The sequence below is a fragment of the Kitasatospora sp. NPDC001132 genome (genome assembly GCF_053598415.1).
Map to the genome: position 1 here is coordinate 11,043 of NZ_JBSFKF010000010.1, position 42,969 is coordinate 54,011.

37 protein-coding genes and 1 pseudogene are annotated in these 42,969 nt (G+C 74.8%); 18 read left to right on the forward strand and 20 right to left on the reverse strand.

Features of this window, described 5'->3' with window-relative positions:
- Nucleotides 1-104 precede the first annotated feature (104 nt).
- From ACWDBE_RS15910 to ACWDBE_RS15925, 4 genes are all read left to right on the forward strand, one after another.
- Entirely contained in the window at nt 105-791 is a 687-nt protein-coding gene (locus ACWDBE_RS15910) for a YoaK family protein (protein ID WP_449792616.1), read from the forward strand.
- A gap of 127 nt (nt 792-918) precedes the next feature.
- Nucleotides 919-3,645: an AAA family ATPase gene (locus ACWDBE_RS15915; protein WP_449792615.1), complete on the forward strand. Its 2,727-nt coding sequence runs from the start codon at nt 919-921 to the stop codon at nt 3,643-3,645.
- Nucleotides 3,646-3,796: 151 nt separating this feature from the next.
- The gene (locus ACWDBE_RS15920) at nt 3,797-4,894 is read left to right on the forward strand and encodes an AraC-like ligand-binding domain-containing protein (RefSeq protein WP_449808311.1); all 1,098 of its coding nucleotides are present in this window, start codon (nt 3,797-3,799) and stop codon (nt 4,892-4,894) included.
- A 120-nt stretch (nt 4,895-5,014) separates the two neighbouring features.
- Nucleotides 5,015-5,443 (forward strand): Ohr family peroxiredoxin, encoded by a 429-nt coding sequence (locus ACWDBE_RS15925; RefSeq protein ID WP_392875088.1) that lies wholly within the window; start codon nt 5,015-5,017, stop codon nt 5,441-5,443.
- 316 nt (nt 5,444-5,759) lie between these two features.
- Here the strand turns inward: ACWDBE_RS15925 and ACWDBE_RS15930 are convergent.
- The 4 genes and pseudogenes from ACWDBE_RS15930 to abc-f form a co-directional block, all read right to left on the reverse strand.
- Nucleotides 5,760-6,005, reverse strand: a pseudogene (locus tag ACWDBE_RS15930) (hypothetical protein); the annotation flags it as partial.
- Between the two features lie 154 nt (nt 6,006-6,159).
- Nucleotides 6,160-6,738 carry a CGNR zinc finger domain-containing protein gene (locus tag ACWDBE_RS15935; protein ID WP_449808312.1) on the reverse strand — a complete coding sequence of 193 codons (579 nt, stop codon included), beginning with the start codon at nt 6,736-6,738 and terminating at the stop codon, nt 6,160-6,162.
- Entirely contained in the window at nt 6,735-8,453 is a 1,719-nt protein-coding gene (locus tag ACWDBE_RS15940) for an ABC-F family ATP-binding cassette domain-containing protein (protein ID WP_449808313.1), read from the reverse strand. Before ACWDBE_RS15940 ends, ACWDBE_RS15935 begins: the two co-directional genes overlap by 4 nt.
- Before the next feature lie 86 nt (nt 8,454-8,539).
- Nucleotides 8,540-10,174 carry a ribosomal protection-like ABC-F family protein gene (abc-f, locus tag ACWDBE_RS15945; protein ID WP_449808314.1) on the reverse strand — a complete coding sequence of 545 codons (1,635 nt, stop codon included), beginning with the start codon at nt 10,172-10,174 and terminating at the stop codon, nt 8,540-8,542.
- Between the two features lie 448 nt (nt 10,175-10,622).
- Between abc-f and ACWDBE_RS15950 the strand changes: the two genes are divergently transcribed.
- The 3 genes from ACWDBE_RS15950 to ACWDBE_RS15960 all read left to right on the forward strand — a co-directional run bounded on the left by ACWDBE_RS15950 (nt 10,623) and on the right by ACWDBE_RS15960 (nt 13,697).
- A complete protein-coding gene (locus tag ACWDBE_RS15950; RefSeq protein WP_449808315.1) occupies nt 10,623-11,345 on the forward strand; it encodes a molybdopterin-dependent oxidoreductase in 723 nt (240 codons plus the stop codon).
- A complete protein-coding gene (locus ACWDBE_RS15955) occupies nt 11,293-11,961 on the forward strand; it encodes a cytochrome b/b6 domain-containing protein (RefSeq protein ID WP_449808316.1) in 669 nt (222 codons plus the stop codon). Before ACWDBE_RS15950 ends, ACWDBE_RS15955 begins: the two co-directional genes overlap by 53 nt.
- 122 nt (nt 11,962-12,083) lie before the next feature.
- Nucleotides 12,084-13,697 (forward strand): tannase/feruloyl esterase family alpha/beta hydrolase, encoded by a 1,614-nt coding sequence (locus ACWDBE_RS15960; protein ID WP_449808317.1) that lies wholly within the window; start codon nt 12,084-12,086, stop codon nt 13,695-13,697.
- A gap of 199 nt (nt 13,698-13,896) precedes the next feature.
- Here the strand turns inward: ACWDBE_RS15960 and ACWDBE_RS15965 are convergent, their stop codons facing one another.
- From ACWDBE_RS15965 to ACWDBE_RS15975, 3 genes are all read right to left on the reverse strand, one after another.
- The gene (locus ACWDBE_RS15965; protein WP_449792607.1) at nt 13,897-14,325 is read right to left on the reverse strand and encodes a hypothetical protein; all 429 of its coding nucleotides are present in this window, start codon (nt 14,323-14,325) and stop codon (nt 13,897-13,899) included.
- 295 nt (nt 14,326-14,620) lie between these two features.
- The gene (locus tag ACWDBE_RS15970; protein ID WP_449808318.1) at nt 14,621-15,472 is read right to left on the reverse strand and encodes an alpha/beta fold hydrolase; all 852 of its coding nucleotides are present in this window, start codon (nt 15,470-15,472) and stop codon (nt 14,621-14,623) included.
- A gap of 159 nt (nt 15,473-15,631) precedes the next feature.
- Complete coding sequence (locus ACWDBE_RS15975) at nt 15,632-16,015, reverse strand: hypothetical protein (protein WP_449808319.1); 384 nt, start codon at nt 16,013-16,015, stop codon at nt 15,632-15,634.
- Between the two features lie 416 nt (nt 16,016-16,431).
- On the opposite strand from ACWDBE_RS15975, the gene ACWDBE_RS15980 reads away from it, so the two are divergent.
- Entirely contained in the window at nt 16,432-17,655 is a 1,224-nt protein-coding gene (locus tag ACWDBE_RS15980; RefSeq protein WP_449792604.1) for an MFS transporter, read from the forward strand.
- Here the strand turns inward: ACWDBE_RS15980 and ACWDBE_RS15985 are convergent.
- The 4 genes from ACWDBE_RS15985 to ACWDBE_RS16000 form a co-directional block, all read right to left on the reverse strand.
- The gene (locus ACWDBE_RS15985; RefSeq protein ID WP_449808320.1) at nt 17,639-18,268 is read right to left on the reverse strand and encodes a hypothetical protein; all 630 of its coding nucleotides are present in this window, start codon (nt 18,266-18,268) and stop codon (nt 17,639-17,641) included. The two genes, ACWDBE_RS15980 and ACWDBE_RS15985, sit on opposite strands and share 17 nt — an antisense overlap.
- A gap of 133 nt (nt 18,269-18,401) precedes the next feature.
- Nucleotides 18,402-19,697, reverse strand: a complete 1,296-nt coding sequence (locus tag ACWDBE_RS15990; RefSeq protein WP_449792602.1) for an MFS transporter — start codon at nt 19,695-19,697, stop codon at nt 18,402-18,404.
- A 12-nt stretch (nt 19,698-19,709) separates the two neighbouring features.
- Nucleotides 19,710-20,186 (reverse strand): hypothetical protein, encoded by a 477-nt coding sequence (locus ACWDBE_RS15995; RefSeq protein WP_449808321.1) that lies wholly within the window; start codon nt 20,184-20,186, stop codon nt 19,710-19,712.
- A gap of 123 nt (nt 20,187-20,309) precedes the next feature.
- Complete coding sequence (locus ACWDBE_RS16000) at nt 20,310-21,683, reverse strand: right-handed parallel beta-helix repeat-containing protein (protein WP_449808322.1); 1,374 nt, start codon at nt 21,681-21,683, stop codon at nt 20,310-20,312.
- Between the two features lie 31 nt (nt 21,684-21,714).
- On the opposite strand from ACWDBE_RS16000, the gene ACWDBE_RS16005 reads away from it, so the two are divergent.
- Both ACWDBE_RS16005 and ACWDBE_RS16010 read left to right on the forward strand, forming a co-directional pair.
- Nucleotides 21,715-22,932: a Dyp-type peroxidase gene (locus ACWDBE_RS16005; protein WP_449808323.1), complete on the forward strand. Its 1,218-nt coding sequence runs from the start codon at nt 21,715-21,717 to the stop codon at nt 22,930-22,932.
- Nucleotides 22,933-23,034: 102 nt separating this feature from the next.
- On the forward strand, nt 23,035-23,820 hold the full coding sequence (locus ACWDBE_RS16010; RefSeq protein WP_449792598.1) for a phosphotransferase enzyme family protein: 786 nt from the start codon (nt 23,035-23,037) through the stop codon (nt 23,818-23,820).
- Between the two features lie 91 nt (nt 23,821-23,911).
- Here the strand turns inward: ACWDBE_RS16010 and ACWDBE_RS16015 are convergent, their stop codons facing one another.
- A complete protein-coding gene (locus tag ACWDBE_RS16015; RefSeq protein WP_449808324.1) occupies nt 23,912-25,195 on the reverse strand; it encodes a cytochrome P450 in 1,284 nt (427 codons plus the stop codon).
- Between the two features lie 102 nt (nt 25,196-25,297).
- Nucleotides 25,298-25,936: a TetR/AcrR family transcriptional regulator gene (locus tag ACWDBE_RS16020; RefSeq protein WP_449808325.1), complete on the reverse strand. Its 639-nt coding sequence runs from the start codon at nt 25,934-25,936 to the stop codon at nt 25,298-25,300.
- Between the two features lie 88 nt (nt 25,937-26,024).
- On the opposite strand from ACWDBE_RS16020, the gene ACWDBE_RS16025 reads away from it, so the two are divergent.
- The gene (locus ACWDBE_RS16025) at nt 26,025-26,459 is read left to right on the forward strand and encodes a DUF4345 domain-containing protein (protein WP_449808326.1); all 435 of its coding nucleotides are present in this window, start codon (nt 26,025-26,027) and stop codon (nt 26,457-26,459) included.
- On the opposite strand, the gene ACWDBE_RS16030 is transcribed toward ACWDBE_RS16025, so the two are convergent.
- A complete protein-coding gene (locus tag ACWDBE_RS16030) occupies nt 26,441-26,596 on the reverse strand; it encodes a hypothetical protein (protein ID WP_449808327.1) in 156 nt (51 codons plus the stop codon). The two genes, ACWDBE_RS16025 and ACWDBE_RS16030, sit on opposite strands and share 19 nt — an antisense overlap.
- Before the next feature lie 391 nt (nt 26,597-26,987).
- Here ACWDBE_RS16030 and ACWDBE_RS16035 point away from each other — a divergent pair, with 391 nt between their 5' ends.
- Entirely contained in the window at nt 26,988-27,530 is a 543-nt protein-coding gene (locus tag ACWDBE_RS16035; RefSeq protein WP_449792593.1) for an MOSC domain-containing protein, read from the forward strand.
- Nucleotides 27,531-28,076: 546 nt separating this feature from the next.
- Here ACWDBE_RS16035 and ACWDBE_RS16040 read toward each other — a convergent pair.
- The 3 genes from ACWDBE_RS16040 to ACWDBE_RS16050 all read right to left on the reverse strand — a co-directional run bounded on the left by ACWDBE_RS16040 (nt 28,077) and on the right by ACWDBE_RS16050 (nt 30,677).
- Complete coding sequence (locus ACWDBE_RS16040; protein ID WP_449792591.1) at nt 28,077-28,397, reverse strand: metal-sensitive transcriptional regulator; 321 nt, start codon at nt 28,395-28,397, stop codon at nt 28,077-28,079.
- 79 nt (nt 28,398-28,476) lie between these two features.
- Nucleotides 28,477-28,797, reverse strand: coding sequence for a heavy-metal-associated domain-containing protein (locus tag ACWDBE_RS16045; RefSeq protein ID WP_449808328.1), 321 nt, complete (start codon nt 28,795-28,797; stop codon nt 28,477-28,479).
- Between the two features lie 305 nt (nt 28,798-29,102).
- Nucleotides 29,103-30,677, reverse strand: coding sequence for a serine protease (locus ACWDBE_RS16050; RefSeq protein ID WP_449808329.1), 1,575 nt, complete (start codon nt 30,675-30,677; stop codon nt 29,103-29,105).
- Between the two features lie 129 nt (nt 30,678-30,806).
- Here ACWDBE_RS16050 and ACWDBE_RS16055 point away from each other — a divergent pair, with 129 nt between their 5' ends.
- The 3 genes from ACWDBE_RS16055 to ACWDBE_RS16065 all read left to right on the forward strand — a co-directional run bounded on the left by ACWDBE_RS16055 (nt 30,807) and on the right by ACWDBE_RS16065 (nt 33,116).
- Nucleotides 30,807-31,568, forward strand: coding sequence for an RNA polymerase sigma factor (locus ACWDBE_RS16055; RefSeq protein ID WP_449808330.1), 762 nt, complete (start codon nt 30,807-30,809; stop codon nt 31,566-31,568).
- The gene (locus ACWDBE_RS16060) at nt 31,565-32,731 is read left to right on the forward strand and encodes a CU044_5270 family protein (protein ID WP_449808331.1); all 1,167 of its coding nucleotides are present in this window, start codon (nt 31,565-31,567) and stop codon (nt 32,729-32,731) included. The genes ACWDBE_RS16055 and ACWDBE_RS16060 overlap by 4 nt, the downstream gene beginning before the upstream one ends.
- Before the next feature lie 166 nt (nt 32,732-32,897).
- On the forward strand, nt 32,898-33,116 hold the full coding sequence (locus ACWDBE_RS16065; RefSeq protein WP_449792586.1) for a hypothetical protein: 219 nt from the start codon (nt 32,898-32,900) through the stop codon (nt 33,114-33,116).
- Nucleotides 33,117-33,229: 113 nt separating this feature from the next.
- Here ACWDBE_RS16065 and ACWDBE_RS16070 read toward each other — a convergent pair whose 3' ends face one another.
- Together ACWDBE_RS16070 and ACWDBE_RS16075 are read right to left on the reverse strand one after the other, a co-directional pair.
- Nucleotides 33,230-36,268 (reverse strand): AAA family ATPase, encoded by a 3,039-nt coding sequence (locus tag ACWDBE_RS16070; RefSeq protein WP_449808332.1) that lies wholly within the window; start codon nt 36,266-36,268, stop codon nt 33,230-33,232.
- Nucleotides 36,265-37,434 carry an exonuclease SbcCD subunit D gene (locus tag ACWDBE_RS16075; protein WP_449808333.1) on the reverse strand — a complete coding sequence of 390 codons (1,170 nt, stop codon included), beginning with the start codon at nt 37,432-37,434 and terminating at the stop codon, nt 36,265-36,267. Before ACWDBE_RS16075 ends, ACWDBE_RS16070 begins: the two co-directional genes overlap by 4 nt.
- Nucleotides 37,435-37,908: 474 nt before the next feature.
- On the opposite strand from ACWDBE_RS16075, the gene ACWDBE_RS16080 reads away from it, so the two are divergent.
- The 3 genes from ACWDBE_RS16080 to ACWDBE_RS16090 all read left to right on the forward strand — a co-directional run bounded on the left by ACWDBE_RS16080 (nt 37,909) and on the right by ACWDBE_RS16090 (nt 41,454).
- Nucleotides 37,909-39,045, forward strand: coding sequence for a hypothetical protein (locus ACWDBE_RS16080; protein WP_449808334.1), 1,137 nt, complete (start codon nt 37,909-37,911; stop codon nt 39,043-39,045).
- 316 nt (nt 39,046-39,361) lie between these two features.
- A complete protein-coding gene (locus tag ACWDBE_RS16085) occupies nt 39,362-40,018 on the forward strand; it encodes an NUDIX domain-containing protein (RefSeq protein WP_449808335.1) in 657 nt (218 codons plus the stop codon).
- Nucleotides 40,019-40,656: 638 nt separating this feature from the next.
- A complete protein-coding gene (locus ACWDBE_RS16090) occupies nt 40,657-41,454 on the forward strand; it encodes an SGNH/GDSL hydrolase family protein (protein ID WP_449808336.1) in 798 nt (265 codons plus the stop codon).
- Between the two features lie 89 nt (nt 41,455-41,543).
- On the opposite strand, the gene ACWDBE_RS16095 is transcribed toward ACWDBE_RS16090, so the two are convergent.
- Entirely contained in the window at nt 41,544-42,497 is a 954-nt protein-coding gene (locus ACWDBE_RS16095; RefSeq protein WP_449808337.1) for a nitroreductase/quinone reductase family protein, read from the reverse strand.
- Nucleotides 42,498-42,969 lie beyond the last annotated feature (472 nt).

Below are 42,969 nucleotides of genomic sequence, written 5' to 3' on the forward strand. Positions count from 1 at the left end.
TTACGCCCCCCGCCGCCGCGCCCGCGCCGGGGCCCGGACGCCTCCCGGGGGCCCCCCGCCCGCATCCCCGATTCCCCCACCTCCCCCCCCCGCGAGGAGCCGTCGTGACCACACCCCCGCCGCCGCAGCCGTCCGGACCGCAGATCCACGACCGCCACCCGCTGGCCCTGGCCCTGTTCGGCCTCACCCTGGTCAGCGGACTGATCGACGCCGTCAGCTACCTCGGCCTCGGCCACGTCTTCACCGCGAACATGACCGGCAACGTCGTCGTCATCGCCTTCGCCCTCGCCGGAGCACCCGGCTTCTCCGTCACCGGCTCCCTGACCTCCCTCGCGGCCTTCCTGCTCGGCGCGGGCGTGGCCGGCCGCCTCGCCACCCGGCACGCCGGATCCCACCGCGCCGCGCGGCTGCGCACGGTCTTCGTCCTGGAGGCCGGGCTGTACGGAGCCGCCGCGGCCGTCGCCTTCGTCTGGAGCGCCGACGGGCCCGCGCAGTACCCGGTGATCGCCCTGCTCGCCTTGGCGATGGGCATCCGCAACGGCACCGTCCGCGGCCTCGGCGTACCCGACCTCACCACCACCGTACTGACCCTCACCCTGACCGGCCTGGCCGCCGACTCCCGCCTCGCCGGCGGCACCGCCCCCCGCCAGCGCCGGAAGATCCTCTCCGTCGTCACCATGCTCGCCGGCGCCGCCCCCGGCGCGGTCCTCGTCCTGCACGGCCAGATCGCCTGGGCCCTGGTCGCCAGCGCCGTCCTGGCCGGCCTCACCGTCCTGCTCCACCGGGAGTGACCGCAGCTGCGGGACGGGACGGCCGCGAGGTTCCCGCCGCCCGGCCGGCGACCTCGGGAGCGGTTCCGGCGGGCGGTAGCCTTGGGTCCCCGGCGAGCGGACCGGCCGGGGCGAGGGAGAGGCACCAGTGACGGAGGACAGGCGGTTTCCGGTCCTGGTCGGTCGGCAGCGGCAGACGGAGCTGCTGACCGCGGCACTGGTCCAGGCCGAGGACGGCGCGAGCGGCTCCACCGTCCTGCTGCGCGGCGACGCCGGTGTCGGCAAGAGCACGCTGATCGCCTGGGCCGAGCGGATGGCGCGCGAGCGCGGGTTCACCGTGCTGCGCGCGGTCGGCGCGGAGGCGGAGACGGACCTCGCCTTCGGCGCCCTCCACCAGGCCTTCTGGTCACCGCTCCAGCGTTCCGGCGCGCTGTCCGCACACCAGCGGGAGGCCCTGGAGAGCGCGTTCGGCGTCCGCTCCGGGACCCCGAGCGGCTTCGCCGTCGGCGCCGCCACGCTGGCCCTGCTGCAGGAGGCGGTACGGACCGCCCCCGTGCTGCTGCTCCTGGACGACCTCCACTGGATCGACTCGTCGAGCGGGACCGTCTTCGCCTTCCTGCACCGGCGGTGCGCCGAGCTGCCGGTGGCGATCGTCGGAGCCACCCGCCCGGACAGCGCGGCCGCCCAGATCTGGTCGGCCGAGGCCGTCGACGTCCCGGCCCTGCCCCCGGCGGACGCGGCCCTGCTGCTGGGCACCTGCTACCCCGAACTCGCGCCGCCCGCGCGGGAACGCGTCCTCGCCGAGGCGGCCGGGAACCCGCTCGCGCTGGTGGAACTGCCGCGCCAGCTGGCGGCCGCCCAGCAGCGGGGCGCCGCTCCGCTGCCCGAGCGGCTGCCGCTCGGGCGCAAGCTCGAGCGGATGTTCGCCGAACGGCTGGGCACGGTCACCCCGGAGGTCGGCCGCCTCCTCCTGCTCGGCGCCCTGGCCACCGGCCCGGACTCCGGCAGCGCCGAGTGGCTGCGCGCCCTCGCCGACGAGAACGCGCGGGAGATCCTGGCACGGATCGAGGAGGAGGGCCTGGCCCGGCTCGACCCGGCCGGGCAGCTCGTCTTCCGGCACCCCCTGGTCCGCACCGCCGTCGTCTCCGCCGCCTCCGACACCGCGCGCCGGGAGGCGCACCGCGCCCTGTCCGACGCCCTCGCACCGGAGGACCCCCGGCGGCTGGTCCACGAGGCCGCCGCCGCGCTGCTGCCGGACGAGGACCTGGCCCGCCGCCTCCAGGAGGCCGGCCGCGACCTCGCCGGCCGGGGCGGCGAGGCGGAGGGCGCGCTGCTGCTCGAACGCGCCGCCGCCCTCAGCCCCAGCGGGTGCGACCGCGTCCGTCGGCTCACCTGGGCCGCGGTGATGGCGGCCCGCGGCGGGCAACTGCGCCACACCGTGGCACTGGTCGAGGAACTGAAGAGCGGTACCGTCCCGCAGGACATCGACCCGCTGTTCTCCTACGCGGTGGTCTACGCCGACCAGAGCCACCACGTCGACTTCGAGTCCTCCGCCGCGCTGCTGCCCGCCGCCCTCGACACCCTGACCGCGCCGGGCGCCGACACCTTCGGCGGGCTGGTCGAACAGGTCTACTTCAAGCTCCTCCTCGCGGCCACCTACACGGACGACCCCTGGGCCTGGCGCGCCCTGGAACGGCACCGGGAGAACGTCTCCGAGGTCGGCCGGCTCTGCCTGCGCGCCTGGACCGACCCGGGCCCGGACGCCGCCGCCGCCCTGCTGGCGACGGCCGAAGGCCTGACCGGGGCGCAGGAGGCCGGCGCGGCCTGGCTCCTGCTGTGGACCTCCGCCGCGCTGGACCGGCCCGACGGCGACCTGTGGCAGCGCTTCACCGGCCTGCACGGCTACGCCACCCAGGGCTCGGTCGCCAAGGCCAGGGCCCACCAGGACTACCTGCTCGGACACTGGGACCGCGCCGCCGTCTGCCTGCGCGAGGCCGAGATCGCGGACGAACTCGGCTACCACACCAACGCCCTGATGTTCCGTCAGTACCACGCCCACTTCCTCGCCGGCCGGGGCGACGAGGCCGCCCTGCGGGAGGTCGAGCGGACCATCCGGCCGATCGCCGCCCGCGCCCGGATGCGCTACGTCCTCGACCGGCTGACCCATCTGCGCGGCCTGGCCGCCCTCGCCCACCGCCGCTACGAGGAGGCGTACGGGCACTTCTCCGAACTCACCCCGCCAGGGCGGCTGTCCGGCGGCCGGCCCTGGCACCACACGCTGGTCCTCGACCTGGTGACGGCCGCCGTGCACACCGGACGGCACGAGGAGGCCCGGGCCCACCTCGCGGCCGGAGCCGCGGCGCGCTCCGCCGAGATCTCCGCACACCACGCCTTCCTGTGCGCGGCCGCCACCGCCCTGGCCGCCGACGACGACGAGGCCGACGCCGCCTACGAGGCCGCCTACGCCGTCCCGGGCGCCGAGCAGTGGGTGTTCGACCTCGCCCGGCTGCGGCTCGCCCACGGCGCGTGGCTGCGCCGCCGCCACCGGCCCGGCGTCAGGGAGGCGCTGCGCGCGGCCCACCACGCGTTCCGCCGCCTGCGGGCCACCCCCTGGGTGGCGCAGTGCGAGGAGGAGCTCCGCGCCGCCGGGGACCCGGTGGCCCCGCCGCAGACCGGACCGGCCGCCGCGGCGCCCGGGCTGACCGGCCAGGAACTGCGGATCGCCCGGCTGGCCGCGACCGGGCTGACCAACAAGGAGATCGGCCGGCAGCTCCAGCTGTCGCCCCGCACCGTCGGGGCCCACCTCTACAAGATCTTCCCGAAGCTCGGCATCACCACGCGGGCCGCCCTCGCCCACGCCCTCGACGGGATCTGACCTGCGGCCCCGCCCGCCCGACCGGGCCGGCGGGGCCGCCTCGTGGGACTCCACGAAGGCCGTCCGAACACGTCAGTCAGATGACCTACCGACCCGCCGCGCCGACGGGCCACGCTGGGAGTGCGCGGGGCTCCGGCGGAAGGGCGGTCAGATGGGCGTGCGAGTGACGACGGCGTCGGTCGCGGACGGCGACAAGGCGGCCTTCTGGAGCGGGGCGGTCTCACGGTCGCTGGTGCCGCTGGAGGTGCACCCGCTGACCGGGCGGCCGTTCGAGGGGCTCCTGGAGTCGCACCGCCTCGGGTGCGTGCGGATCTCCACCCTGGAGGCCGATGCGGCCCGGCTCTCCCGCACGGCGGCACTGATCGCCCGGCCCCCGCGGAGCGAGCCCCAGGTCGGGGTCGGCGTGCAGGTGGCCGGCCGGGCCGTCCTGGAGCAGGACGGGCGCTGCGCCGAGGTGCCGCCGGGCGGGCTGGTGCTGTACGACACGGCGCGCCCGTACGAGGTGGACTACCCGGAGCGGTTCCGCATCCACCTGTTCCACCTGCCGCGCCGGCTGCTGGGCGTGCCGGAGAACGACCTGCGGCACGCCTCGGCGACGGCCGTAGGCCCCACGGAGGGGTGCGGGCCGGTGATCCTGCCGTTCCTGGACGTCCTCGCCGCCTGCGCGCACTCCTACCCCGCGCCGGTCGGCGACCGCCTGGCCGGCAGCGTCGCCGACCTGGTCACCGCACTCGTCGCCCGGCTGGCGCCGCCCCGGGCCGCCGACGAGCCGGGTGCCGCGACCGCGCACCTGCTCCGGCGGGTGCGGGAGTACATCGACCGCCACCTGGGCGACCCGCAGCTGTCCCCGGAGAGGATCGCCCGTGCCCACCACCTGTCCGTGCGCCACCTGCACCGGCTCTTCGAGGGCGAGGGCGTGACGGTGAGCCGCCTCGTGCAGCAGCTGCGCCTGGAGGCCGGCGCCCGGGAGCTGGCCCGGCGCGGCCGCATCGCGCCCACGGTCTCGGCCGTCGCCCGGCGGTGGGGTTTCGTCAACGTGGCGCACTTCAGCCACAGCTTCCGCGCCGTGTACGGCGTCTCGCCGCGCGAGTGGCGCGCGCGTCCGTACGGCGCGGACACCGGCGACGTGCGCCCGCATGAGGCACGCCCGCAGGGCGCCACCATTTTTCTCCCACCCGCCGCCCCGACGACGTTGCACCCGAGCGGCACCGTCGCATCCCGTCACGACCGAATTGCGTCACCGCCTTGACTGGTGACGTGCCAAGTTGCCACCATTGCATCACCGGCCGAGCCGGTGATGCTTCTGGGGTTCGGGTGCATCGCCGGACAAGGTCGGACGCCGATCCGATCCAGATGGGGAGCACCAGTCATGGCAGTCAGCTACACCGCCGTCGTCGACGTCGACGGTGAGGGCCGCAACGGCGGCCGGGTCCGTTCCTCCGACGGTCTGCTGGAGACCGGTCTCGCCATCCCGAAGGAGTTCGGCGGCGCCGGCACCGCGACCAACCCGGAGCAGCTCCTCGCGGCCGGCTGGGCGGCGTGTTTCCTCGGGGCCGTCCGCCGGGCGGCCGGCGACCGCAAGGTCCGGCTCACCAGCACCAGCATCACCGCCGAGATCACGCTGAACCACGGCGACGACGACGCCTTCTCGCTCTCCGCGGTCCTCCGCCCCGTACTCGGCGGCGTGGACCAGGCCACCGCCGAGGAGCTGGCGCAGGCCGCCCACCGGATCTGCCCGTACTCCAAGGCCACCCGCGGCAACATCCCGGTCGTCATCCACGCCGGCGTCGTTGCCTGACCCACCCCTGAACGCGGGCCCCGTGCCTGTTTCCCCCGTCCGGCACGGGGCCCGCTCACACCCGCACACTCACACGTACGCACACCGTCGACCGGAGGGCGAAGGGCGATGGCTTCCTCGACGCACACATGTCTCCGGGTGGCCGGACGTATCCGTCACGCCCTTGACCGGTGTTCCGGCGCCTCCGGCGGGCAGCGACCCCGGGGGAGCGGCCGTGGCCGGACGCCGCGCAGCTGCGGAGCTGGGCGGAGACCGTCGAGCTGCTGGGGTACGGCCCCGGGGCCTCGTTCTTCGTGGGAGTCCGGGGGCCGGCCGGTCAGGCGGCCAGGCCCGCGCGCACCAGGGTGTACATCACGGAACGCTGCTGCTTGTGGCGCCGGACGCGCCCCCTGGCGACGAGGGACTCCAAGGTGTTCCGTACGACCGGGGGCGTCGGATTGCGCTTCGGGTACGTCGCCATCAGCTCGTCGCGCAGGTCCTTCGCCAGGCACGGTTCCTCGTGCCGGCCCAGCAGTTCCGCCAGCAGGTCGCCGAGCAGAGGCCGGTGCGAAGTTCCCTTCGCACCGGCTTTCGCCGTGCGGGCGGCCGGGGCGGCCGGGGCAGCCGGGGCGGCCGGGGCGGTGGGGACGGCGGCGGGCTTCCACTGGCGTCCGCCCGGAAGGAAGCGCCCCCGGTCGGAGCGCCCCTCGTGGCGCTCGGCCACAAGGTTCCCGGGGCTACCGGGCGCCGGCCGCGGACGGCGTCTTCTCGGACGGCGACTTCTTCCGTGCGCGGTAGGCGGCGGCCTTGATCTTGTTGCCGCAGGACTCCATGCCGCACCACTGGCGGCGCATGCCCCGGGAGCGGTCGATGTAGATCCGGGTGCACTCCGGGTTGCCGCACTCCTTCATCAGCGGGACGTCCGGACCGCTGAGGAGTTCGACCGCCTGCCGCGCGACGGTCGCCAGCGCCTGCTCGGGGGTCGCCTCGTTGTGCCGCCCGGTCATGGTGAGCTGCGGCGTCACGGGCGTCTTGCGCGCGGCGGCGTTGAGCACGGCGAGCGCCTCGCGGTCGAACGGCTCGTCGAGCCGTCGGTTGGTGACGAGCCGGTAGATCGCCTCGCGGACGGTCGTCGCCTCGCGGACGTCGTGCTCGTCACCGGGCGTGATGGTGTCCACGAGCCCGGAGTCCAGGTACCAGGCGTTCAGGCGCTCCGGCGTCACGAACATCTCGAACCGGACCGTGCGCCGGGCACGGAGCGTAGCGGCGAAGTCCAGGGCGGGGTGCCCGCAGACGAAGACGTGGTCAAGGTTCACATCACCATGCTGACAGGTGACTGCGCGGCGGTGCAATAACGCGGGGCGCCGACCGGGTCGAGCCGCAGCTCGCGCCCCTGCCAGCGCCGGCGCAGCCAGCGGTCGTGACTCGCGAGGACGATCGCTCCGGGACCGGTGCCGAGTGCTTCCTCCAGTTCGTCGCACAGGCGCGGGGAGAGGTGGTTGGTGGGTTCGTCGAGCAGCAGCAGCCGGGGTGGGTCGGCGACCAGGAGCGCCAGCGCGAGGCGTCGGCGCTGCCCGACGGAGATCCGGCCGACGGGCTTGTCCAGGTCCGCGGGGTGCAGCAGACCGAGGGACACCAGCGGCACCCGCTCGGCCCGGGCCGAGCCCAGCGCCAGCAGGTAGGTGTCGCGGACGGTGCGGTCGGGCCGGTCGAACACGGTGTCCTGGGTGAGCAGGCCGACCGTCAGCCCGGGCCGCCGGTGCACCGTGCCCCGGGCGGTGAGGTGTCCGGCGAGCACGGCGAGCAGCGTGGACTTGCCTGTCCCGTTGCCGCCGGTGACCAGCAGCCGGTCGTCGGCCGCCACCTCCAGACCGTCCAGCGCGAGCCGCCCCGGCACCCGGACGTCCCGGAGCGACACCAGTGGCCGACGGTCCTCGCCGGCGCCCGCGGCCGGCAGCCCGGTGTCCGAGGCCAGGCCGTCGCCGGTGTCCGCGGCCGGCAGCCCGGCGTCCGCGGCCGGCGCCCCGACGGCGAACCGGACCTGCGCGCGCTCGAGCTCCTCCAGCCGCCGGGTGGCGTTGCGTACCCGGCGGGAGACCTGGTTCTGCACCCGGCCCGCCCGGTGGCCGTAGCCCATCTTCTCGTGGTCGCGCGGCCCCCGGTCCGGGGCGACCAGGTGCGCCGTCACACCGGCCGATCGGCGCAGCTGCGCCAGCTCCAGCTGCTCCTCGGCGTACCGCCGCTCCCAGCGCGCCCGCTCGGCGCGCCGCTCGCCCAGGTAGGCGCTGTAGTTGCCGCCGTAGCGGACCGGCCCGTCCACCGCTGGGTCCAGGTCGACCAGGTCGGTGCAGACGGCGTCCAGGAACGCCCGGTCGTGGGAGGCGAGGACCACGGTGCCGGGCAGGGCGCGGAGCTGCTCCTCCAGGAAGGCGGCGCCGCCGTCGTCCAGGTGGTTGGTCGGCTCGTCCAGCAGCAGCGCCGACGGCCGGCGGACGAGCAGCGCGGCGAGCGCCAGCCGACCGCGCTGCCCGCCGGACAGCGAGCCGAGCGTGCGGTCGTGCCCGAGCGCGCCGAGGCCCAGCCCGTCGAGGACCAGGGCCGCGCGGCGGTCGGCGTCCCAGGACTCCCGGTTCTGCGCCAGCTCCAGCCGCCTGCCGTAGGCGTCCAGGAGGTCCGCGTGGCCGGGGTCGGACTCCGGGACCCGGGCGATCTCCGCGCCGAGCCGGTCCAGCTCCGCGAGGTCCTCGCGGGCCTCGCGCAGCGCTTCGTCCAGCACGGCGGCGACCGTCGCCCCGGGCTCGTGGGGCAGCTCCTGGTGGAGGAAGCCGAGGTCCTCGGGGCGGGAGACGCTTCCCGCGTCGGGTCGGTCCACGCCGGCGAGCACCCGCAGCAGGGTGGACTTGCCGGCGCCGTTCTCCCCGATCAGGCCGATCCGGTGGCCGGGGGCAGCGGTCAGGCCGACGCCGTCGAGGACGCGCCGACCGCCGAGGTTGCGGACGACGTCGTGGGCGAGCAGGGCGTGCTGGAGCACGGGGAAACCTTCCGACGTGGGGGTGGGGGCCGCCGGACACGGGGGCTCGACGGCCCTGGGCGCGGGCCGTGTCACACGTCGGCGGCTCACACCGCGGGCGCCCCGGTCTCCTTCAGCGTGCCGTCGGCCAGCCGGAGCCAGCGGTTCACCCCGATCTCGGCGAGGAACCGCTCGTCGTGACTGACCACCAGGAAGGCGCCCTGGTAGGAGTTCAGGGCGCTCTCCAGCTGGCCGGCGCTGATCAGGTCGAGGTTGTTGGTCGGCTCGTCGAGTAGCAGCAGGTGCGGGGCGGGCTCCGCGCACAGCACGCAGGCCAGGGTGGCGCGCAGCCGCTCACCGCCGGAGAGCACCCCGACCGGCAGGTGCGCCCGGCCGCCGCGGAACAGGAAGCGGGCGAGCAGGTTCATCCGCTCCGTCTCGGGCCGCTCGGGGGCGAAGGCGGCGAAGTTCTCCGCCACGGTGCGGTCGAGGTCCAGCAGGTCCAGGCGCTGCGAGAGGTAGGCGATCCGCCCGCCGTTGCGCGTGATCTCCCCGCCGTCCGGGACGAGTTCGCCGGTGACCAGCTTGAGCAGGGTGCTCTTGCCCGCGCCGTTGGGCCCGGTCAGCGCGATCCGCTCGGGGCCGCGGACGCTGAGGTCGACGCCGCCGTCGGCGAACACCGGCCGACCGGCGTGGCGGACCTGCAGGCCCTCGCCGAGGAAGAGGTTGCGTCCGGCGGGCACCTGGGTGTCGGGCAGGTCCAGGGAGAGGCGCTGCTCCTCGCGCAGGGCGCGCCCGGCCTCGTCGAGCCGGGCCCTGGCCTCATTGACCCGGGCCGCGTGCATCTGGCCGGCCCGGCCCGCGGACTCCTGGGCGCCGCGCTTCATGTTCCCGGCGAAGATCCGGGGCAGGCCGGCGTTCTTGAGGTTGCGGGCGGCGTTGCTCTGGCGCCGCTCGGCGCGTTCGCGGGCCTGCTGCATCTCCCGCTTCTCCCGCTTCAGCTCCTGCTCGGCGTTGCGGACGTTCTTCTCGGCGACCTCCTGCTCGGCCTGCACGGCCTCCTCGTAGGCGGTGAAGTTCCCGCCGTAGAAGCGTAGTCCGCCGTTGCCGAGTTCGGCGATGTGCTGCATCCGGTCGAGCAGCGCGCGGTCGTGGCTGACCAGCAGCAGGCAGCCGTTGAAGTCCTCGAGCGCGTCGTGGAGCTTGTGTCGGGCCTCGGCGTCGAGGTTGTTGGTCGGCTCGTCGAGCAGCAGGACGTCGGGGCGCTTGAGAAGCTGGGCGGCGAGGCCGAGGGAGACGATCTGGCCGCCGCTGAGCGTGCTCAGGCTGCGGTCCAGGGCGAGGCCGGTCAGGCCGAGGCGGTCGAGCTGGGCGCGGGTGCGCTCCTCGATGTCCCAGTCGTCGCCGATGGTGGTGAAGTGCCGCTCGTCGACGTCCCCGGACTCGACGGCGTCGATGGCGCGGATGATCCCGGCGATGTCGAGCACCTCGGCGACGGTGAGGTGGGAGGTCAGGGGGAGGCTCTGGCGGAGGTAGCCGAGCCTTCCGGTGACCGTCACCGAGCCGGTGGCGGGCTTGAGTTCACCGGCGATCAGCTTGAGCAGGGTGCTCTTGCCGGCGCCGTTGGGGGCGACCAGGCCGGTCCGCCCGGCGGGCACGGTGAAGGACAGGTCGTGGAAGACCCGGGTGTCGTCGGGCCAGGCGAAGGAGAGGTTGGAGCAGACGACGGCAGCGTCGGACACGGAGATGACCTCGAAGGGAATGAGGGCAGGAAGGTAGACCTCTGCCCTGGGCAGACGTGCGGAAAGTGGGTACGACGAAACGGACCACCCGGCGACGGCGCTCCTGAAGCACCGGCCGATGGCCGTCAGATCCGGATCTCACCCGGAGATGTCGTCGTCACCCGCCACGTCTGCCACTCCTCGATCACGAACTACTAGGTCCCGGCCACTGTAGCAGGCGTTCCGGAGGCGGCAACTTCCTTTTTCGGTGCCCTCGTTCGCCCCGGCCCGAGCCTTCCGTCGCCTCGTTGACAGGCCGGGCGCGGCCGTGCCAGCATCGTCACCAGTTGAACCGGTGACGGAGTCGAGGCGGCTCGATCGTGTTCACACGTGTGAACCGCCCGCGACCGGGCCGGCCGTGGGCGGCCGCCCGCCGGGACCGTCGCCACCCCGAAGGAGCGCAGTGACCATGGCGGGAAAACCGAAGCGGAGGGCCGAGGGTGCACCCGTGGGGAGGCGCGCGGTCCTGGGCATGCTCGGTGCGGGTGCCGCGGGGCTCGCCGCGGCGCCGTACCTCCAGCGCGGCTGGGAGAGGGCGCTGTCCGTCGCCTCCGAGAAGGACGCGACCGGCCTGACCGGGCTGCTGCCCAATCCCGGCGGCTTCCGGTACTTCAGCGTCGTCGGCTCGGTGCCGCACAAGGACGAGAGCGACTACGAACTGCGGGTCGACGGACTGGTCGAACGTCAGAGGACGTACACGCTGGCGGAACTGCGCGCGATGCCGCAGGCCCGAGTGGTCCGCGACGTGCTCTGCACGGACGGCTGGCGGGTGAACAGCACCCCGTTCGAGGGGGTGCCGCTGGCGGACCTCCTCGATGCCGCCGGAGTGCGGTCCCCGGGCGCGGCGGTCCGCTTCACCTGCTTCGACGGCGAGTACACCGAGAGCCTCACCCTGGAACAGGCCCGCCGCGCGGACGTCCTGGTGGCGCTGAACATGCAGGACAAGCCCCTCACCCACGCGCACGGCGGACCGGTCCGCCTCTACGTGGCACCCATGTACTTCTACAAGTCGGCCAAGTGGCTGTCCGGCATCACGGTCACCGACGAGGTCGTCCCCGGCTACTGGGAGGAGCGCGGCTATGCCGTCGACGGCTGGCTCGACGAAGCCGACCAGCGCCCCGAAGCGGCCTGAACTCCCGGACCGGGTCCGCAGGTTCGGCGCCGCCGAGCGAATGGTCCACCGGGCCACCGGCACCCTGATGCTGCTCTGCCTGGCCTCCGCGGCCTGCCTGTACCTCGGGCCGCTGGCCCAACTCGTCGGGCGGCGCTTCCTGGTGGCCACCGTCCACAAGTGGTCGGGCATCCTGCTGCCGCTGCCCCTCCTGCTAGGGCTGCTCTGCGCCGAGTTCCGCGCGGACCTGCGCCGGCTCAACCGCTTCGCACCGTACGACCGCGAGTGGCTGCGGGCCGTCCGCAGGCGCTGGACGTGGCCGGAGGCCCGCCCGGCCGGCAAGTTCAACGCCGGGCAGAAGCTCTTCGCCGGCTGGATCGCCGGCGCCGTGCTGGTGATGGCCGCCACCGGTCTGCTGATGTGGTTCAGGGGCCTGCTGCCGTTCGTCTCCCGCACCAGCGCGATCTTCGTCCACGACGTCCTGGCCTGGCTGATCGCCCTCGTGCTGTACGGCCATCTGCGCAAGGCGTTCCAGGACCCGGAGGCGAGGCGCGGGATGCGCACCGGGTACGTCAGCCGTGCCTGGGCGCAGCGGCACCACGTCCGGTGGCTGTCCCGGGACCGGACCGACTCCTGACGTCCCGATCACCGCCGGTCATCGATCACCCCCAGTCATCCCCCCTGCTCGACACCCCGGCTTCCGAACGCCCCTTTCTCGACCGAATCCTTTTCCACCGAACGCACTTGGACGGGACACCCATGAAGAGATTCCTGATCGTGCTGGCGACCGGCGCCGCGCTGGCCGCCGTGAACCTGCCGATGGCGGCGGCGGACACCCGGAGCGCCGCCGCACCCACGACGTTCAGCTGTACGGCGCCGTCCGTGCAGGCCCCGGCCGGCACGGCGGTGGAGTCCGTGACGGCGCTCCGGCGCGAGGGTGGCACCATCGACGGCACCGGGGTGGTGGGCGGCACGGTCACCGGGGTCCCGGCCTTCTGCGAGGTGACCGTCACCCTGACCCACCCCGGCGACAACGACCATGCCGAGGTCTCGACCTGGCTTCCCGTCAGCGGCTGGAACGGCCGCTTCCAGGCGCTCGGTGGCAGCGCCTTCGCGGTCGGGGACAACGGCGTCGGAATGGGCACCGCGGTCAAGAACGGGTACGCCGCGACCACCACCGACGGTGGGCTCGGCGACGCCGTCGACGTCGGCTGGGCGCTGGACGCCAAGGGCGAGGTGAACCGCGCGCTGCTGAAGAACCTCGCGTCCCGCTCCCAGCACGAGGCGTCGATCCTCGGCAAGCAGGTGGTCGCCGCGCACTTCGGCCGGCAGGCCTCCTACTCCTACTTCAACGGGTGTTCCACCGGCGGGCGCCAGGGCTACCTGGAGGCCCAGCGCTTCCCCGACGACTTCGACGGCATCCTCGCCGCCGCGCCCGGCGTCAACTGGGACGAGTTCGAGGTCGCCACGCTGTGGCCGCAGGTGGTCATGAACAACGAGAAGACCTACCCGTCCGCCTGCGAGTTCAAGGCCTTCACCGACACCGCCGTCGCCGCCTGCGACCCGCTCGACGGCGCCAGGGACGGCCTGGTGAACGACGCGTCGCGATGCGACTTCGACCCGCGCCGGCTGATCGGCACCACGGTGGTCTGCGACGGGAAGGAGCTGACCATCACGGCGGCCGACGCGGCCGTGGTGCACAAGATCTGGGACGGCCCGCGGAGCACGTCGGGCCGGAAGCTGTGGTCCGGCGTCCCGGTCGGCGCGGACCTGACGGGGCTGGCCGGCACCGTGCTCGGCCCGGACGGTCGGTTGGAGGGCGCGCCGTTCCCGGTGCCCCGGCTCTGGGCGACGACCTTCCTGAAGAAGCAGCCGTCGTTCGACGTCTCGACGATCACCTACGACCAGTTCACCCGGCTGTTCGAGCAGTCCCGGGCCGAGTACGACGAGATCATCGGCACCGACGACCCCGACCTCTCCGCCTTCCGCGACTCCGGCGGCAAGCTCCTGAGCTGGCACGGTCAGGCCGACCAGTTCATCCCCACCCAGGGCACCGTCGACTACCGCCGGCAGGTCGAGCGGACGATGGGCGGCACCCAGCGGGTCGACGACTTCTACCGCCTCTTCCTCGTCCCGGGTGCGGCCCACTGCGGCCTCAACAAGGGCGCCGGCACGGTCGACGACCTCGCCGCGCTGGTGACCTGGGTCGAGCAGGGCAAGGCGCCCCGGACGCTGTCCGCCGGCCTGATCGACGCGGCCGGACAGACCGTCGGCCGCGACCTGTGCCGCTACCCCGAGGTGTCCCGCTACCGGGGCTACGGCGACACCAGCGCCGCCTCCAGCTTCCGCTGCGTCCTCCCCTCCCGGCACTGATCCCCTCCCGGCCCTGATCCCCTCCCGGCCCTGATCCCCTCCGGTGCCCGCCCGGCCCGCGCCCCTCGGCGCGGGCCGGGCCTTTTCGTGTCGGCGCCGACGCGTGGGCGGTGCGCCGGACGGCCCGTCGGATCACCGTGCGGCGAAGGGGAATGCCGAAGGGGCCGACAGCGGGTGCTGTCGGCCCCTCGGGGTGGGGTCACTTGGCCTGCAGGGGCCCCGCGAAGGACTTGCGCAGGGCCGGGGGAGCGGCGACGGGGAGCAGGGCGGCGAGCATCCTGCGCTTGAGGGTGTCCGGCTGCCGCGTCAGCTGGACGTCGACCCGGGTGCCGTCGGCCTCGGGCGTCATCCGGAAGACCCAACCGCCGCCGGGGCCGAAGAGCTTGGAGTCGAGGGTGGTGACGGTGACGGTGTCGCCGCCGGGCTCCCAGTCGTAGCGGGCGCGTTCCCAGGCGGCGGCGGTTCCCTCGGTGACCTCGGCCCAGGTGTCGCCGAGCGCGTGGACCTCGAAGTGTTCGGCGTCGATCGTCGGCCAGGCCTCGGAGCGGGAGGGGCTGAAGTCGGTCAGCACCGCCAGGACGCCCTCGGTGTCGAGCGTGGAGACGAGATGGAACCGTACGACTGCCATGGTGGGTGTCCTCATCGAGAGTAACTGTTCTGACCGGTGACGCTAGATTTCCATGAGGCTCCGTCACCTGTCAAGGTGGTGACGAATTAATGTGGCGGGTCACGCCTCCGGGGGAGCGGCCACCCGGCCGAGGGCGTCGCGCAGGGCGGCGCGAGAGGTTGATCGGTTCCCCGTGTGCCCACGGCTCCTTCCTGCCGGTCCGCGCCGGCCGAGCTCCCGTGTGCCGCCCCGTACACGGCTGTGCCCGGTACCGCCGGGTGGCGGTACCGGGCACGCGGGCGAGCGGGAAGGGCCGTCAGTGGGCGGTGGCGCGGGCGGCCCGCTCGATGACCTCCGCGACGAGGCGCGGGTGGGAGACCGCGACCGAGTGCGAGGCGGCTACCTCGGTGGTCGCGGCGTGGGCGCGCTCGGCCATGAAGCGCTGCGCGGCGGCCGGGATGTTGAGGTCCTGGGTGGTGACGACGGCCCAGCTGGGCTTGGTCAGCCAGGCGGCGGAGGTGGCCTTCTCCGTCAGGGCGGCCTGTGCGATGGGCCGCTGTCCGGCGGCCATCTGGGCGGCCTGGCCGGCCGGGACGTCGGCGGCGAACTGGTGGCGGAACGCGTCCTGGCGGATGTACAGGTCGGTGGCGGTGGTGCCGTCGGCCTGCGGGTAGGCGACCGGGTCGAGGGCGTCCGGGAGGGTCGAGCCCGGGTACTTGTTCGTCAGCTCCAGGGCGCTCTCCCCGGGGGCGGGCAGGAAGGCGGCCACGTAGACGAGGGCCTTGACCTCGGGGTCGCCGGTGGCGGCCTGGCTGATGACGTTGCCGCCGTAGGAGTGGCCGGCCAGGATCTTGGGGCCCTTGACGTGGTCGAGGACGGTGCGCAGGGCGGCGGCGTCGGAGGCCGGGCCGCGCAGCGGGTCGGCCGCGGCGACCACCGGGTAGCCGTCGGCGTGCAGGGCGGAGATGACGCCGTTCCAGCTGGAGCCGTCGGCGAAGGCGCCGTGCTCCAGGACGATGGTCGGCCTGGCGCGGCCGCCGAAGGCGTCGGCCACGGTCGCGCCGTCGGCGGCGCCGCCGAGGGTGAAGGCGCACAGGGCGAGGCCCGCCGTGAGTGCCGAGACCACGCTCGCCGCCAGCCGTCCGCGTCGGCCCTTGATGCTCACCACGACAGATCCCTCCCAGGTGTTCGGCACGGGGCGGCCGGCATCACCGATATCGTCACCACCCTGACAGGTGATGAGATTGCCGGACATTGGCATCACCTGTCAAGGCAGTGACGGTCGGGAAGGGGTGTGACTCCCGGAGGGGCGCCGCACCGGGCGCCGCTACGCCGGGACCACCCGGTAGCCCAGGGCCGCCATCGGGAGGTTGGACTGCGCCGGCCAACCACTGGCCCACGCGTACGGGCCGGTGCAGCCGGCGCCCGGGTACAGCACCACGGACGCGGCGCCGTTGGCGATCTGCATCGAGCGGGCGGGCGTCGACAGGGTGTGGCAGGTGTCGAGGTCGGCGAGGTCGACGGTGATCACCGCTCCCCGTCCGTCGGTGGCCGAGTAGAGGTGCGCGCCCGGCTCCAGCGGCGGCCGGCCGGCGGCCTCGGCCGAGCCCGCGCCGAGCGCGATCAGGGTGGCGGCCAGGGCGGTGGCCACGGCTGCGCCGCGGAGCCTCGCCTTGGGTGTGAGCTTGGGCGTGAGCTCGGGTGTGGACATGCGACCCGGGGTGGCGCCTGAGGGTGGAGCGTGAGGGCGGAGCGGCCCCGCTGTACGACCCGTCGGGGAGAGGCGCCGGATCGACGGGGGAGCGATCCGGCGCCCGGCTCGGAGGCGAGGGCGAGGCCTCGCGGTGCCACCCGGCGAGGGTCGACCGGAACGCAGCGTCACGGCGCGTCCGGATCTGTCGACCTGTCAGCAGATGCTACCGGGGATTTGTTGATCTGTCCATGAGGAGGGGTCGGTGGAAGCCGGCCGGCCTCCTGTGCGGGATCCGCACCGAAGTGCCCTAGCATGGCCCCGTGTTCCTCTCTCGTGACTAGGGCCCCGGACAGCGACCGCACCCCGGTGGTGCGGCCCTTCGGCGTCCCGGTACACCGGCGCGCGGTGCGCGCCAACCTTCGAGGAACCCCTCCATGTCTTCGTCCTACGCGGCGGTCCTGCGCACCCCTGGCGCGGTCCGGCTCTTCGGCGCGGCCCTGATCGGCCGCCTCTCCTACGGCATCGTCCCGCTCTCGCTCCTGCTGGCCGTCACCGGCGCGACCGGCTCGTACGCCCGGGCCGGCTGGCTGACGGCACTGTTCGCCGGCTCCAACGTGCTGCTCTCGCCCGTCCGGGCCGGGCTGGTCGACCGCCACGGCCCGCGCCGGGCGCTGCCGCCGATGGCGGCCGGGTACGCGCTGGTGCTGCTCGCCCTGGCCGCCGCCACCTGGCGTCCCGGCGTCCCGTACTGCGCCCTGCTCGCCCTCGCGGTGGCGGCCGGTGTGCTCGCGCCACCCCTCGGGCCGGTCACCCGGGCGCGCTGGAGCGCCCTGCTGCCCGATCCCGAACTGCGCCGACGGGCCTACAGTCTGGACACCGTCGCCGAGGAACTCCTGTACGTCACCGGCCCGTTGCTGGCCGGCCTGATCGCGGCCGGGACGGCCCGCCCGGGGCTCGGGCTGGTGCTGGGTGCCGTCCTGGTCCTCTCCGGCACCCTCGCCCTGGCCGCCTCGGTGCGCGGCGTGCCGAGTCGGGCGGCCGTGAACCCACCTGCGGCCGCCGACCGTTCGCGCCCCTGGCGGCTGCTCTCCCGGACCCGCCAGCCACTCGCCGCCGCGGCCGGTGCCGGAGCCGGACTCGGCGCCTTCGGCCTGCTGGCGGTGGTCTTCGCCCAGCGGCACGGGCAGCCGGCCGGCGCCGCCTGGGTGGAGGCGGCGCTGGCGGCCGGGAGTGCGGTCGGCGGTCTCGCCCTGGGCTCCCTCGACTGGCGCGCTCCGGCCAGGGTCCGGCTCGCCGTCCTCTCCGCGGCCTTCGGCGGCGCACTGGCCCTGACCGCCGCCGCCCCGACGCTCCCGCTCCTCGCGGCGACCGCCGCCCTGGCGGGCCTGACCGTCGCCCCGACCCTCACCACCGCCTACCTGCTCACCGACGAACTCGCCGAGCCCGGCCGGCGCACCCGGGCCGGCGCCTGGGTCAACGCCTGCTTCAACGCGGGGAGTTCGGCCGGAACGGCACTGGCCGGCCTGCTCGCCGAGCGCCTGCCGCTGCCACTGTGCCTCGTCCTCGCCGCGACCCCGGCCCTGGCCTCCCTCGTCTCCGCCCCCGCCCGGGCCGCCACCCCGCCCGACCGTCGCCCGTCGGTCACGCCCCGCGCGTGATCAGCTCCTTCACGCCCTCCGCGAGGGCCTTGCTGGTCCGCCACCTGCGGAGGAACGGGTCCGTCGCCAGCTCCGCGACGACCGAGGACAGCCAGGCGTCGTCGCCGAGCCGGTCGACGCGCCCGAGATCGACGATGTCGCCCAGCAGTTGCTGCAGCACCGTGATCTCGGGCGCCGGGTACCACCGCCGGTGGTGGACGAACCGGGGGCTCCACCTGTCGTAGGGGTGCCGGACCATGGCGCGCAGGCAGGAGCCGTGGGCGCCGATCGCGGAGCGGTGGCCGCCCGCCAGGAGACCGCCGACCGGTGTGCTGAGGAACCGGCCGCGGGTGACGGCGAGTTGCAGGCTCATCAGGCGCTTCCACGGCACCAGGAACGGCTCGTGCCCGGCGACGCGGTGCTCGAACCCCTCGGGGAGGACGGCGAGGTACGCCCTGCTCCCGTGGTCGCCGATGAACCAGGCCCCGTCGATCCGTACCAGCGGGCCGAGGCCGACCGGCGGCGCGTCGGCGCCGAGCGTGCCGGTGTCCGGCGCGTCGGGGTCAGGCACTTCGGTGTCGCTCACGTCCGAGGCGGTCGACCGGTCAGCGGCGGTGGGGTGGTTGGCGTTCACGGCTCTCCTCAGGACGGGCGGCAGTTGCTCGCCGACCAGGCTTCCCGGTGCACCCCCTGGCCACCATACCCGCCGACCGGGGGTGTTGAGCGGGAGGACGCGAACTTCCCCCCGGTCGGAGCCGCCGTGGACGCTACTCCCCGGAGTCCGCGGCGGCGGTGGGCTCGGCCTCGGTCCCGGCCGGAGCCGGAGCGGCCTCCAGCGCCGTCATCCGGGGGAGCAGGAGCAGCACCGCGACCAGCAGGACCAGCAGCAGGGCGCCGCCGACGAAGAGCGGGGTGCGGATGCTGACGGCGGAGGCGATCCAGCCGCTGAGGGCGGCGCCGGTCATGATGCCGAGGCGGCTCAGCAGCATGTAGCAGCTGTTGACCCGGCCGAGCAGTTCCTTCGGTACGGCCTGCTGGCGCAGCGAGATCGCCTGGATGTTCCAGGTGACGATCCCGAAGCCGATCACGCCGTAGAGCGCTGCCACTTCGGCCACCGAGGTGCTCAGGCCCATCAGGATCAGCGAGACGCCCATCAGCAGGAAGGCGAGGGCGATGCGGGTGCCCCGGCCGAGCAGTCGGCTGAGCCGGCCGGCCAGGGTGCTGGCGGCGGTGCCGCCGATGGCGCCGGCCGCGAGCACGATGCCGTAGGAGGCGGCCGGTGCGTGGATGACCTTGGTGACCATCAGGACCATCATGGTGGTGCCCATGAAGCAGGCCAGCGCGCCGAGGGTGGAGAGCACGGCGAGCATCCGCACGTCGCGGTGGTGGAACAGCCAGTCGACGCCCTCGCGGATCTCGGTGAGCACCGGTCGGCGGTCGGCCCGGGTGCGCGGGGCGGTGGAGCGGCCGGTGGCGGCGACCAGGACGGCGGCGAGCGCGAAGGACACGCCGTCCACCGTGAACGGGGAGGCGACGGCCACGGCGAACAGCGCCGAGCCGAGCAGCGGGCCGACCAGGTTGCCGCCGACCAGCATGTTGGCCTGCATCCGGCCGTTGGCGGCGTCGAGTTGGTCGGGACGGACCAGCTCGGGCACGGCCGAGGTGGCGGCGTTGGAGAAGACCGTCTCGCCGCAGCCGAGCACGAAGGCCAGCGCGGCGAGCGCGACCAGGGGCGGGTCGGCGAGGAAGACCCAGCCGGCGAAGCCCAGGACGACGACGGCGCGTGCGGCGTCGATCGTCCACATCAGCCGCCGCCGGTCGGCCCGGTCGGCGAGGACCCCGCCGTACAGCGACATCACCAGGAAGGGCAGCGACGCGGCGACGGAGACCACGGAGACCGCGCTGGGGGAGTCGGAGACGGCCACCGCCAGCAGCGGCAGGGCGGAGTCCCGCATGCCGTCGCCGACCGAGGATATCGCCGACGCGGACCACAGCAGGTTGAACTTCCGGCCCAGTTGGGGGCGGGTCTTGGACGGTTTTTCGGCCACGTCAGCTGAGGTCACCGACGCAGTATGTCATGTCCGCGGAGGACTGTTCGGGTGGTTTCTGAACTGCCCGGGGTGTCCCGAACTGTCCGTGTCGGCAAGGGTGTCGGGCTCATCCGGGGGTGTCCGGAGTGTCCGGTGGGTTCCGGCTTCCGCCGGGTTCCGGGCGCCGGCGCTCCCCCCGGGCGTTCGGCCGAGCCCCGAGACGCCCTTGACCAGCGCCGTCGCCCCGCCGGCCGGGGCCGGGCCCGGCACCACCGGCCGGGCGCGGTGTTCGGGCACCCGGTCGGCGAGCGGCCGGCCGACCACCGCGCCGCCCGCGAGTGCCGCGGCCACCGGCCACCGGGCGGGCCCGGACGGCGCGGGCAGTCCCTTTCCGGCCAGCGAGAAGGCGTTCACCACCACCCCGTGGAGCCGGGCGTCGGGCAGGAGCTGCCGGGCCGTCCAGCCGGTGTTGACGGCGTACAGGGAGACGGCCGGGCCGCCCACCCCGGCGGCCGCGTTCATGAAGCCGCCGGAGGCTCCCGCGACCAGGGCGCCGCCGGTCCCGGGCGGCGCGGCCGCCCGGCCCTTGCACGGCCGTCCGCCCCCTCGGGCCCGCGTGAGCGCGAGCCCGGACGGGGGCGGGGGTCAGTGCTTCGGGAGGGCGTCCGCGGACTCCGGCAGCGGGTAGGCGCCGGCGTCGACCGGGCCCGGCAGGTCGGTCGCCGGGACGCCGGGCGCGCCCGGGTCCGGCAGCGAGGGCTGGGCGGGCGGGGCCGGCACCTGGCTGAACGGGATGCCGGGCGGTGACTGGACCGGGCTGGTGCGGCCGAACGGCGGGGCGGTCCGCCCCTGGACGGCGCAGCCCGCCAGCGTCTCCAGGCCGTCCGGGCTCTGGACACCCGGCTGGTTGCCGGTGAAGCAGTTGCCCGGGTCGGCGGAGGCCAGCACCAGGTCGGTGCCGTTGCCGGTGGCCCGGTTGCCCTCGATCCGGTTGCCGCTCGCCGGGTGCCCGGGCGGGTCGGTGACGACGATGCCGGCCGCGCGGTTGCCCTGGACCAGGTTGCGCCGCACCTGGTTCTCCGTACCGCCGCCGATCCCGATCCCGATGCCGTAAGCGCCGTCGGCCTGCTGGGGGGTGTCGGTGGCGTTGTTGTCGGTGACGACGTTGCCCACGATCACCGCGCCGTGCTGCGGGGCGAGGGCCTCGAGGTCGTTGGAGTTGACGGTGACGCCGACCCGGTTGCCGGTGACCCGGTTGCCGACCACGGTGAGCCCGTCGGAGGCGTTGGTGATCTCGATGCCGACGGCGTTGCGCTCGACGGTGTTGCCCCGCACCAGGGTGTCGCAGGGCTTGCACTGGCCGACGTAGATGCCGGAGTCCGCGCCCCCGGAGGCGTACGAGTTCTCGATGATGCCGCCGCGCGCGTCGAAGGCGTAGATGCCGTACAGGCCGTTGTTGTACGCGGTGACGTTGCTGGCCCGGAAGCCCTGGACGACCGGGAAGCGGACGGTGTCCAGCGGGTTGTAGGCGGAGCCGCCGGCGCCGTGCTGCTGGAGCTTCTCGTCGGTGACACCGGTGAACAGCACGCCGTTGGCGAGGTAGCCGTGGACGGTGAGGTTCTCCACCACCGAGCCGGGGCCGGAGGCCGTGATGCCGTTGACCAGCCGCAGGCCGCCGTCCAGGACGACGGTGTTGCGGTCGGTGCCGCGCAGCACGATCTTGGGCTTGGTGAGGCGGACGCTCTCCCGGTAGGTGCCCGGGTCGACCAGCACGGTGTCCCCTCCGCGGGCGACGTCCACGGCCTGCTGGATGGTCGGGAAGTGCTGCGGGACGCGGATGACCGGGCCGTCCGGGTGCTTGGCGTCGGAGGAGGACGAGCCGCCCGAGGAACAGCCGGAGAGAACGGGGACGAGGGCGAGCACGGCGGCGGTGAACAGGGCGGGCAGCCGCCTGACAGTACGGGCCCCGCGGGGGGGAGTTGCGGTCGGGTCGGGATGACGTGTGGTCAAAAGTTGCATACGGCGTGTTCTATCGTCTCCAATGTCGCCCATGCATGCCGAAGCCGGAAAGGCGCACGACCAGCCACCGATCGTCGGGACCGGTGTGGGGCGAAGGGCCCTGATCACGGGCGGGGCGCTGGCGGCCGCCGGGATCGGCGCCGGCGTCACGGCGCTGGCCCTGGACGGCGGCGGCTGCCACGGCGGCGGGACCGGACGGGAGGCGCCGCCGGAGCAGCCCCCCGTGCCCTTCCACGGCGAACGGCAGGCCGGGGTGACGGTCGCGCAGCAGCCGGCCACCCAGCTGCTGGCCCTCGACCTGGCGCCCGCCGCGACCTCGGACGGACGGGCCGCCCTGCGCGGCCTGCTCGGCGAGTTGACCCGGGTGCTGGCCGAGGCGTCGGGCGGCAGCCCGGCGGACGCGCGGCTGCAGGGAGCCCCGCCGGCCCGGCTGAGCAGCCTGGTCGGGGTCGGGCCCGGGCTCGCCTCCCGGCTGGGGCTGAACGTTCCGCCGGTGCTGCTGACCGAGCTGCCCGCCTTCCCCGGCGACCGGCTCGACCCGGCGCGCGGCGGCGGCGACCTGGTGCTCCAGCTCTGCGCCGCGGACCGCTGGCCGCTGTCCGTGGTCGCCGAGCAGGTGGACGCCGTGGCCCGGGCGGCGGGCGCGACGGTGCGGTGGACCCAGTCCGGCTTCCTGGCCCGGACGGCCGGCGGCGCCACGCCGCGCAACCTGTTCGGCTTCAAGGACGGCACGGCGAACCCGGACGGCGAGCAGAGCGGGCAGTGGGTCTGGGGGCCGCCGGGGCCGCACGAGCACGGGACGGTTCTGGTCTACCGCCGGATCAGGATGGACACCGCCGCCTTCGCGGCCCTCCCCGGAGACCGCCGGGAAGAGGTGATGGGCCGCCGGGCCGGCGACGGCGCCCCGCTCACCGGCACGGCGGAACACGACGAGCCGGACATCTACGCCAAGAACCCGGACGGCTCGTACGTCATCCCGGCCACCGCGCACGTCCGCCTCTCCAGCCCCCGGCTGGACGGCGGCGCCCGGATGCTGCGGCGGGGCTACAACTACGACGACGGCCCGGGCGACCGCGGCCTGCTGTTCTGCGCCTTCATGCGCGACCCGGCCCAGTTCACCCGCGTCCAGAACCGGCTGGCCGCGCGCGACGCCCTGAACGCCTTCGTCGAGCACACGGCCTCGGCGGTGGCCTACGTGCTGCCGGGCGCGCCGGAGGGCGGGACACTGGGGGAGGTGCTGTTCGGATGAGCCGGGAGGGGGAGCGGGCCGCCGGCCTCGTCGGCCCAGGAACCGACCGGGAACCGCCCCGTGCCCGGTGAGGAAGCGCGCGTGCCCGGTGAGGAACCGCCCGTGCCGGGTGAGGAAGAACCGCTGTCCGGCGGGAACACGAGCGCCGGCGTGGTCCGGGTCGGGGACACCGTGCGGCGCCCGGCCGGGCCGTGGACGCCCGCGGTGCACGCGCTGCTGGAGCACCTGCACGCGGTGGGGTACCGGGCGGCGCCGCGCCCGCTCGGCCTCGACGCGCAGGGGCGCGAGGTGCTGACGTACCAGCCGGGCCGGGTGCTCTGGCCGGACCGCTTCCACCTGCTGGACCGGTCCGAGCGGCTGGCCGGGGTGGCCCGCCTGATCCGGGAGTTCCACGACGCCGTCCGGGACTTCACGCCCCCGCCGGACGCCCGCTGGCAGGTGCTGATGCCGCCCGACGGCGCCGACATCATCGCCCACAACGACCTCGCCCCGTGGAACCTCGTGGTCGGCGCCGAGCACCAGTGGTCCTTCATCGACTGGGACACGGCCGCCCCCGGCACCCGCCTGTGGGACCTCGCGTACGCGCTGCACGGGTTCCTGCCGCTGTCGGCGCAGCCGGACCGACGGCTCGCCGACGCCGACGCGGCGGCCCGGCTGCGGGTGTTCGTCGACGCCTACGGGCTGGACGAGGCCGAACGGCGCGCTCTGGTACCCCTGTTGGGCCCGCGGACGCGGGCCATGCACGACTTCCTGCGGGACCGGGCGGGCCGTGGCGTCCAGCCCTGGGCGAGGCTCTGGGAGCAGGGGCACGGGGAGGTCTGGCGCGGTGACGCCGAGTACATCGAGCGGCGCCGGGAGCTCTGGCTCGGCGCACTGCTCGACGGCTGACGCCGAGCGGGGTGCCGAGGGTGCTCCCGGCCGCGGGTCGGGCGGGGATCGGTCGCGGGGCGGCCGCGGGTTGGCCAGGGTCGGCCGCGGGTTACCAGTCCACCGGCAGGCGGGCCGGGCTGCGGGTGGTGCTGCCGAGCTGCCAGGCGAGTTCCGTGACCGGGGTGGTGAGGCGCAGGCCGGGCAGCGCGGTGGCGAGGCGGTGCAGTGACTCGCGCATCTCCAGCCGGACCCGCCAGGCGCCGATGCAGTAGTGCGGGCCGGAGCTGAAGGCCAGGGTGGGGGCGGGCAGCGGGAGGCCGAGGTCGGTGTCGAGGCCCTCGGGGTAGACGGCCGGGTCGCGGTTGGCACTGCCGAGGCTGACGGCGACGACCGAGCCCGCCGGGATGGTGACGTCACCGACCTCGATCGGCGCGATGGTGCGGCGGACGGTGGCCTCGTCGTCGCCGAGCGGGATGTAGTGCAGCAGGCGTTCGGCGGTGTGCTCGGCGACGACCGGGTCGGCGAGGAGCGGCCAGTGCTCGGGGCGTTCGCCGAGCACGTACACCAGGGCGTTCGCGAGCGCCCCGGCGACGCTCTCGTTGCCGCTGGCGGTGAGTCCGGCGACCAGGAAGACGAGGGAGTCCTCGGGGACGCCGCCGTCCTGGTCGGCGGCCCGGACCAGCCGGCTGACCAGGTCGTCGCCGGGCTCGCGGCGCCGGCGGGCGACCAACTCGGCCATGAAGGCACCGAATTCGGCGAGGGTGTCGCCGTGGTCGGCTCCCGCCTGCTGCTCCGGCCCGTTGCCCGGCCCGCTGCCTGGCCTGTCGTCCGGCCCGTTGCCCGGCTCGTCGTCCGGCCCGTCGCCCGGGTCCTCGCCCTGGGCGAGCAGGGCGAGGGTCCAGCGGTGCAGCCGTTCCTCGTCCAGGTGGTCCGGCCCGTCCCCGTCGAGCCCCATCAGCCGGGTGGTGACGGCGAACGGCACCGGCCGGGCGAACGCGGGGACCAGGTCGGCCGGAGGCCCGGCGGTGACCAGCCGTTCCACGGACTGCTGGACGGCGGCGGCGACCCACGGCTGCCAGCCGGCGATGGCGCGCGGGGTGAAGGCCCGTTGGACGGTGCCGCGCAGTCGGCGGTGGGCGGGCCCGTCCTGGTTGAACAGGGACGCCGGGTTGGCGGCCACGTCGGCGGTGGTGCCGGCGGTGCCGACGTCATGCAGGTCGGCCCGGGTGACCCGGGGGTCGCCGAGGACCTGCCGGACGTCGTGGTAGCGGGTGATCAGCCACGCGGGGGTGCCGTCCGGGAGGGTGGTGGGGTGGGGCGGCTGGGCGGGGGTGGTGGGTAGCCGGTGGAGTGGCGGGAGGGTGGTCCGGGGGGCGGCTGTGACGGAGTCCATGGGTCCCTTCGCGGGTTCGGAGGTCCGGCTGGTCGGGGGGAGTCGGAGCATTCAATTGTCGTATATTCATAGGTAATTGGATGCTTATGGCGCTTCTCCCCGTTACGCCCCGATGGTATGCCCTGGACGCCCCCGGTCGGGTGCCGGATCGGCGGGCAGCAGCGGCCGGAGCGCGCCCAGCACGGCGCCGACGCAGACGTCCCGCAGCTCGGTGCGGGTGCAGTTCTCCTCGGTCAGCCAATCGATGACCAGCACACGGACGAACACCAGCCAGCTGCGCAGGACCTGTGACACCGCCCGCCGCGCCCGCTCGTCCGCGAGCGGGAGGACGCCGAGCAGCCGGCCGCGCAGGGCGTCGAGCTCCTCGTCGATGATGGTCTGGATCACCTGGTCCCCGGCCAGCACGCGGTTGGCCGCGAGCACGGCGTGCCGGTTGGCGATGAAGTAGTCCAGGTGGGCGTCCATGCCCTCCACCAGCTGCTCGACCAGGGTGTCGGCCGGATCGAAGCGGGTCCTGGCGAGCAGGTCGTCGGCGGCCTCCCGGTAGACCGCGGCGAAGAGGTCGTGCTTGCTCGCGAAGTGCCGGTAGAGCAGCGCGCGGGAGACCCCGGCCTTCTCGGCGACCTCCTCCATCAGCACGTCCTCGTACGGCCGTTCGGCGAAGAGCCGGGCGCCGGTGGCGAGCAGCTGGGCGCGTCGCTCGGCGGGGGAGAGGCGCCGGCGTCGTTCGTGGACTGGCATGCGCGCCAGGTTACTTGACACGCGTCTACTTGTCGGCGCAGGTTAGTAGACACGTGTCAACCAGACCTCTGGAACGGGTGGGTGGGTCATGGCCAAGGCGTTACGGGTGCTCACGTGGACGATGGGGGTCGCCTGCGTGGCGATCGGCTTCGTCCACATCCTGCTGGGGAACGCCGCGATGCCCGGCGTCGCGGACGCCGGGCCGACGGCCGCCGGCTTCGGCCGCTTCATGGGGGCGGTCTTCGCCGGGTACGGGGCGGCCTGGATCCAGGCCGCCCGGCAGGCGCCGGTGCCCGCCCGGACGGTGCGGTGGCTGGCGGCGGTGTTCCTGCTGGGCGGCCTCGCGCGGGTGCTGTCCATCGTGGTCGACGGCCGGCCGCACTGGTTCCAGCTGGTGCTGATGGCGCTCGAACTCGGGCTCGCGCCGGTGTACTTGTGGCTCGCCGACGCGGACGAGCGGGCGGCGCGCGGCGGGAACGGGGCCGGGGCTCGGCCCAGCGGGGCTCAGCCGACCGGGGCGTAGCCCGCCGGCTGCGCGGCGACGGTGGCCCGGTCGGAGGTGGCGCCGGTGAGCGCGACGTAGCCGTCCGGGCGGACCAGCACGACGGCGTCGCCGCGCAGCCCGTACGCCCGGGCGACGTGACCCTCAGGGGCCGGCACGCCGCCCCCGGCGCAGGCCGGGGGCGGCGGGGTCCGCGTTCTCGCGGAGGTCGGCCGGCGCCGGGTGCTCGCCGACGGTCAGCAGGGTGAAGTGCCGGCCGCGAACAGGTCGAAGAGTCGGGGCGGGGTGCCGTCGGCGGTGGTGCAGGGCGCGTCGGGAGCGCGGTCGCCGGCCCGGATGCCGGTGGTGTCATCGAGGTCGCGGCCGAGCGGCCCGCCCCGGTGGCCGACCGAGAGCCCGGTGAAGTCGGCCCCGCCCGCGGTGGACGGAGGAGATCCTGGACGAGGTCGTGCTGTCGCTGCTGCGGGCGCCCTCGGAGGGCTGACCGTACGGCCGCGGCGGAGTAGGCTCCTGGCTGATCGAACGTGCGTGCGCGAGGAGGGCCCGAACATGAGCGGCACCGTGGTGGCGGTCAGCAGCAACGCCGAGTACTCGTTCACCAAGACGAACCGCGACGGCATCATGCTGCTCGCCGGGCTGGGCGTCGAGGGGGACGTGCACGCCGGGGCGACGGTCAAGCACCGGTCCCGGATGGCGCAGGACCCGACGCGGCCCAATCTGCGCCAGGTCCACCTGATCCACCGTGAACTGCTCGCCGAGCTCGGCGAGTCGGGCTTCGACGTGCCGCCGGGCGCGCTCGGCGAGAACATCACCACCGAGGGCGTCGACCTGCTCGGCCTGCCGGTCGGCGCGGTGCTGCGGATCGGCCCGCAGGCCGAGGTGGAGATCACCGGCCTGCGCAACCCGTGCGCCCAGATCGACAACTACCGGCCAGGGCTGCTCAAGCAGGTCGTCGGTCGCGCTGCGGACGGCACGATCGTGCGCCGCGCCGGAATCATGGGCACCGTCCGCGCCGGCGGCCCGGTCCGCCCCGGCGACCCCGTCACCGTCACGCTCCCGGACGGCCCGCACCGTCCGCTCGGCCAGGTCTGAGCGGGGTCGAGCGGGTCTGAGCACGTCCGAGTGGGTCCGAGCGGGTCCGAGCCTGGAGGTCGGCCGTGGCGGCGGCGTCAGCGCGGTGGCTCTCCGTCGACTCGGCGCAGGCCGTTGAGGTATGACCTGCCCGCCTTCCGGCTGCGCCACGGACCGGTGGGCGGGTGTTCCCGGTGTCGGCTCCCGGCCGGCAGGGGGACGGAGTTGGGCACTCCGTCGGCACCGACCACGCACCAGCCCCGGTCCGGCGGCCACCGGCACCACAGGTCCAGGCCCCGCCGCCGGTAGGACGGGCGGCCGTTGAAGATGCCGTCCGGGTCGAAGCGGTGGACCAGGCCGTCCAGTCGGCGGACGAAACTCGATCGACTCCACGGTTGATCGCCCCGATTCGACTGTCCGGTAAGGCGGTTGACCGCCGCTCATACCCCCACCCCGTAACGGCCCCGGCTCCCGGCGCGGGAGCTGCCGGGAGCCGGGGGGTCGTGCTTCGGGCGCCTCGGGCGTCGTGGGTGCCTCGGGTGCCTCGGGTGCCGGATCGGGGTCGGGTCAGGACCTGACGAGGCGGGCGATGGCCTGGTTGGCCTCGCGGATCTTGGTGCCCGCCTCCTGGCCGCCCTCGGCGATGGCGTCGCGGACGCAGCATTCGATGTGTTCGTCCAGGAGTTGGAGGGCGAAGGACTGGAGGGCGCGGCTGGCGGCGGAGACCTGGGTGAGGACGTCGATGCAGTAGGTGTCCTGCTCGACCATGCGCTGGAGGCCACGGATCTGGCCCTCGATGCGGCGGAGCCGCTTGAGGAAGTCGTCCTTGTGGGAGCTGTAGCTGGCCATAGCCGTCTCCGGTTCCTGTGCGGTGAGGCGTGCCCTCACTCTACCGGCGGCGCGGTGGTGGGGAGTCGGGCCGAACGGGCGCGGTGGTGCCCCGCCCGTTCGGGCCGACGCGTGCGGGTCAGCCCTCGACGCGGCTGACCAGGTCGTAACCGGCCTCGTCGATGGCGGCGGCCACGTCGGAGTCGGCGAGCGGCAGGGTGCTGCCGACGGTGACCCGGCCGGTCGCGAGGTCCACGGCGACGTCCTCGACGCCGGCGATCTTCTTCAGCTCGGCGGTCACCGAGGAGACGCAGTGGCCGCAGGTCATGTCCTTCACCTGGAACACCGAGGCCCGGACGGACTCGGCGGCCGGCGCCGCACCGGCGCTGGTGCCGCACGAACCGCAGCAGGAGGAGGCCTCGGCGGTGGCGGACTCGACGGTGACGGTGGTCTCGCTCATGGGTGTGCTCCTGTCATGGGTGTCCGGCGCCGACCGGACGGCCCGGGCGGCTGCTTCACGTCGAAGGTACCATACCCCCCTAGGGTAATGGCCGGGCCCTGCGAAGCCCCTCCCCGCCCGGCCGCTCACCGGCCAGCAGATCGTCAACACCCGTCAAGACCAGCATCGTTGACGCGTCGAGGGGCGAAGCCGGAAGCGGAGTCGAGGGAGCGAGTGGACGGAGACCCGGGAACGGCACGGGAAGAGAAGACAGCGCCGGCCTCCTCGATCGAGGAGGCCGGCGCCGGCTCAGGCGCTCGCCGTCGTCACCGGGTGCGGTAGGCGTCGGCGATGGTCTGCTCGAGGGTGTTGCCGTCGGTGTCGGTCAGTTCGGCGCGCAGGGAGACGGCGGTGCCGGCCGGCGGGTTCTGCACGGTGACGGCACCGGCCTCCAGCGGGAGACGGGTCCACGAGGCGCCGCCGTCGGTGGAGGCCGAGACGGTCAGCGAACGGGTACGGCCGTCGGCGGCGGCGCCCTGGACGGTGACGGGGATCCGGAGCGGGCTGCCGGCCGTCGCGGTGCCGGTCAGGCCCAGATCGGGGGAGAACCGCACCACGCTCACCGGGAGCGCCGTCGGCCCGGTCGTGGTGGTCGAGGTGAAGGTCCAGGACGCGTTCACGCGGGTGGTCGCGCCGGCCGCGGCCTTGCGGGTCACCGTGGTGGCCAGACGGTACGAGCCCTGGCCCGGGGCCACGGTGAACTCGCCGCGCCCGGGCGCGTCGGACGCGGTGCCGACCAGCACGCCGTCGCGGTACAGCGCGGTGTACGCGGTGTCGAACGACGGGCGCCACGACGCGTGGCCGTCGCCGTCGGCGAGCAGCGGGACGTCGGCGGTGATCCGGTCGCCGTCGCGTGAGACGGCGGGACGCTCGGTGAGCGCCGGGCCGAACACCGGGCCGTCGAAGGTGTGGGTCGTCGTCGTCCCGGCCCGTACGGCGACGCGGTCGGCGGCGTAGTGGTTCCGCGTCACGCCGTCGGCGCCCGGGACGGTGACACCGATGTCCCAGGTGCCGCGCTCGGGCGCGACGAGGAAGGTGGCGGTGCCCGGCGTCTTCATGACCCGGGGGGCGCCGGCGACCGTCCCGGTGCTCGGCAGGACGCTCAGCAGGGCGGTTCCGTTGCTGCCCGGACCGGCGGCGCCACGGATGTTCAGGGTCGCCAGCTCCTGCGCGGCGTACTGCCGGGCGAGCCCGGTCAGGGCGCGGGTGCCGGAGAAGGTCTGCCCGAGCAGGTAGCCGCCGCTGTCGGTCGCCCAGTGCGCGTCGTACCACTGATTGACCGTCCCGGCCTCGGCCTCGGGCCCCAGGTGGGCCACACGCAGGTTCGTCGACCTGTTGCCGATGTTGGCGCTCCTGGTGACACCCTCGTGCGTGACCTCGACGAACATCGAACTCTGCAGGAACCGCGCGGTGCCGTCCGGGGGCCGGACGTCGACGGGGGCGGTGGTCCGCGCGTCGACGGTGACGGTGGTGTCCCGGTCGAGGTCGAGGCGCGGCTGGACGACCCAGTCCGTCCAGGCCGGGCCGCCCGCCCCCGGGCCGTCGGGCAGGGTGCTGTCCAGCAGGTACCGGCCCTTGGGCAGCCGCACCGTCGTGACCCCGGAGGCGTCCTGCTGCTCGAGGAACTCCTCGCCCCCGGCCTCGAAGACCCCGCTGATGTGGGTGCGGTACTTCCCGGCCGGTTGGCCGGCGCGGTCCAGGTGCTTGATCGTGAGGGTGTACGTCTCCGGGTCGGCGGCGAAGGCCGCACCGCCGAAGGCGGGAGTCGAGGCGCCGACCAGTGCGACGGCGACGGCCAGGGCGCGGAGGGCGTTGCGGCGGGGAAGGGAGGTCGTGGTCATGCCCTGTACTGCTCGGCCGGGCAGCGGAGTTCCCGTGATCAGGGCCACACCCCGGGCGGGCCGGCGGCTGTGACGCGCATCACCGGAACCCGGGCGGCGGACCGGGCAGAGCAGTGTGTGGAAGCACTCATGAGAACGCGTCTTCGCCGCGGCGACCCCGATGCCCTGGGCGAGCTGTACGACGAGCACGCCCAGGTGCTGTACCGCTACGCCCTGCGCGTGACGGGCGACTGGGCGGAGGCCGAGGACGTCGTCTCGACGACCTTCCTGGAGGCGTGGCGGGGCCGGGAGCGACTGCATCCCGCGGGTGACGGGCCACGCCCCGACGGTGACGGGCCGCACGCCGACGGTTACGGGCCGCGCCCCGACGGTGACGGGCTGCGCCCGTGGCTGCTGGGGATCGCGACCAACATCATGCGCCGCAACGCCCGCGCCCGCCGGCGCCGTGACATCGCGCTGGCCCGGACGCCGGAACGCGGCTCGGTCCCGGACTTCGCCGACGACCTGGTCGCGAACCTCGCCGACGTCGAACACCTGCGGGCCGCGCGTCGCGCGCTCGCCCGCCTCCGGCGCCGCGACCGGGAGGTCTTCACCCTCGTGGTGTGGGCCGGACTGGACTACGCGAGCGCGGCCGAGGCGCTCGGCACGCCGGTCGGGACCGTCCGCTCGCGGCTGTCCCGGGCCCGTGCCCGGCTGCGCGACCTCACCGAGGCCGAAATCGCGGCGGAGGCCAGGGCTTCGGCCAGGGCCTCCGCGCGCGTGCGGCACCGGCCGGACGGCACCGGAGAGCCCACCGCGGCGGAGGGCAGGACCTCCTCCGCCGTCACCACCCTGCCCGTACCCGGCCGTGCCCCCGTGCTCCGGCCGTCGACCCAGGAGAGCCACGGATGAATGCCACCCCACGGCGCGGTACGCAGTGCCCGTCGTCCGAGGAGTCCGAGCGGCGCGAACTCGCCGAGCTGCTGCCGCCGCCGGCGGTGCCCGGACTGGACGAGGAGCGTCAACTGCTGCTGAGACGGGAGGTGTTGCGCAGGGCCGCCGCCGATGGCGCCGAGGCTGCTCCGCCTGCAGCGTCCGTTGGGTCTGCCGTGCCTGCCGCGTCCCCCGCGTCCGCCGGGCGGGCGCCGTCCGGGCGTCCGACCCGTCGTTCGCTCCGGTTCCGGATCGCCGTGCCGGCGCTCGCCTGCGGCCTGGCGGCCGTCGGCGTCGTGGCGCTGGACCTCGGGGGTGCGGTCGAGCCCGACCGCGCGGTCGTCGAGAGCAGTGCCGCCGGGACCTCCGAAGCGGGACGGCTCCTCGGCCGCATCGCGCTCGCCGCCGCCGAGGCGGAGCAACCGGCGCTCCGCGCCGACCAGTTCGTCTACATCGAGAGCAGGGTCGCCTTCGCCGGGCAGAGCGCCGCGGGTGGTCCCGTGACGACGGCGCCAGCGCACACCCGGCAGGTCTGGCTGTCCGCCGACGGCAGTCGCCCCGGTCTGCTGCGCGAGGACGGCGGGCCGGACAGCCCGCTCCGCGAGGACGGACCGGTTTTCGAGCTCGACCGGCCGGGCGCGACGCCCCGGCCCCACACCGCACGCCCGGTCGGCCCGTCGATCGCCGAGCCGACCCACGCCTACGTCGCCTCCCTGCCCACCGACCCGGACGCCCTGCTGAAGCTGATCCGGGAACAGACCCGCACCGAGGGCCGGACCGGCGCGGGCCAGGACCCCGACCAGCGGGCCTTCGCCGCGATCGGCGACCTGCTGGCCGAGACCTGGGCGCCGCCGCAGGTCGGCGCCGCGCTCTACCGGGCCGCCGAGCGGATCTCCGGAGTCACCGTGGTCCCCTCGGCCGGCGACGCCGCCGGGCGCGAAGGCGTCGCCGTGGCCCGCACGGCGCACGGACAGCAGACGCAGTGGATCTTCGACCGGACCACGTACGCGTTCCTCGGCGAGCGCACGGTCCTCAGCGAGGCCGGCGACGCGGGGCCGGCCGGGACGGTGCTCGGAACCTCAGCCGTCCTCACCAGGGGCGCGGTCGACCGCGTCGGCGAACTCCCGCTGGAGGCACGGTGATCAGGCGCCCGCGCGACGACCGCTGGGGGTGACAGCCGCCCCCGGCCCCCGGCCTCCGGCACCGACCCCGCCGCCCCGGGTCGTCCGCCGGGGCCACGGGCCGCCGGGACCGAGCTTGTTGCGCTTGCTTGTTGCGCTTGAGCGGGGAGCGGAGTAGTAAGGCGGCATGAGCGACACCCGTACGATCCAGGAAGCGGTCGTCTGCGAACTCGCGCCCGAGGGCGGAGCGGAGGCCGCGCTGCGGCACGACCCGGACGCGACCGGGCCCCGCGCCGACTGCGTCCTGTGCGGCGAGCCGACCGAACTGCCCGCCGACCACCCCGGCGGCACCCTCTGCCCGGTGTGCGCCTGGCAGCAGGCGCAGCGAATCGCCTGCTCGGGCTGACCTCGGGCCGCGTCGAGATCCACGGTGGAGCACTGGGCAGGAACCGGTCCCGCGTCGATGCCCAAGATGCGGCCGGCGGAGTCGAGGCCCGGCGCGGGCCGGCTACCGGAGTACTAAGCGTCCTCCCGTCCGGCCAGTGCCAGGGTCGAGCCGTGCCGCCCCTTGCGGACCAGCAGCTGGGCGGGGATGCGGCTGCGCAGGTCGGCGACGTGGCTGACGATGCCGACGGCGCGGTCGCGCTCGCGCAGGCCGTCCAGGACGTCCATGACCTCCTCCAGGGCGTGCTCGTCGAGGGTGCCGAAGCCCTCGTCGATGAAGAGGGTGTCCAGCGGCATCCCGCCCGCCTCGTCGGTGACCACGTCGGCCAGACCCAGGGCGAGGGAGAGCGAGGCGAAGAAGCTCTCGCCACCGGAGAGGGTCGCGGTGTCCCGCTCGGTGCCCGTCCAGGCGTCGACCACCCGCAGGGCCAGGCCCGAGCGCTTGGTGCCGGTGCCCCGGTCGTCGCTGTGCACCAAGGTGTAGCGCCCGCCGGACATCCGGACCAGCCGGTCGCTGGCCGCCGCCGCGACCTGCTCCAGCCGGGCCGCCAGGACGTACGACTCCAGGCGCATCCGCAGCCGGTTCTCGGCCGAGGTGCCGGCCGCGAGCGCGGCGAGCCGGTTGATCCGCCCGTACCGGTCCAGCGCCGGGGCCAGCTCGGCGGCGAGCCCGTCCAGTTGCCGACCGATCGCGGCCAGCGCCGCGCAGCGCTCACGGGCCGCCGCGTGGGCGGCGTGTGCCCGGCCGAGCCGGTCGGTGGCCGCGCCGAGCGCGGCCGCGACGGCGGTCAGGTCCACCGGCGGACGGCCCGCGGCCTCGGCCAGTTCCGGCAGCGCCAGCTCTCGGCGGACGGCGGCGGTCTCCGCGCTGTGCCGTTCCAGCCGCTTCTCCAACTGCTCGCGCTCCTCGCGCGGCAGCAGTACCGCCAGCGCTGCCGCGGCGTCCGGGAAGCCCGCCGCGGCGGCGGCCTTGCCCAGCTCGTCCTCGGCCTCGCCGAGCCTGGCCTCCGCCTCCGCGTGCGCCCTGGCGGCGGTGGCCGTGGCGGCGACCGCCTCGGTGAGCCGGGACAGGGCCGCGGCCCTGTCCGCGACCGAGGCCGCCTCGCCCCGGGCGGCCGCCACCCGGGCCGTCAGCGCCCGCTGCTCGGTGCCGAGCGCCAGCAGACGGTCGGAGAGGACGGCGGCGCGCTCCTTGGCCTCGTGCAGTTCGTCGACCCGGCGGGCGCGGTCCTGCGACAGCCGGACGATGTCCCGCTCGACCCGGCCGAGCGCCTCCGCCGCCTGCCGTGCCTCGCGGTGCTCGCGCTCCAGCCCGGCGAGGGCCTGCGCGAGCGCCTCCGCGCCGTCCGGCCCGGCCGCGCCGGCGGCGGTGGCCTCGCGTACCCGCAGCGCGGTGAGCGCCTGGTCGGCCTCCGTCCAGGCCCGCTCGGCCGCGGCCTGTGCCCGGCGCGCCCGCTCCTCGTCCTCGGCGCCGACCCGGCCGCCGGGCGTGGCCTCGGCGGGCGCCGGGTGCTCGGGCGAGCCGCAGACCCGGCAGGCCTCGCCCGTGCGCAGCTGCTCGGCCAGCTCGGCGGCCATGCCGCTCAGCCGGCGGTCCCGCAGGTCCAGACTGTGCTCGCGGGCGTCCAGCGCGGCGGTGCGCAGCGCGACCACCCGGGGCTCGGCCGCGGCGATCTCGGCGCGCAGGCCGTCGCGTTCCCTGGCCGCTCCCAGGCGGACCGTCAACTCGGTGCGTTGCCCGTCCAGTTGCTCGACCCTTGAGCTCGCCGACCGGGCCTCGGTGTGCTGCTGTTCCAAGCGGCCCAGCTCGTCCTCGAACTCGGACAGCCAGTCCTCGGCCTCCTCGGCCCGTTCCTCGGCGGCGCGCCGGTCCTCCGTCAGGGAGCTCTGCTCGTGGGCGAGTTCGGCGCAGCGTCGCTCCTCCGCCCGGGCCGCCTCCAGTCGGACCACCTCGGCCCGCAGCCGCAGTTCGGCCTCGGCGAGCCCGGCGGCGTCCGCCCCGGCGAGTTCCCGGCCCTCGCCACCGGAGCCGGCCAGCGCCTCGCGGTGCCGGCGCTCCGCCAGCCGGGCGCGCCCGAGTGCCTCGGCCGCGCTCTCCCGCAGCCGCAGCGCCGACTCCACCCCGACGGCCTCCTGGGCGGCGGCCAGTCGCCGCCGGTCCGCGGCCGCGGCGGCCTCGAAGCCGGCCAGCCGCTCGGCCCGGTCCAGCGCCTCCCGGTGCCGGCGCTGGCGACCGGCCAGCTCCTCCGCGGCGCCGCGGTGCTCCTGGGCGGCGCGCTGAGCGGCGCCGGCGCCCGCGAGGGCGGCCTCGGCGACGGCGAACTGCTCGGCCGCGCCGCTGCGCAGGACCGCCGCCCAGCCGAGCACCCCGGCGGCCAGACCGGTGTCGTCCTCCTCGGCCGGCACCCAGCCGGCGGCGGGCTCGGCGCCCGGACCGGCCGCCTGCTCGGCCTTGCTGACGAGGTCCCGCAGCCGCCGCCGGCCGGCCTGGACGACGGCCTCCTGACCGCGACGTTGCTCGGCCAGCCAGGCCTCCACGTGCTGGAACCGCTCGGTGTCGAACAGCCGCCGCAGCAGCTTGCCGCGCTCCTCCGAGTCGGCCTTGAGGAAACGGGCGAAGTCGCCCTGCGGCAGCAGCACCACCTGGCAGAACTGCTCCCGGTTCATGCCGATCAGCCGGTGGATCTCCTCCCCGGCCTCCTGGTGAGACTTGCTGAGCCCCCGCCAGCCGGGCGCGCCGTCGCCCGTGTCGGCGACCCACTCGCGCAGCAGCGTCTGCGCCCGCTCGACGGTGGTGCCGGTGCCGACCTTCTTCGGCCGGCGCTGCTCCGGCAGCCGGGTGATCTGCAGCCGCCGGCCGCCGAGGGTCAGCTCCAGCTCCACCGAGGTCAGCCGCTTCGGATCGGCGTGGTCGCTGCGCAGCCGGTTGGCCCGGCGTGCGCCCGGCGTCTCGCCGTACAGGGCGAAGCAGACCGCGTCCAGCACGCTGGTCTTGCCGGCGCCCGTCGCGCCGCGCAGCAGGAACAGCCCGCCGGTGGCGAGCGCGTCGAAGTCCACCGTCTCGCTGCCCGCGAACGGGCCGAAGGCGGTGACGGTGAGCCGGTGCAGCCTCATCGGGGCAGGTCCGCCTTCCGGTCGGTGGTCTCCCGGACGCGCTCGAAGCCCTCGCGCAGCCAGCCGAGCTCGTCCGGCGCCGGCTCGGCACCGGGGCGGACGTGCCGCAGGAAGCCCTCCGCGACCTCGAGGTCCCCGCGGCCGCTGACCCGCGCCGCGTACGACAGGGAGGGCTCGGCGTCGCCGCGCTCGGGGTCGAACAGCAGCTGGAGGGTGTGCGGGAAGCGGCGGCGCAACCGCTCCATCGGCTCGCTCGGCCGGGCCGCGTCGGTGAGCGTGGCCTGCACCCAGGACTGCTCGTGCTCGGCGTACCGCTCGTCGGTGAGCAACTCGTCGAGGGTGCCGCGCAAGGTCGCCAGTCGGCGCGGCTCGGGGCAGGGGACGCGCTCGGCAGTCACCGAGCCGTCGGTGGCGAGGTCGACCAGCCACATGGTCTTGCGCTGGTTGGCCTCGGAGAAGGAGTAGGCGAGCGGGGAGCCGCTGTAGCGCAGGTGCGGGGCGAGCGTCTGGCAGCCGTGCAGGTGGCCGAGCGCGGCGTAGTGCACCCCGTCGAAGACCGAGGCGGGCACGGAGGCGACGCCGCCGACCGCGATGTCCCGCTCGCTGTCGCTCGGTGCGCCGCCGGTGACGAAGGCGTGCGCCAGCACCACCGCCCGGGTGCCGGCCGGGCGTGCCGCGAGGTCCGCCCTGACCCGCTCCATCGCCGCCCCGAGCACCGCCGCGTGCCCGCCCTTCGCGAGCCCGAACCGCTCGCGCACCAGCGTCGGCTCCAGGTACGGCAGCCCGTACACCGCGACCGGGCCGTGCTCGTCCGCCAGCAGGACGGGCTCGGCGCACCCGTCCGGGTCGGTCCGCAGGTGGATGCCGGCCCGTCCGATCAGCCCCGCCCCGACCCCGAGGCGGCGGGCCGAGTCGTGGTTGCCGCTGATGAAGACCGTCGGCACCCCGAGATCCGCGAGCCGGTGCAGCACGTCGTCGAACATCGCGACCGCTTCCAGCCCGGGCAGCGCCCGGTCGTACACGTCCCCCGCGACCAGCACGGCGTCCACGCCCTCGGACCGGACCACTGCCACCAGGTGGTCCAGGAAGGCGCGCTGGGCGTCGTGCAGGCTCTCCCGGTGGAACGAACGCCCGAGATGCCAGTCGGAGGTATGCAGCAGTCTCACGACAGGGCCCTCACCTGCATGTTTGTCGCTCCTTGCACATTCGAGTCAGCACCGGACCAGCACGGGTCACGCGGCGAGCGCGTGGTCAGCACCGAGTATCACAGGAGCCTCCGACAGCACCGCGTCCATCACAGCTCTCAGCTTCTCACCCGCATCGGGGGACACAGGACCGTAGATGTCGGCAGTGATCTTGATCGAGCGATGGCCGAGCCACCGCGACACCTCCAGCACTCCCCGGCGCCATCGGCTCAAGCGGCGGCATCGCGGGCCGCCCTCCGGTCCGTGCACCTCGGGCACGGGCACTCCGGATCAAGCGGGGCGCTCCGCAGCGGCGGTCTGGGGTCCGCGCTGAGCTCGTTCGATTACCTGGGGTGAATTGTCAGTGGCTCTGTGTATGTTCCTCGACGTCGGCCAGTCCCAGCCGGGGTGGTCGGCGCTGTCCGGTGTCGGGCGATCGAACGAGAAGGAGGAGCCATGGCTGCTGTGCGGGAGTCGGTGTGCGAGGTGCTGGGCGGTGCTGCGGCGGGGCGGCCGTCGCCGAGGCGCCGGCAGGTGCTGGTGCTGTCCGGGCGGAGGCCCGGTGGCGGTGCCGGCGGGGCGTCGGCCGGTGGGCCCGGCGGGGCGGTGCCACCCGGAGGCGACCGGCCGCCGGGGGCGCGGGCCGGCGGGCGTGGTGCGCGGGCGGCCGGGCGCGGCGGGCGGGCCCGGGGTGCGCCGCCGCCCCAGCCGGTGGCGGTGGCCCTGGCCGTCGACGCGGGGGACTTCGCCGGGCTGGCGCGGTACGGGCTGTTCGGCGGGCTCGGGCACGCGGCCTACCTGCGGCAGGCGGAGGAGCAGCTGACGGCCCTGCACCGGCAGGGGCTGGAGGTGCACCTTCGGGTCCTGGAGGCGGGCGACTTCGAGGACTACTGCGAGGCGCTCGGCCTCGATCCCCGGATGCCCGCCGCCCGGGTCGCCTACGCGGGTGATCCGGAGCTGGCCGGTGAGCCGTTCGTCTACGCGGGGGAGCGGCTGGCCGAGCTGCTCCCGGTGCTGCTGGACGACCACCGGGCGCGGGTGCGGATGTCCGTGGCCTGCGCGGCCCTGCTGGACGCCGTCGGCGACGACCCGTCCGGGCAGCTCCGGATGGCGGCCGTGATGCGGTACGTGACCGCGGTCTACCTGGCGCTGGCCGAGGGCGCGGGGGAGGGCTGCCACCTGCTGACGCTGCGCTGCCACGGCCCCGAGGACGGCGAGGAGCTCACCTCCGCGGTGGACGTCTGTGTGGAGGAGGGCCGGCTGTACCCCGCCGGGCGGGACGCCGAGGCGTTCTGCGTCACGCTCGCGGCGGGTGTCGCCCTGGGCGGGGAGGGGGCGCTGCTGCTGCACGGCGATCCGTCGGCGGGCGTCCGGGTGGACGGCGAGGAGGCGGGCACCCGGCTCCGGCCGCCGGTCCGCGGCTGGGCGCTGACCGGCGGCCGGCTGCGGGCGATGACGGCACACGAGGTGTTCGACGAGCTGGCCGACGACGCCGCGCGCGGGCTGCCCTTCCCGCCCGGGGTGGATCCGCTGCCCGGGTTCCCGCTGCCCGTCTTCCGGGGCGCGGGGGAAGGGGGTGGGCCGCTGGGCTGACGAGGGCGCTCACCGCCTCCGCGTTCACCGCGTTCACCGCGTTCACGGCTTCCGCATCCGCCATGCGGCGCTGGGGACTGTTCATCGACCGCGTGTTCGGGGAAGATTCGGAGAAGATCAACAGCAGGAGCGCGCGGTGCCCCACGCCGCCGCTCCGGCCGCTCCGCTCCGTACCGTGCCCTGCAGGTCCTCCCCGCGCACCGCCGGTCCGGCGAAGCCCGACAGCGAGAGGGGGACGGATGAGCGAGCGGAGTGCGCTCGGTGCCAGGGGGTGGGCGCGGGCCGGTGCCCCCGCCGAGCGCCGCGGGGCGATTGCATGAGCCCGATCGAGTACAGCGCGGAGGTCGCCGAGCTGCTCGGGAAGGTGCGGCGGCGCCCCACGGCGGGCTGGCCGTGGCGGCCGGGCGAGCAGGTGCCGGAGGGGCTGCCGGTCAAGCAGTCCTGGGGGTGGCTGTTCGCCCCCGACGGGCGGGTGCTGACACTGGTGAACCCCAGGGACGGCATCTGCTCGCTGCCTGGCGGCTCGCTGGAGCCGGAGGACGGTGGGGATCCGGCGGCGGCCCTGGCCCGGGAGGCGGCCGAGGAGGCACAGGCCCTGATCAGCCGGCCGTACTACCTCGGCTACCTCTACGACCGGGTCGGCTCGGCGAACGGCGGGCACGAGTGCGCGCGGGTCCGGATGGCGGCGGTGCTGCGGGCGGTCGGCCCGAGCGTGGCCGACCCGGCCTCGGGCCGGCACTACCGGCGGCTGCTGGTCGCACCGGGCCTCGCCGTCGAACTGCTCGGCTGGGGCGGGCCCGGGCTGCGCCAGGCCCGGACGGCGGTTGCCACCGCCGTCCGCTGGCTCGGCGTGCCCGCGGCGGCGAACGAGGCGATCGAGGAGCTGCCGGTCGAGGGCTGCACCCTCGCCCCGGGCACCGTGTACCCCGGGGCCGTGCACCACGGTGGTGGCCACTCCGGCGTGCAGGGCTGACCGCGCGCGGCGCCGTACTCCCGGACGACGTCCCGGTAGTGCCGTCCCGACACCCCCGTCCCGACACCCCTGTCCCGACACCCCTGTCCCGGCACCCCTGTCCCGGCACCCCTGTCCCGGCACCCCTGTCCCGACACCCCTGTCCCGGCACCCCTGTCCCGGCACCCCTGTCCCGACACCCCTGTCCCGACACCATTGTTTCGGCAGCGGTGTTCGCTGTTCTGACGCCACGCCAGGACCGATGTCAACATCCGTCGCACGGCTCGGAGCGGCCACAACGGTGAATTCCGGCCGTGCCGTTGATGTCCCTTTTCGCCCACCTCTCGGCGCGCCTCGGGAGTTCGATCAGCCCCCCGGGGCTCGCTGACACCCGCTCCGAATCTGACTCGGCGATGTCCGGGCGGCGGCCCCCGGCTTATCGTGCAAGAAATTTCCGCAAGTTGCCGGTCTACGCGCGCAGCGCTACGCGCGTCACCGCGCACCCCTTTTGACCTGCACGAAGTCACGGACCGTCAGCGGCAGTTTATCTCCGGTCAGTCAGACGTCCCGTCAATATCCCTGGCATGACCGCTTCCAGGTTCGGCTACCGCCTGGTATCACTTCTGTGACCCTCACCACGCCACCCCACTGGAGCTGTGATGATCCGCCGTGCCCGTGCTCTGTCCATCGCCGCCATATCCGCAGGCCTCACCATGACGACGCTGTTCGCCGCGTCCTCCGCGAACGCCGCCGGCGCCAACTACGTGGCCCTCGGCGACTCGTACTCCTCCGGTGTCGGCGCCGGCAGCTACACGGCCGAGAGCGGTAGCTGCAAGCGCAGCACCAATGCGTACGCGTACCTCTGGAAGAACGCGCACGCGCCGTCCTCCTTCAAGTTCGTTGCCTGTTCGGGCGCCAAGACCGGCGACATCCTGAACAACCAGATCTCCGCCCTGGACGCCAGCACCACGCTGGTCAGCATCTCGGTCGGCGGCAACGACGCGGGCTTCGCCGACACCATGCAGACCTGTGTCCTCGGCTCGGACAGCGACTGCATCAGCGCCATCAACACGGCCAAGAGCTACGCCACCAACACCCTGCCCGCCCAGCTGGACAAGGTGTACTCGGCGATCAAGGCCAAGTCCCCGAAGGCCCACGTCGTGGTGATGGGCTACCCGCACATCTACAAGATCGGCGGCAGCTGCATCTTCGGCATCAGCGACACCAAGCGTGCCGCGATCAACGGCGCCGCCGACACCCTCGACGGTGTCCTCGCCAAGCGGGCCGCCAACGCCGGCTTCGCCTTCGGCGACGTCCGCAGCATCTTCACCGAGCACGAGATCTGCGGCTCGCAGACCACCTGGCTGAACAGCACCACCCTGCCGGTCGACGAGAGCTACCACCCGAAGGCGTCCGGCCACTCCGGTGGCTACCTGCCGGTCTTCTCGGCGCTGTAAGGACCGCCGCGACGGACCGCCCGGCGCGGGCCCGTCCCGGAGCCGCCGTCCCCTCCCACGACTCGGGAGGGGGCGGCGGCAACGCCGTTTCAGCTGCCGGAAGGCGCCGGTCCGGACGCCGGGCCGGACACTGGGCCGGGCACCGGTCCGCGCGTCGCGGACCCGGGCGGCGGGAAGGGGATGCCGGAGAGGATCGGCAGCAGTTCCGCCTCCTCGAAGTCGAGGTGGGCCTCCAACTCGGCGGACATCCGGTCCAGTTCCGCCCGGAGGCGCCCCGGTTCGGTGACCGCGATCCCGGCCAGCAGGGCCACCAGTTCCTCCTTGATCCGACCGATGGCCCGGTGCTGTTCGCCGAGCCGCGCCAGGACGTCGGCCAGCTCCGGATGGCTGCGCGCGAGCGCGGGGAAGACGGCTGTGTCCTCGCCGGTGTGGTGGTGCGTCAGCCCCTCGCAGAAGGCCAGGCAGTGCTGGCGCAGCTGCAGCCCGAGCGGGGCCGGTCGGCCCGGGACGTGGGCGTGCGCCTCCTCCCGTACGTGGCGCAGCTGCGCGCGCAGCCAGGTGTGCGTCTCCACCAGCTTGTCGGCGAGGCTGCGCACGACCGGGGCGGCGGCCGGGGCCGGTCCGTCGGCGGGTGGTTCGGGGTACTCCAGGACGACGACCGGCAACTCCCGTTCGGTGTGCGCCTGGTAGTCCCCGTAACCCGGGGCCTTCCGGACCACGGCGGCGAACAGCCGCTCCCGGCGGTCGCCTTCGGCGGGTACGGCGACGGTGTCGAAGGCCTCGGTGCCGACTTCGACCCGGACGACCGGGTGGACGAGGAGGTTGCGGTACCACTGGGGGTGTTCCGGAGCACCGCCGGCCGAGGCGACGACCAGGAGCTGCCCCTGTGCCCGGACGTATCCGAGCGGCACGGTGTGCGGCCGCCCGGAGCGGGCTCCGGTGGTGGTCAGCAACAACAGGTCGCCGCCCTCGAACGGGCCGCCGACCCTCCCGCCGTTGGCGCGGAACTCCTCGATGACATTCAGATTGAAGGACATGGGCATGCGTGTGTGATGGATCTCCAGAGAGGAAAGGGGGGTGCGGCCACACGCGGTGTCGGTGCGGCGCCCGAACCGGTGTCACGGCCGGTCCCCGCACCCGGCGACGTCCGTCACGGGACATCGGACACAGGGCACAGGACGCGGGACACAGGGCTCGAAACACGGAACACGCGTCGCGGAACACCGGATGCGGTTCGCGCCCGCAGGTACAGCGGTACCGCGGTGACCGCCTGGCGTCAGATCAGGGAAGCGGAGAGAGCGCTCATCGCGCATCGACCCTTCGGGAAAGGTGCCCGCTCGGCTGTCGGCCGGCCCACTGCTCTTTGGCCGACGCCGCGCTGCACGCCCCCATTAGAGTCAGGCCGCGGACGCGCTGTCAACGTGCGAGGTCGCCCCGAGGGAGGTTGAACCCGCCGTGGCGCCCCCCCCCCCGGGGGGGGGGGCCGGCGGGGGGCGGGCGCCGGGCGAGGGGTCC

What these genes read in the sequence shown, in the direction of transcription:
- ACWDBE_RS15920 (WP_449808311.1), top strand. Translation starts at nt 3,797, where the DNA reads ATGGGCGTGCGAGTGACGACGGCGTCGGTCGCGGACGGCGACAAGGCG.
- ACWDBE_RS15925 (WP_392875088.1), top strand. Translation starts at nt 5,015, where the DNA reads ATGGCAGTCAGCTACACCGCCGTCGTCGACGTCGACGGTGAGGGCCGC.
- ACWDBE_RS15950 (WP_449808315.1), top strand. Translation starts at nt 10,623, where the DNA reads ATGGCGGGAAAACCGAAGCGGAGGGCCGAGGGTGCACCCGTGGGGAGG.
- ACWDBE_RS15955 (WP_449808316.1), top strand. Translation starts at nt 11,293, where the DNA reads ATGCCGTCGACGGCTGGCTCGACGAAGCCGACCAGCGCCCCGAAGCGG.
- ACWDBE_RS15960 (WP_449808317.1), top strand. Translation starts at nt 12,084, where the DNA reads ATGAAGAGATTCCTGATCGTGCTGGCGACCGGCGCCGCGCTGGCCGCC.
- ACWDBE_RS15965 (WP_449792607.1), bottom strand. Translation starts at nt 14,325, where the DNA reads ATGGCAGTCGTACGGTTCCATCTCGTCTCCACGCTCGACACCGAGGGC.
- ACWDBE_RS15975 (WP_449808319.1), bottom strand. Translation starts at nt 16,015, where the DNA reads ATGTCCACACCCGAGCTCACGCCCAAGCTCACACCCAAGGCGAGGCTC.
- ACWDBE_RS15980 (WP_449792604.1), top strand. Translation starts at nt 16,432, where the DNA reads ATGTCTTCGTCCTACGCGGCGGTCCTGCGCACCCCTGGCGCGGTCCGG.
- ACWDBE_RS15995 (WP_449808321.1), bottom strand. Translation starts at nt 20,186, where the DNA reads ATGAACGCGGCCGCCGGGGTGGGCGGCCCGGCCGTCTCCCTGTACGCC.
- ACWDBE_RS16000 (WP_449808322.1), bottom strand. Translation starts at nt 21,683, where the DNA reads ATGCAACTTTTGACCACACGTCATCCCGACCCGACCGCAACTCCCCCC.
- ACWDBE_RS16005 (WP_449808323.1), top strand. Translation starts at nt 21,715, where the DNA reads ATGCATGCCGAAGCCGGAAAGGCGCACGACCAGCCACCGATCGTCGGG.
- ACWDBE_RS16015 (WP_449808324.1), bottom strand. Translation starts at nt 25,195, where the DNA reads ATGGACTCCGTCACAGCCGCCCCCCGGACCACCCTCCCGCCACTCCAC.
- ACWDBE_RS16020 (WP_449808325.1), bottom strand. Translation starts at nt 25,936, where the DNA reads ATGCCAGTCCACGAACGACGCCGGCGCCTCTCCCCCGCCGAGCGACGC.
- ACWDBE_RS16025 (WP_449808326.1), top strand. Translation starts at nt 26,025, where the DNA reads ATGGCCAAGGCGTTACGGGTGCTCACGTGGACGATGGGGGTCGCCTGC.
- ACWDBE_RS16035 (WP_449792593.1), top strand. Translation starts at nt 26,988, where the DNA reads ATGAGCGGCACCGTGGTGGCGGTCAGCAGCAACGCCGAGTACTCGTTC.
- ACWDBE_RS16045 (WP_449808328.1), bottom strand. Translation starts at nt 28,797, where the DNA reads ATGAGCGAGACCACCGTCACCGTCGAGTCCGCCACCGCCGAGGCCTCC.
- ACWDBE_RS16050 (WP_449808329.1), bottom strand. Translation starts at nt 30,677, where the DNA reads ATGACCACGACCTCCCTTCCCCGCCGCAACGCCCTCCGCGCCCTGGCC.
- ACWDBE_RS16055 (WP_449808330.1), top strand. Translation starts at nt 30,807, where the DNA reads ATGAGAACGCGTCTTCGCCGCGGCGACCCCGATGCCCTGGGCGAGCTG.
- ACWDBE_RS16060 (WP_449808331.1), top strand. Translation starts at nt 31,565, where the DNA reads ATGAATGCCACCCCACGGCGCGGTACGCAGTGCCCGTCGTCCGAGGAG.
- ACWDBE_RS16065 (WP_449792586.1), top strand. Translation starts at nt 32,898, where the DNA reads ATGAGCGACACCCGTACGATCCAGGAAGCGGTCGTCTGCGAACTCGCG.
- ACWDBE_RS16070 (WP_449808332.1), bottom strand. Translation starts at nt 36,268, where the DNA reads ATGAGGCTGCACCGGCTCACCGTCACCGCCTTCGGCCCGTTCGCGGGC.
- ACWDBE_RS16080 (WP_449808334.1), top strand. Translation starts at nt 37,909, where the DNA reads ATGGCTGCTGTGCGGGAGTCGGTGTGCGAGGTGCTGGGCGGTGCTGCG.
- ACWDBE_RS16085 (WP_449808335.1), top strand. Translation starts at nt 39,362, where the DNA reads ATGAGCCCGATCGAGTACAGCGCGGAGGTCGCCGAGCTGCTCGGGAAG.
- ACWDBE_RS16090 (WP_449808336.1), top strand. Translation starts at nt 40,657, where the DNA reads ATGATCCGCCGTGCCCGTGCTCTGTCCATCGCCGCCATATCCGCAGGC.
- ACWDBE_RS16095 (WP_449808337.1), bottom strand. Translation starts at nt 42,497, where the DNA reads ATGCCCATGTCCTTCAATCTGAATGTCATCGAGGAGTTCCGCGCCAAC.